This window comes from Paenibacillus sp. EB106-06-01-XG199 (assembly GCF_058791575.1).
The window spans coordinates 151-52,509 of record NZ_JBYTDQ010000020.1 but is presented as its reverse complement, the minus strand read 5'-3'; the positions used below and the strand labels follow the sequence as shown (position 1 = coordinate 52,509).

49 protein-coding genes are annotated in these 52,359 nt (G+C 44.2%); 44 read left to right on the top strand and 5 right to left on the bottom strand.

Annotated features, from left to right (window positions below; all coding sequences use genetic code 11):
• From AC3WT9_RS33590 to AC3WT9_RS33400, 39 genes are all read left to right on the top strand, one after another.
• Positions 1-1,401, top strand: a 1,401-nt coding sequence (locus AC3WT9_RS33590) for an RHS repeat domain-containing protein (protein WP_492408865.1), incomplete at its 5' end; no start/stop codon positions are given.
• A gap of 42 nt (positions 1,402-1,443) precedes the next feature.
• Positions 1,444-1,800 (top strand): hypothetical protein, encoded by a 357-nt coding sequence (locus tag AC3WT9_RS33585; RefSeq protein ID WP_492408863.1) that lies wholly within the window; start codon positions 1,444-1,446, stop codon positions 1,798-1,800.
• 165 nt (positions 1,801-1,965) lie between these two features.
• Positions 1,966-3,045 (top strand): hypothetical protein, encoded by a 1,080-nt coding sequence (locus AC3WT9_RS33580; protein WP_492408861.1) that lies wholly within the window; start codon positions 1,966-1,968, stop codon positions 3,043-3,045.
• A 269-nt stretch (positions 3,046-3,314) separates the two neighbouring features.
• On the top strand, positions 3,315-8,804 hold the full coding sequence (locus AC3WT9_RS33575) for an RHS repeat domain-containing protein (RefSeq protein WP_341377962.1): 5,490 nt from the start codon (positions 3,315-3,317) through the stop codon (positions 8,802-8,804).
• A 12-nt stretch (positions 8,805-8,816) separates the two neighbouring features.
• Positions 8,817-9,332: a DUF2247 family protein gene (locus tag AC3WT9_RS33570; protein WP_341377963.1), complete on the top strand. Its 516-nt coding sequence runs from the start codon at positions 8,817-8,819 to the stop codon at positions 9,330-9,332.
• Between the two features lie 474 nt (positions 9,333-9,806).
• Positions 9,807-10,790 (top strand): hypothetical protein, encoded by a 984-nt coding sequence (locus tag AC3WT9_RS33565; RefSeq protein ID WP_341377964.1) that lies wholly within the window; start codon positions 9,807-9,809, stop codon positions 10,788-10,790.
• Between the two features lie 70 nt (positions 10,791-10,860).
• The gene (locus tag AC3WT9_RS33560) at positions 10,861-11,598 is read left to right on the top strand and encodes a metal-dependent hydrolase (RefSeq protein WP_341377966.1); all 738 of its coding nucleotides are present in this window, start codon (positions 10,861-10,863) and stop codon (positions 11,596-11,598) included.
• A 5-nt stretch (positions 11,599-11,603) separates the two neighbouring features.
• On the top strand, positions 11,604-12,035 hold the full coding sequence (locus AC3WT9_RS33555) for a hypothetical protein (protein WP_341377967.1): 432 nt from the start codon (positions 11,604-11,606) through the stop codon (positions 12,033-12,035).
• The gene (locus AC3WT9_RS33550) at positions 12,035-12,367 is read left to right on the top strand and encodes a hypothetical protein (RefSeq protein WP_492408857.1); all 333 of its coding nucleotides are present in this window, start codon (positions 12,035-12,037) and stop codon (positions 12,365-12,367) included. The genes AC3WT9_RS33555 and AC3WT9_RS33550 overlap by 1 nt, the downstream gene beginning before the upstream one ends.
• A complete protein-coding gene (locus AC3WT9_RS33545; RefSeq protein WP_341377969.1) occupies positions 12,364-14,796 on the top strand; it encodes a hypothetical protein in 2,433 nt (810 codons plus the stop codon). Before AC3WT9_RS33550 ends, AC3WT9_RS33545 begins: the two co-directional genes overlap by 4 nt.
• The gene (locus AC3WT9_RS33540) at positions 14,789-16,861 is read left to right on the top strand and encodes a hypothetical protein (protein ID WP_341377970.1); all 2,073 of its coding nucleotides are present in this window, start codon (positions 14,789-14,791) and stop codon (positions 16,859-16,861) included. Before AC3WT9_RS33545 ends, AC3WT9_RS33540 begins: the two co-directional genes overlap by 8 nt.
• Entirely contained in the window at positions 16,827-18,680 is a 1,854-nt protein-coding gene (locus AC3WT9_RS33535; protein ID WP_341377971.1) for a TraG/VirB4 family ATPase, read from the top strand. The genes AC3WT9_RS33540 and AC3WT9_RS33535 overlap by 35 nt, the downstream gene beginning before the upstream one ends.
• Before the next feature lie 11 nt (positions 18,681-18,691).
• A complete protein-coding gene (locus AC3WT9_RS33530) occupies positions 18,692-19,798 on the top strand; it encodes a M23 family metallopeptidase (RefSeq protein ID WP_341377972.1) in 1,107 nt (368 codons plus the stop codon).
• Positions 19,799-20,059 carry a hypothetical protein gene (locus tag AC3WT9_RS33525; protein WP_341377973.1) on the top strand — a complete coding sequence of 87 codons (261 nt, stop codon included), beginning with the start codon at positions 19,799-19,801 and terminating at the stop codon, positions 20,057-20,059.
• Positions 20,056-22,203 (top strand): FtsK/SpoIIIE domain-containing protein, encoded by a 2,148-nt coding sequence (locus tag AC3WT9_RS33520; protein ID WP_492408853.1) that lies wholly within the window; start codon positions 20,056-20,058, stop codon positions 22,201-22,203. Before AC3WT9_RS33525 ends, AC3WT9_RS33520 begins: the two co-directional genes overlap by 4 nt.
• A 112-nt stretch (positions 22,204-22,315) precedes the next feature.
• Complete coding sequence (locus AC3WT9_RS33515) at positions 22,316-23,344, top strand: DUF4062 domain-containing protein (RefSeq protein ID WP_341377975.1); 1,029 nt, start codon at positions 22,316-22,318, stop codon at positions 23,342-23,344.
• A 284-nt stretch (positions 23,345-23,628) separates the two neighbouring features.
• Positions 23,629-23,793, top strand: a complete 165-nt coding sequence (locus tag AC3WT9_RS33510) for a hypothetical protein (RefSeq protein WP_341377976.1) — start codon at positions 23,629-23,631, stop codon at positions 23,791-23,793.
• 65 nt (positions 23,794-23,858) lie between these two features.
• Entirely contained in the window at positions 23,859-24,341 is a 483-nt protein-coding gene (locus AC3WT9_RS33505; protein ID WP_341377977.1) for a MerR family transcriptional regulator, read from the top strand.
• A complete protein-coding gene (locus tag AC3WT9_RS33500; RefSeq protein ID WP_341377978.1) occupies positions 24,338-24,595 on the top strand; it encodes a hypothetical protein in 258 nt (85 codons plus the stop codon). Before AC3WT9_RS33505 ends, AC3WT9_RS33500 begins: the two co-directional genes overlap by 4 nt.
• A gap of 22 nt (positions 24,596-24,617) precedes the next feature.
• Positions 24,618-26,693, top strand: a complete 2,076-nt coding sequence (locus AC3WT9_RS33495) for a TadA family conjugal transfer-associated ATPase (RefSeq protein WP_341377979.1) — start codon at positions 24,618-24,620, stop codon at positions 26,691-26,693.
• Positions 26,690-27,565: a type II secretion system F family protein gene (locus tag AC3WT9_RS33490; protein WP_341377980.1), complete on the top strand. Its 876-nt coding sequence runs from the start codon at positions 26,690-26,692 to the stop codon at positions 27,563-27,565. The genes AC3WT9_RS33495 and AC3WT9_RS33490 overlap by 4 nt, the downstream gene beginning before the upstream one ends.
• A gap of 34 nt (positions 27,566-27,599) precedes the next feature.
• Positions 27,600-28,478, top strand: a complete 879-nt coding sequence (locus AC3WT9_RS33485) for a hypothetical protein (protein ID WP_492408849.1) — start codon at positions 27,600-27,602, stop codon at positions 28,476-28,478.
• A gap of 37 nt (positions 28,479-28,515) precedes the next feature.
• Positions 28,516-28,755 carry a hypothetical protein gene (locus AC3WT9_RS33480; protein WP_341377982.1) on the top strand — a complete coding sequence of 80 codons (240 nt, stop codon included), beginning with the start codon at positions 28,516-28,518 and terminating at the stop codon, positions 28,753-28,755.
• 8 nt (positions 28,756-28,763) lie between these two features.
• Positions 28,764-29,189 carry a DUF4320 family protein gene (locus AC3WT9_RS33475; protein WP_492408847.1) on the top strand — a complete coding sequence of 142 codons (426 nt, stop codon included), beginning with the start codon at positions 28,764-28,766 and terminating at the stop codon, positions 29,187-29,189.
• Between the two features lie 3 nt (positions 29,190-29,192).
• Positions 29,193-29,612 (top strand): hypothetical protein, encoded by a 420-nt coding sequence (locus AC3WT9_RS33470; RefSeq protein WP_341377984.1) that lies wholly within the window; start codon positions 29,193-29,195, stop codon positions 29,610-29,612.
• A gap of 20 nt (positions 29,613-29,632) precedes the next feature.
• Positions 29,633-30,316 (top strand): Flp pilus assembly protein CpaB, encoded by a 684-nt coding sequence (gene cpaB, locus AC3WT9_RS33465; protein WP_341377985.1) that lies wholly within the window; start codon positions 29,633-29,635, stop codon positions 30,314-30,316.
• A 12-nt stretch (positions 30,317-30,328) separates the two neighbouring features.
• A complete protein-coding gene (locus AC3WT9_RS33460; protein WP_341377986.1) occupies positions 30,329-30,961 on the top strand; it encodes a hypothetical protein in 633 nt (210 codons plus the stop codon).
• A 21-nt stretch (positions 30,962-30,982) separates the two neighbouring features.
• On the top strand, positions 30,983-32,098 hold the full coding sequence (locus AC3WT9_RS33455; protein ID WP_341377987.1) for a WxL protein peptidoglycan domain-containing protein: 1,116 nt from the start codon (positions 30,983-30,985) through the stop codon (positions 32,096-32,098).
• 131 nt (positions 32,099-32,229) lie between these two features.
• Complete coding sequence (locus tag AC3WT9_RS33450; RefSeq protein ID WP_341377988.1) at positions 32,230-32,817, top strand: hypothetical protein; 588 nt, start codon at positions 32,230-32,232, stop codon at positions 32,815-32,817.
• 12 nt (positions 32,818-32,829) lie between these two features.
• A complete protein-coding gene (locus AC3WT9_RS33445) occupies positions 32,830-35,739 on the top strand; it encodes a hypothetical protein (protein WP_341377989.1) in 2,910 nt (969 codons plus the stop codon).
• 80 nt (positions 35,740-35,819) lie between these two features.
• Positions 35,820-36,008 (top strand): hypothetical protein, encoded by a 189-nt coding sequence (locus AC3WT9_RS33440; RefSeq protein ID WP_341377991.1) that lies wholly within the window; start codon positions 35,820-35,822, stop codon positions 36,006-36,008.
• A gap of 250 nt (positions 36,009-36,258) precedes the next feature.
• Complete coding sequence (locus AC3WT9_RS33435; RefSeq protein WP_341377992.1) at positions 36,259-36,417, top strand: hypothetical protein; 159 nt, start codon at positions 36,259-36,261, stop codon at positions 36,415-36,417.
• 29 nt (positions 36,418-36,446) lie between these two features.
• Positions 36,447-36,761, top strand: a complete 315-nt coding sequence (locus AC3WT9_RS33430) for a type II toxin-antitoxin system PemK/MazF family toxin (protein WP_341377993.1) — start codon at positions 36,447-36,449, stop codon at positions 36,759-36,761.
• A gap of 159 nt (positions 36,762-36,920) precedes the next feature.
• The gene (locus AC3WT9_RS33425) at positions 36,921-37,295 is read left to right on the top strand and encodes a ribbon-helix-helix protein, CopG family (RefSeq protein ID WP_341377994.1); all 375 of its coding nucleotides are present in this window, start codon (positions 36,921-36,923) and stop codon (positions 37,293-37,295) included.
• Complete coding sequence (locus AC3WT9_RS33420) at positions 37,279-38,175, top strand: copper amine oxidase N-terminal domain-containing protein (RefSeq protein ID WP_341377995.1); 897 nt, start codon at positions 37,279-37,281, stop codon at positions 38,173-38,175. Before AC3WT9_RS33425 ends, AC3WT9_RS33420 begins: the two co-directional genes overlap by 17 nt.
• An 84-nt stretch (positions 38,176-38,259) precedes the next feature.
• Positions 38,260-40,650: a CARDB domain-containing protein gene (locus AC3WT9_RS33415; protein WP_341377997.1), complete on the top strand. Its 2,391-nt coding sequence runs from the start codon at positions 38,260-38,262 to the stop codon at positions 40,648-40,650.
• A gap of 162 nt (positions 40,651-40,812) precedes the next feature.
• Positions 40,813-41,226 (top strand): prepilin peptidase, encoded by a 414-nt coding sequence (locus AC3WT9_RS33410; protein ID WP_341377998.1) that lies wholly within the window; start codon positions 40,813-40,815, stop codon positions 41,224-41,226.
• Positions 41,227-41,443: 217 nt separating this feature from the next.
• Positions 41,444-41,662: a hypothetical protein gene (locus tag AC3WT9_RS33405; RefSeq protein WP_341377999.1), complete on the top strand. Its 219-nt coding sequence runs from the start codon at positions 41,444-41,446 to the stop codon at positions 41,660-41,662.
• Between the two features lie 226 nt (positions 41,663-41,888).
• Positions 41,889-42,467, top strand: a complete 579-nt coding sequence (locus AC3WT9_RS33400; protein WP_341378000.1) for a sce7726 family protein — start codon at positions 41,889-41,891, stop codon at positions 42,465-42,467.
• On the opposite strand, the gene AC3WT9_RS33395 is transcribed toward AC3WT9_RS33400, so the two are convergent.
• On the bottom strand, positions 42,436-43,515 hold the full coding sequence (locus AC3WT9_RS33395) for a beta family protein (protein WP_341378001.1): 1,080 nt from the start codon (positions 43,513-43,515) through the stop codon (positions 42,436-42,438). The genes AC3WT9_RS33400 and AC3WT9_RS33395 overlap by 32 nt on opposite strands.
• Before the next feature lie 219 nt (positions 43,516-43,734).
• Between AC3WT9_RS33395 and AC3WT9_RS33390 the strand changes: the two genes are divergently transcribed.
• The gene (locus AC3WT9_RS33390) at positions 43,735-44,427 is read left to right on the top strand and encodes a hypothetical protein (RefSeq protein ID WP_492408840.1); all 693 of its coding nucleotides are present in this window, start codon (positions 43,735-43,737) and stop codon (positions 44,425-44,427) included.
• Positions 44,428-44,606: 179 nt separating this feature from the next.
• Complete coding sequence (locus AC3WT9_RS33385) at positions 44,607-45,440, top strand: hypothetical protein (RefSeq protein WP_341378003.1); 834 nt, start codon at positions 44,607-44,609, stop codon at positions 45,438-45,440.
• Between the two features lie 175 nt (positions 45,441-45,615).
• On the opposite strand, the gene AC3WT9_RS33380 is transcribed toward AC3WT9_RS33385, so the two are convergent.
• On the bottom strand, positions 45,616-46,386 hold the full coding sequence (locus AC3WT9_RS33380; RefSeq protein WP_341378004.1) for a hypothetical protein: 771 nt from the start codon (positions 46,384-46,386) through the stop codon (positions 45,616-45,618).
• Between the two features lie 692 nt (positions 46,387-47,078).
• Here AC3WT9_RS33380 and AC3WT9_RS33375 point away from each other — a divergent pair.
• From AC3WT9_RS33375 to AC3WT9_RS33365, 3 genes are all read left to right on the top strand, one after another.
• Positions 47,079-47,981 carry a hypothetical protein gene (locus AC3WT9_RS33375; protein ID WP_341378005.1) on the top strand — a complete coding sequence of 301 codons (903 nt, stop codon included), beginning with the start codon at positions 47,079-47,081 and terminating at the stop codon, positions 47,979-47,981.
• A gap of 166 nt (positions 47,982-48,147) precedes the next feature.
• Entirely contained in the window at positions 48,148-48,684 is a 537-nt protein-coding gene (locus AC3WT9_RS33370; protein WP_341378006.1) for a hypothetical protein, read from the top strand.
• Positions 48,685-49,036: 352 nt separating this feature from the next.
• Positions 49,037-49,918 (top strand): RES family NAD+ phosphorylase, encoded by an 882-nt coding sequence (locus tag AC3WT9_RS33365; RefSeq protein ID WP_341378008.1) that lies wholly within the window; start codon positions 49,037-49,039, stop codon positions 49,916-49,918.
• A gap of 142 nt (positions 49,919-50,060) precedes the next feature.
• Here AC3WT9_RS33365 and AC3WT9_RS33360 read toward each other — a convergent pair whose 3' ends face one another.
• The 3 genes from AC3WT9_RS33360 to AC3WT9_RS33350 form a co-directional block, all read right to left on the bottom strand.
• The gene (locus AC3WT9_RS33360; RefSeq protein ID WP_341378010.1) at positions 50,061-51,614 is read right to left on the bottom strand and encodes a S8 family peptidase; all 1,554 of its coding nucleotides are present in this window, start codon (positions 51,612-51,614) and stop codon (positions 50,061-50,063) included.
• Positions 51,615-51,627: 13 nt separating this feature from the next.
• A complete protein-coding gene (locus AC3WT9_RS33355; protein ID WP_341378011.1) occupies positions 51,628-51,882 on the bottom strand; it encodes a hypothetical protein in 255 nt (84 codons plus the stop codon).
• Positions 51,883-51,958: 76 nt separating this feature from the next.
• A partial coding sequence (locus AC3WT9_RS33350; protein ID WP_492408836.1) for a hypothetical protein occupies positions 51,959-52,359 on the bottom strand: 401 nt, incomplete at its 5' end.

Genomic DNA, 52,359 nt, shown 5'->3' with positions numbered 1-52,359 from the left:
CAGACTAATTTCCTTGCCGGATCCGGTGTTATTACGAGTGACCCAGCAAAAATAGTTAACGGTCAATATTCAGCTTATCTCTCTTCATTAAACACAGAGGATTGGAAAGCATTTTCCTATACGGATACGAACAAAGTGAAGTTTGAAAAAAATACGACCTACAAAGTTACATTTTCCTATAAAACTATCGATATGGTGCCAACCGGAAGTGATCGCCGTTTTTATTTTTTAGCCAGAAGTACAGATGATACAGATGACAAAGGCTGGACGGCCTGGAGCGACGCAAGTGGGAATAAGGGGAGAAAGTCGATAACATTCACAACGGGAAACAAAGAGAATTACTATTTGATCTGGGGAATATTTAAAGGCGGCGCCCTGTCCATTGACGATATAGAAATCACAAAAGTAAATGAATCCTTTGAGAGTGGTTCGTTTACCAATACTAATTTCAATGCTGGCTCTGGGGTCATTACTAATGAATCGTCCAAAGTGGTTACTGGACAATATTCAGCTTACCTTAAATCACTGGCGACCGAACCAACAAAGGAATTTGTAAATACAGATCTTAATAAGTATAAATTCGAACCCAATACGACTTATTCAGTAACTTTCTCCTATAAATCAGCTGATATGGATTCTTCAAACGCCAACCGGTATTTCTATTTCCTGGCCCGGAGTTCGGACAAGCTAGAAGAGAAAGGAATGACTACTTGGCTGAACCCTAGTGGCAGTAAGGGCAGCAAAACCGTTACGTTCACGACAGGGAGCAAGGATAATTACTATCTGGTTTGGGGCATCCGTCAAGGTGGCGCTCTTTCGCTGGATGATATAGAAATCTCGAAAGTAAGTGAATCCTTTGAGGGGGGCTCATATAGCGGGACTGGCTTTTCACCCGTATCCGGAATGATTACTAATGAATCCTCAAAAACCGTCAGTGGTTCATATTCTGCCTATCTAAGCTCCACAGCTTCCCAGCAGTGGGCGAATTTCGCAAGTACAGATTTGGATCAAGTGAAGTTTCAGAGCAATACGACATATTCAGTGACCTTTTCTTACAAATCTATTGATATGGAATCAACCAATGCTAACCGCTATTTTTACTTCTCAGCACGCGGTCTAGATGATATTGAAACCAAAGGCTGGACTACATGGAATAGTGCCTCGGGAACAAAAGGAGTAGAAACGGTCACCTTTACTACCGGAAATCAAGAAAACTACTATTTGTTCTGGGGAATTTATGGTGGAGGCGCTCTCTCCATTGATGACATTATTATTAAGCAAGCGACAACTTATCTATACGATGATAATGGAAGGCTGGTGCAGATCAAACAACCCAACAATAAGATTACTTACTATACCTATGACTCGAATGGCAATCTGAAGGGGACTCGAACGGAATAGTGCTACTATGCGCTGAAAGTAATTTGCGAAAGAGGAATGCTAATGAAGAAACGGTCAGCTGTATGGATATTTGGCGTCATAATTTTACTATTATCAGCTTTCTTTTTAGAACCTCCCTTTGTTTTCGGAAACTCGGGCAATAATCAAAATTATACGTATGATTCCGCAGGAAGACTAAACTACATAGATTCAAGAAGCGGAAGAGTTAGCTATCAATATGATTTGCAGGGGAACTTGACTTCAAAAGTTAATGAAGTAAATCTCGTCGGAATGTACACCGGCACAAGTTCAATATTTTCCGCCACTTCCCAGTACAGCAGCACGCAAGGACAAGGGAACTGGTATTACCAGGAATGGGATGGGACGAAATATACAGATCTGAAATATAAGAATAATTAATGGGAGGGATTAACCCCCTATACGATTATTTTGAATGATTTTCAACATCCGGATCAGACGGATTCAGTTAGAAAGTGGGTTGCACCTAAGTCAGGGATGATACAAATTTCGGGAATTGTAGCAAAGAGTAATACAACAAGCGGGGACGGGGTCGTTGCTAAGGTATTGAAAAATGATATACAGCTATGGTCAAAAACAGTTGCCTATAATGATTCAACCGGTTACGAAGTGGGTCTGACCGTGGGGGTGAGCAAAGGCGATGCGATCTATTTCGTAGTAAATAAAAATGCTGAAGCTTCTTATGATGGTACCACGTGGAAACCGGTAATAGCATACATGGAGGCCAGCTCCGCTCAGGACCAGTATAGCAATACGCAGGGGCAAGGGAATTGGTATTACCAGGAATGGGACGGGACGAAATACACAGATCTGAAATATAAGAATAATCAGTGGGAGGGACTTACCCCCTATACGATTATTTTGAATGATTTTCAACATCCGGATCAGACGGATTCGGTAAGGAAGTGGATTGCACCCAAATCAGGGATGATTCGAATTTCAGGAAATGTAGCGAAAAGTAGTACAGGCGGAGGGGACGGAATCGTTGCCAAGGTATTGAAGAATAAGATGCAGCTTTGGTCAAAGACAATTGCCTATAATGACGCAGTTGGTTATGAAGTGGGGCTGACCGTGGGGGTGAGTAAAGGCGATGCGATCTATTTTGTAGTTAGTAAAAATGCTGAAGCCTCCTATGATGGTACGTCGTGGAAACCGGTAATAGCATACATGGAGGCGAGCTCCGCTCAGGATCAGTACAGCAGTACTCAGGGGCAAGGGAATTGGTATTATCAGGAATGGGACGGGACGAAATACACAGATCTGAAATATAAGAATAATCAATGGGAGGGATTAACCCCTTATACGATTATTTTGAATGATTTTCAACATCCGGATCAGACGGATTCAGTTAGAAAGTGGGTTGCACCCAAGTCCGGTACGATCCGAATCTCAGGAAATGTAGCGAAAAGTAGTACAGGCGGAGGGGACGGGATCGTTGCTAAGGTTTTGAAGAATAACAAAACATTGTGGTCAAAGACAGTTGCCTATAATGACGCAGTCGGTTACGAAGTGGGTCTCACAGTGGCGGTGAGCAAAGGCGATGCGATCTATTTTGTAGTTAATAAAAATGCCGAAGCCGCCTATGACGGAACAATCTGGAGACCGGTAATAGCTTATGTGAATTGAATTAGGGGGTGGACCGCTCTTGCACTAGATTCGTGCTTTGCTGTACATGACTTTAAAAAATGAATGATAGATAGTTAAACAAAATGGATAATTGCTAAATTGTTCTCGTAGTATGCCTCCATTGGATGCTGGTTCACACCGTATCAAACGACTGATGTCAATTCGAAATTTGTATGTTTTATCCAAAAACGCGTTTAATGTTGAACTAGCTGCCACCTGTTAGAGCATGTGTAAGCTATATATTTCATTTTAATTTGGGAGAGATAGATATGAGTCGTAATTCTTTGTTCAAGAAAGTTTCGCTTTTTCTACTGATTTTTATTTTAATCTTTGATAGTTTGGCCGGTGTTTCTAATGCTGCTGGCGTAAGCAGTCAACAAAATACCATTATTAATAATGTGGAAACTCCTCGAAATATGGAAATCCAGGGTGGAGGACTCCTTAGTCCTTCTCCATCACCATCACCAACCTCTCATACGGATAGTGAAGTACCACCTGAATTCACACCCACACCCACATTGGCACCGACACCCACCTCCAAAATCTCGGCGCTCCCCCTAATCGCAGAGGGGAATGAAATTGCTGAGTCCAAGTCGAGTGTGGAAACCTTGGAGAATCAACCTGCTGAGGGTTATGATGTAATGTCTGAGCCAGATGTGAAGACCCTTTTTCAGAAATATTCAACGCTTTACAATGACAAACAGGTGAACTTGGACCTGGAACAGATTCGACAATTATTTGCCTTAGGTGCTTCTATCTCCGATGTCTATGCCATTGCCTTGCTGCATGACATGTATAATGAAGATTCGCCCACACTATGGGAACTGAAGCAAAAATCCAAGGATAGCTGGCTAGAGATAGAGGATAAACTCAGATTGGAAAACTCACAGTCTGCACCGGCCAAGGTAACTGATGGAGTGTACAAGGATGAAGAACGAACATCTTTACTATTGATACCTAGAGTCACAGATGTGGTCTATGAGGAACGTCCGCTGGTGTCATCGGATCAGCCCAAGGTTAAGTACAGTGCATTGGTTTCGCTCAGCGGCACAATAGACGACGCGATGAGCGAGTTGGGGTTGAAGGATAAATATCAGACATTTAATCAGCAATTTTCTGACCAACAAAATACTACAGAGAGCATCGATCCGATAACCGGAATGCTTACCTGGAGGAGCAACCAGATCAGTCTGCCGGGAAGAGATGGCTTGGATCTAAATCTCGGCGTGACCTATCAATCCAACGGAGCGAGTCAATTTTATCCTGCGACCATGTATGATCCTAGCGAAGGAAGAAGCATTAACACCGGGGCATGGGACGATGATCAACGTTATAACTATTTGGGCCTTGGATGGACATTTAATATACCTTCCTTAAAAGGAGATTATTATAATGACGGAAAAGGCGGTCAATATGAGTCCAAATTTATAAAACCGACAGATGGATCGGATGCATACTATACACTTAAGGATTACCCCACGGGTGATGTAAGAATTACCCACGGTAGTTCAGGTACTACCTTGGTGTTTCCAGATAAATCGAGAGAGTATTTTAGTTCAGATATGATGATTCAAACGGACCGGTTTGGTAATACAATAACTTATTACTATAATTCCTACGGAAATGTGAATAGAATCGAGGATACATTAGGAAGAGTAATTAGTTTTGAATACAAGGCATATGGGTCCGGAACTCCATCTAATGAACCCAATGTAAGAGTAAGGGTTCTCGAAAACGGCGTACCGGTAAAAGAAATTAAATATTTCCAACAATCCATAGGTTTTAATAATGCTACGGGTCTTATCCGGATTGAAGCCACCAATGATGAGAAAATACAATTTGAGTATGCCGAAAACAAAAATGAATATGATTTCTTTGGTAATATATTGCCCAGTAACAGATCGAATGGTCACTATGAATACATGCTGAAACGGGTGCAGTACAATAATACGTCGCAAACGGTCTATGATTACGAATACGGCGTTCATAATTTATCTAAGTACGGAGTCATTAAAAAATCACGTGTTAGCGGCAGAAGCGATATCATTCTACGGAATTCCTTGCCTTCATATGTTATGAATCATAATGTCTTTACCTACAGCGGAGACTATAGTGCTTATGGGGTAACCAATGACCCCGAAAACCTGCCTGCAGGGTATCATTTTTCTAGCACCGTGACTGCATTGGACAAAAATAATGCACCACTACAGAAGACAATCACTTTATTTAATCATCTGAAGCAAAATGAATCAGTAGAGAGCAAGATCATAAGCGGAAGCCAGGCTGGACAAAGAATACTTACCCTGTACTCCAATTTTTTGACCGACTACAAGTATAAGCCGACCTTAATTGAACAGCGGGAATATGAAGGTGATGCAGATACGAACCCTAATACCCTATATACAGATTTAACCTATGACTCTCTGGGATACGTACAGACAGAAACGTTACCTTTGTCAAATGAAAAGCGGAATAACGCTGCTCTTAAGCAGAAATATACCCTATCATATCAATATGACCCGAAATTTAAGCTGCTGTCTTCAAAGAGATGGTATCAAAATGAGACCGATGGGACCCCGGTAAGTGAAACAGTTGTTTACACATCAGATGGAAGAATAGAGAAAAGTACGAATGCAGCAGGAGAAGTTACCATTTATTCCTATCTAAAAGATAACAGTGCTTTCACAGTCACTGCCGAGAACTGGAAAGGTGGTCTGCGGGTTGCTAAGTCTGTGATTGTGTACGGGTCGGCGTATAACTTTGCCTATCCGACTGAAAAACAGCAGTGGTTCAACCTCGGACAGCCGAATCAGCAAATTGTTAAAACGCAAATGAGTTATGACAAAGGAAACGGGCTACTGATAAGTGAAATCAAAGGCAATCAGCAGAAAACCACCTATACTTACGATGAGCTTGGCAGGCTGTTAAAGATAACCAAACCCAATTTCACAAATTCAAATGGGGACAAGTATTCTGAAACAGAGGAATATAGGTACTCATATAATCAGATCTCTACGAATTTTGATTCAGTGAATGCCGGGACCTACAGTTTCGTTGTGGATACGGAACATACGTTGACACAGACATCTAATGGAAATACGGTCAAATCTCACGGCATTACATTTTACAATGGTCTCGGACAAACATTATTGGAAGAGCGCAAAGACCCCAATGCAGGAAAGTATACCCAAACACAGTATCATTACGACGAGTGGAATCGTCCAGTGTATATAATCGACCCAGCCAGAAATACAATGACCGTCAGTTACGATGCCTGGGGCAGGCAGAACCGAGCTACGAATGCAAATGGAGACCTCATCGTCAGCGACTATGCCCTGAAAGCACGCAGGAGCACAAGCTATTTGCAGGATAAGCTAACAGGCGAAAGGCTGAACTATGCAGAACAAAGCTTTGATGCCTGGGGAAACAAAATTTCAGCTTCCACCTATAAAGATTGGCCCGCAAATCAGCAAAGGATTACCGAAGCCTATCGATACGATATCGTAGGAAGGGTCACAGGCTACACCGATCCGAACAAGAACCTGAATGAGGATGGAGTTACGACCTCCTACACCTACGATGCCTTGGGCCGGTTAATTGCCGTGAAGGATGCCTTGAACCAAACCACAACCTATACGTATGACGGCAACGGGCAACTGTCCAAGGTGACGATACAAGCCAAAGGCGGTACGCCGCAAACCTTAAATACGAAAACTTATAATGAGTTGGGACTGGTTAGCGTGAAGCAGGATGGAGCTTCGCAAATGGAAAGCTCCACCTACAACAACCTAGGCCAATTGGAAACAAAAAGAGACCGCAATGGCAGCACATTCGGGTATGTGTATGACGAAAGAGGCCAACTGAAAAAGAGCACCATCCGCGGGATCCTTAACAATGTAGCACAAACGCAGGAAACGAATGTGATTTTCGGTGACGGTTCCCCTGAGAAGCAGACGATCCAGACGCGCACGAACAATGCAGTCACCGCGACTCAAACGCAAACCCTGGATAGTCTTGGACAAATGCGAACTGCGTATTCGGTTTCGGGAAACCACTCCACGATGATCGGGAATCAGGTCGACGTGATAGGCCGGTTTACGCAGATCAATGACACCTACATGGGCTTTTATACCAATTATCAATATTACCAGCAAAGACTGAATAAAGTGCAGACCAATGGAAGCTCTACCCTTAGCAGCGATCCGTCCGTAAACGCGCAGTATAGCTACTATGCGAATGATTTGGTCGACAGCATTGTGTATCCAACACTGAGCGATGGAACTAAAATCGTCACGAAATATACGTATAATAAAGCGCTGGGCTGGATGGAGACTTTGAAAAATACGAAGGGCAGTTCTGTTCTTTCTGGCTACAGCTACAGCTACGACAATAATGGAAACCGAATCACAGTAAGGGAGTCTCGTAAAGACGGAGCGGCGCAAACGACCAGCTATGGTTACGACCCGCTGAATCGCTTGGTGTCCATTACCCGCCAGGATGGAAGCAGGATTGCATATACGTACGATGTGCGAGGAAATCGGCAGACCGTATCCGATACCGGTAATGGCAGTCCTGATACCACTGATACGAGTTATACGTATGATTTGCAGAATACCTTAACGGGAGTGACCAAGGGAGGTAAAGCGACAAGCTTCCAGTACTATGCCGATGGCATGCGCTACCTAAAGACCAATGGCAATACACAGACCCAGGTGAACTATAATTTCCAGGGTCAAGTCATTTCGGAAGAGAAGATCGTCAGCGGTGTCTTTGTGGAACAAGCGAACTTTGTGCGTGGCGACCGGGTATTGGTGAAGAAGGATAAGAAGGCATCGAAGGATTATTATTACCTGTATAATGGTCATGGTGACGTGGTACAGATTGTCAATACAAGCGGAGAGGTCGTCAACAACTACACCTATGATGAGTGGGGAAATATTACCAGTCAAGTGGAAGGTACCTCTAACTCTTTCAAGTACACCGGAGAAGTTTATGATGCAGAAACCGGCCTTTACTATCTGCGTGCACGGTATTATGATCCGAGTATTGGACGTTTTTTAAATGAGGATACGGTTGAGGGGCAGATTGATAACCCGTTGAGTATGAATTTGTATACGTATGTGGAGAATAATCCGTTAACACGTATTGACCCTACAGGGCATTATACCGAGAGTCAAGTAGATTTAATGCTTACAACTGCCCGTATTGCTGGGAGCGGATCACAACTTTATTGGGACATTAGAAAAGATCTTGGTGACCACAAACCAATGATATTCTTAGGCAATAAGCAAAGAGAGAAATGGTTAAATCTCTTTAATATAGCTACATCTTTTGAAAGTAGCGATGCACAGGCTTCATGGGCAAAGAGTCAATTAATGAAAGAATATGGCGAAGAACAATCAATAAACGATGCAGTTGTCGGTGCAATTTTAGGCATGACTGGAGGAGGTGGGAAACCCTTAAGTCCTCTCGTGGCAGCAGAAAGAATAGTTAAAGCGGAACGTGTGGGTACTGCGTTGGCTAAATCAGATGTAGGTCATCGATCCGCTAGTTTTTTAACTGAAAAGATATTAGCAATGGGCAAAACTTTCATAGTTAAAGGTAACGATGGAGTCGAACGGACGTTACTTCAAGTTAAGGGAGAATTGAATGGGAGTTCAGGTATATATGAATATATAATAAATCTAGAAGGAAAGGTTACACATCAAAGATTTATTGTTAAAGGTAAGATTACTGGATATCCAAATCAAAAACCATGAAAGGTGATACTAGTGAATACTTTAAATCTCCTGATTCCATACAATTATATTGTGAATCTGATTAATCTGACGTGGAGTGATCTATTCTTTGCCATTAAACATGGTTATTTGAACCCTGAGGCAGCAACTGAACATGCAATGTATGTGATTAGCGAGGAGGAATTTCCATCACAAGACGTCATCGACCTAGCTTGGTTAAAAAAAGGGGAAGACGTTCATCCATATCTTGATAAGTTGTTAGCTCCAATGTCTATGGAAGAATATAGTATTGCCCAAGAAAAAATTTTATATGTAGTATTGAAGTGGGTTTTTGAAAACAAGGAGCACTATGCAGATCCTTTTGAAGTGGTTGAAACTATTTATGCAGATTTTGATTATCCAGAGGAGATTTCTCAGTTTGTACGGTATATGCCCTCAAATCAGCCTCTACTTGATTTGGTAGACTTCAATAAAGAAAGATTATACAAGAATTGGAGTGATTATTTGGAGAAACAAAAAAAGAAGTATTCTGTGTCGGATGAAAGGTAACACAAAAATTAATTTGATAAATGGAGACGATAAGGTAGGGAATTCTTCTAAAATCGCTAATTAGAATTTTTTTGCAGATTCGACGTCCATCAGGAACTTTTCCGATTACAATTCATTTATTGCTTATTATGGAGTAGCATTGCACGTTTGCTTGCTGCACAGGAACTGCAACCGCATAAAGTTCGGAACTACTTAGAACGTCGTGATGCCAAACGAGCGGATGTCCTGTGTGTTTTATCTACACTGTATTAATAATTGGAAATAAGAGAAACACCTAACAAAACAAACTAAATTCAGAAGAGCTGCATTTGCGCAGCTCTTTTGTTGTTCAAGAGGCATTCCAGGATTGAGTCGTGTGCTTAATAGAGGGTTTGAAGAAATACATACTTTTTTAGCACGTTCTTCGAACGTTTTACGTGCCTAAAGAGTGTAGGATTATATTGTAAGAAAATTAAATAGGGAGGTAGGGCATCATTGCATATTGTACTTTTAGGTATCAAACCTGAACTTAGTGATCCGCGTTTCAGATTTCATGAGTGCGGAACGTGCGAGGAAGCACAAGAAGTATCATCCATTATTAAGCCCAAAATAATCCTGGTGGTTGAAGACTTGGCCCAGGAATTCCTACCGTTCGCCCTGAGTTTAGCAGTGAAGATGGTGGTGATTAGTGAGGCTTATCCGTTGTCACTGACAGCGGTACGGAGCTGGACTGCACTCGGAGCTGCCGATGTATGGGCAAACCGGGAATGGCCAGCGCGGCTTCGGAATTCCTTGGATGAACAGAAGATTAGCGCTGCCGGGACGACGAGTCACGAACATCACGAAAGGAATAGAGCTGGGGAACGAACGGTGATTGCGGTAGGAAGTGTCTTTGAAGGCGCTGGAAGTACCCACACCGCCTTGCTCATTGCGGAGTACCTGGCACGGGTTGCCAAAACGAAAGTGGCCGTGTGGGAAGGTGGAAGCCATCCTTGCTTTTCTTTTTTGGAATATATCAGGCAAGGAGAATTTTCGAGTAGCCCCCGTTATGAAGTCAACTCGTTGTCCCTGTTCAAGGGAGAGTTATCGGAGCATTGGGTACACTCACTGATGAATGAATATCGGTTTACGGTTCTGGATTTAGGGAGTTTGCACACCAGCTCACAAGCGGAGTTATTCGTACAGTCCCGGTTGCCGGTGCTTGTCGGCTCAGGCAGTGAGTGGCGGACGAAGGAACTGATCTCCTTTTGCCGGGAGCATCAGCGCGTACCTCAAGATTACTGGAGGATTGCTCTGCCACTGGCGAGTGAAGAGAATCAGGAAATCATAGCCGGATGCTTAAGCGGCAGACCAGTCTTTGCCATTCCGTATCACCCAGACCCGTTCAAATCAGACCCAAACACGGATGAATTACTGGAAGGATTACTCTCTCCGATCCTGGATAAGCCTAAGAAGAGAGGACTCGCCCGTTTCTTCTGAGTAACAAATCATGAGGAAGGCCGCACTGCTTCAGCCCTGAAGCGGTTATTTGTCGTTTCGGAAGGAGGTGATGAAAAAAATGAATAAAAAGGGACATGTAGCTGTAGCTGTGCTAACCGGATCGGCTCTCGCTGCACACCTCACCGAGCTGATGGTCACGCCAGTCTTACTCTTAGTAGTCGCTGCAGGTGTGGCGGGTTTGCTGCCCGATTTAGACCACAAAACCAGTACAGTTAGCAATACCATGCAGTTTTCAGCCAAAACCAGAAAGAAGCTGCGGTGGGCATCAGGAATGGCGGTAGGAGTTGGCGCTATTCTATTCTATTTACAACAGGGTTTTCCACTATTGTGGATCGGTACGGGCTTATGCCTTGCTGTGGCAGCTAGACTTCGGACATTGATTCTTAGTGGAGCTGGACTGCTGATGGTTGGAGCGTATCTACATTATCACGAACACTGGCTATTGCTGTTGACGGGGCTGGCGTTATTGATCATGCCCTTTGTGAAGCACCGGGGACTGATTCACAGTCCAGAATTCGCCGTTTTGCTTAGCGCAGGGGTGATTACTTTTACCGAATCACAGTCGCCGCAGGTGTACGCGATGGGGCTGGGTGTTTTAGCCGGTTGGTGGTCACATCTACTTGCTGATTCGGTGACAGCAGAAGGAATTCACTCTGCACTGCTACCGAGGCTGAAAGTTGCGCTAAATGTCATTCGTAACGGCGGTGCCACTGAGCGCTGGGTGGCCAGGATCTGCTGGGCTGCGAGTGTGGTGCTGTGGATCAATCTATTTCATGTGAAGGGATGAATGTAATGAAAAAAACAATAACTGTTTTGATGATGTTCTTTAGTGTGTTTCTTTTGCCCATCATGGCCTACGCCGATGATAATAATCCAATTACGAAGATCAAGGAGAAAATGAAGTTTAACTGGAAGGTGCTAGACGGACTGGACTTTGTGTTTACGCCTATTGGGTTGTTCATCTCTTTAATCACCATTGCAACACTGATTTTTGTGGTGGTCCGAGTCATTATCAAGCTGGTCAAGATCAGTACCGGTAAAGGGACCATCAAAGATAAGTGGTTTTGGATTGAGGCCGGTCTGATTGTATTTATTGTATTCCTCTTCATCAGCGGCGCATTCTTTAGCTTTTTGGAAAACATTTATAACTGGACCTCCACGCAGGATCTCGGGGGGAAGACTACGTTCATCCAGTCCATGGATCATAACCACAAGTTGTCATAATGGCCCGGCTGATGACTGACAACGATTATATCTCGAAAATGAAAAAAATGTATAAAGTAGATCCGGATGTGGTGGACGGTATGAACTGGTTCTTGGTCTTGGCCGGAGCTGCAGGGACGATACTTTGTGTTCTCGCTCTCTCCTATTGGCTGATCCGTTTCTTTGGCTTTCTGTTGTCCGCAAGCCGGGGCGCTAAAAGTATAAAAGATACTCGCTTTTGGCGGAACATGGGTGTGGCGCTCTTGATCATAATTTTGATTATGACCGGATCGGTTTTCACCTTGCTTTCACAGTTTTATGATTACATGGCCTTATGGGGGTGGGGAAGTTGAGAAGGCGTACTTATATGCTGGTCGTCATACTCTTTATGTTTGTGGGGTTGAGTGTCAGTGTGCCAGATACAAAGGTTCAGGCTGCATCCAGTCAGGTCGCCGCCTCATCTGGAGGTAGTATGGTGACACTGGCTTCTGCAGGTCCTACACCTACAGCCTCCCCGCCGGTGGAGCGGGAGACAAGCTGGTATATTCCCGATTGGGTAGATGACATGATTCATAAAGTCGATGATATGATCCAATCGTTTAAGGACCTCATGTCCGGCAAGCTGATCAAAGATGCGATTGAAGGTTTAGTTGTGTTGTTGGTGGACGAGCTCATGTCACCACTCTATGATGCCTTTGCCAAGAGCTATTTGTTTACTCCGCAGATTGCCGAAATCGATCTGGTGCAGTCGGGCTGGTCCATCTTTATGATTGTCGGCCTTGTGTCACTTTTTGTCGGGATTTCATGGTTGGCGTTCAAAATTATTCGAGGCAAAAAAGACCTGGGCAGTTTGCTCAAGGTCTTTCTTCTTTGCTTTGTCGCTACCTACCTTTCGCTCACGGTCCTGAATATCGCCAATGTGGGGATTAACTGGATGGCCAGCAAGATGTTCGAAGGCATAATCGGCACGAGTGGCATCACGTATGAGGGTTTGGATGGCCAACAAATTCTAAAAGCAATGATTGTCGGTGCAGATGGGATTACAGAGGCCTCTTATGCAGCGCAGACACTGGGAGAACTGACGGTGTCCACGAGTGGGGGTATTTTTAATCTGCTCGGTTATTTGATACTAGTAGTGCTGCCTTTGTATGTGGTAGCGGTGGTGAAAACGTTGGTTTTGATGTTTATGGCCATCCTGGTCAATCTCTGGATTACCCAGTCTGCCTACACAGGAAAGTTTGAGACAATGCTCGGGTTTGCCAATTTGTATGTGCGGACTTTAATCGTGGGCTTGATCTGCGGTCTGCATTGGGCCATTTTTGTGAAAATGCAAACGGATTATGGTGAGGGGACTGGATTTTGTGCGGCGATTGGCATACCTCCGATCATCTTCGCCATCCTCAGTGCTGTCGTTTTGATTGTGTTCTTCTTCTTTTTCTGGATCAAACCGCTAATGAGAGCGGCTCAAAATCCGATGACCCTGAATGGAGCTCATGTAGTGGAATCAATGGGGAAATGGGGAGAGAAGACCTCGACTACTTTGGATTCCATGGGCAAACGGATGGGTTCGGAAGGCGTGCAGAAGAAGGCGCTCAGCATGAAAGAGGCCAGTAAACGGATGCAGAGTGCGGCAGAACGCATGCGTACGCAGCGCAGTGTGGGCAAAGATAAACTGGCGTCCACACTTAGCGGGGGTCTGTCTGAATCGGTGCAAGGGATTGCCTATCAAGAGCCGGAGCATTGGCTTGAAGAGGGAGGGCAGGTCCATGTCGATGTGGACCATGAACTGGCCTTTGGGGAATCAGAAATTAAATCCTCCGCGCTGAACATTTCAACGGTCTTGGGAGAGGAAGGATTTCGAAGTGTTTCCCTCCTGCAGGCACCTGTTGCCCAGCGGAAAAAGCTGACCCAGAAGCTAAGTACGCTCAAGAAAGAATACAAAGAAGATGTTACATGGGACGAGAGTACCGGAGAGCTGATTCTGGCCGGAGAAACACTCGATATGCTGCCGCAGCTGGAGAAGGATGGTTTTGATGTATCAGCTGTACGTGAGGGCATGTACAAGGATGGGGCATTTGTGGATCTAAACCATGCGCCAAAGATTACACAGCTGAAAGATTCTGCCGAGGCCAAGCAAGCAGTGGAACAAATTAAAGAGGCTCTGCCGCTATATACGCGAGCGAACCTGCCTGAGGCACAAGCCTCTGCTGCGTACCATGCGCTAAAGGACCGTGCGGATGAATACCCATGGGTCAAAGATTTGCTGCTGGAGCAGGGAGCGCTGTGGCTACCGGATGAGGATTTAGAAGAAGCCACAGAAGTGCTGGAGGGGATGTTGGCCCAAACCACCCGGAAGATCCGGTATAACTTCCCGCGCTATTCTCAGTTTGCTGCCAACATGCTGGAGGAGTGGGAACGTTCCAGTACATCGGAAGCGCTGGCCAAAGTGTTGGAACTTGCTAACGATGAGTCTCATGTCTATGTCCCCGAGGAATATTTAAACGAATTCCAGAAGGCTTATGACACCTATCGGAAAGACCGCACACCATACTGGCGAGCCAAAGACGGCGCGGTCTATGTCATTAAGGATCGGGTACCGGTCAACTATGGACAGCCACCACTGCATGGACTCGATATGGGGAGTTTTGAAAGACTGCAAAAGGAAATGCTGCATCGACATGAGACGCAGCGAGACAAGCAAAGTCAGGCGACTAAAACAGTGGGGAAAGCTCAAGCGGCGAGCACACCAAAAGACAAAGGGCAGGTGAATGGAAATGGATAAGGAGAATCAGGACCGGGAAGATGAGCTCCTGCGGGCAAGCTTTATGGGCGATATCCGTGAGGATGTACAATTTTTGGGACTGTCCCTGGGAGATATCGGCTGGATTGTAGGGACGACACTCGTGATCGGGGGATTCCCCTTTCTGCTTCCGTTGCCAGTCGTGTTCAAGATGGCATGGATTGCGGCGATTTTTATGCTTAGCACCTTTGGGCATATGCTCAAGTGGCCCTATCGCATGAAGCGCTATATCCATGATCAACAACAAAAGAAAGACGGTACAGGGGAAGATATTGGATCTTTTCTGGGCGTGGAGGAAGATGGCTGGCTCTATCGCAGCGGGAAGACCTTACATGTCGTCTCCTCCTTAACGGCAGCTCCTTGGAGAACGGCTGTATTTGCGCAAAAACGATCACGAATTGGGGGATTTGAGCAATTTCTGCGTGCCATCGTGCAGGAAGGCTTTAGTGCCCAAATTTCAGCAGAACAAATTCCGGACGTGCGTCATGAACTCTGGAACGAGAAACGTAGTCGCCTTGCTGCAAGTGAAGGCATCCAGCAGATGAAGCTGAATCGGCTGGAGATGTGGGAACGGCTGGCCCAGAAGGGGGAGGCGCTGCGCAGTGAATATACGCTGACGCTCACGACATCCGAATCCAAAATCAATATCAGGGAACGGGAAGATGAACCTGAAAACCTGAATACGGAGGAGATGAAGCGTTTCCGATTACTATGCGAACTCCAGGAGAAAAAAGATCGTGTATTGAACACGCTCACGGCTCATGGAGGGCACACCACAGCGCTCTTATCCGGTTTTTCCCTACCGGAGATCCTGGGACGCTGGTGGGACCGAACATCGTGGGAGGCATGGAAAATGGCTGAAGGAACATGGGCGGAAGAACCCGAAGAGGTGACAGAGCCGGAAGAACAGAATGAGGAAGAAGAGGCTCAATCGATCTTTAGCCCCCTTCTTCTGAAAGTCATCCAAGAGGATGAATCAGGAGGGGATGAAGCAGAGAATACAGAAGACCTGGAGATCGAGGATGAGTCCATCGTGGGGCCATGGATCATTGAGGAAACCGCTGCGGATGCAGGGCGATTTAATAAGTTGAAGCTGAGCAAAGGGTTCATCGGAAATGGATGGCGTAGCTGTAAAAAAGTCATCCCCATTCTCCTAGCGAAGTGGAGGCAATATATCCGTCCTCGTTTTAGTTCGTGGGCGTTGAAATGCCGTTTGGGGTGGCAGAAGTTAAGAACCCGAAAAGATATAGTGCCAGAAGAGGTAGTGGAGCTTACGCATGAGAACAGAACTGGAGAAGATGGGCTGGAGTTTCCTCATCCTCCCGTTTCCATTGCAGAGTATCAGGAGCAGACACAGGTAAAGACAGGACAACAAAGCCCAAAGGGGTTAAAAGGGATCGTTCTTCTAACCTCGCCAGTACCTAGCGGCAAGTCTTTTCTGGCTGCGAATCTTGGGGTGGCTGCAAGTCTGTCTGGAACCACGGTGAGCATTATGGATATATCGCTGGACCAGGGGACGAAGACGGTGCTGAATCCATTGCAACATCCTTTGAAGCTAGAGAATTGGGACACATGGTCCGGTAAAGAAACGGACTGGCTGTTGTTTACACCATCGTGTTATCCATCTTTGCAGCAGGTGGAGCAGTTGCTTCAGCGCCGATCAAAAGAAGATGGACTGGTCATTGCCGAGATCCCGTGGAACTACCCCGAACGGGAGGCGCTCATGCAGCGACATCGTTCCATTGCCGTCATGGACTGTGATTATCATCATTGGCTCCGGTTTACGGACACTGCCCCCCGCTGGGAAGGAGAGTTCTGGCTTAATCAGAGTACCCCAGAGATGACTTCCAGAATGGCTGCACTGCTGAGGGAGCAATATAAACAGTCCTTCGCAGCGGTCTACCCCTATTTTGCTGCGGCAGGGTATTGCTTGTTCCAAGGAAGACCTCTGGCTCTTGATCCGCTGCTGCGTACACCGCTGATTGCCCAGTTGCATGGAGAGGAGGATGCCGATGAGCCTGTTAAAGCATACGAATCGGTTAGTTAAGCGGTGGGTGAAACATCCACGGCATGTCGTAGTCAATACGCTGGATGGTAAAGACGGAAAAACAGGTCATTTTGTCCGGGTGCTTATGGTGCAAGAGTACCCACCGGAGATTATTGCCGGGTATCTGGATCAATTGGATGGGGTCGTTACTCATGCTGGAGCCACCTTGCGCAAGACGATCCGTTATGCGCAAAGCGACATCAAGTTTAACACCCGCATGAAGTATAAACTAAACCGGCTAACGGCGAGCATCAATGATCAGAGCGAAACCGACCCGGCCCGTAATGCAGAGATTGCAGCGAAGGAAACCATTCTCGCCTTAAGAGACTCGACGCTGTCAAATGACCATAAGCTGGTGGAGGTTCAAACCTTCCTGACACTATCTGCGCCCAAACTGCATCAAATTGAAGCGGCTGAGGCGGGATTGAAGCTTTGGTTTGATAACATGTCCGGGAAGTTAAATGAATTGAAGCGCGAGCAACGAGAAGCGATGCGGCAAACCGCACCTGCCTCTGATCCTTACGTGAATCATAGTGAGTTCTTTAACAAAACGCATTATGGGCGTGTCACGACAGATTCTGTAGCAGCACGCACATACCCGATGACCCGAGGCTCGTTTTCAGATGCTGAAGGACTTTATTTTGGTCGCCGGACCGAGGACGGCGGCTTTTGTTTTGTCAATCTTTGTGATCCGGATGATCCCCGGGCACAAAATGTCACGGTATTCGGCAAGACCGGGGAAGGGAAAAGTTACTTTCTCAAGGCGCTGGTGATGTCTCTGTTGGAAGAAGGCGTGCATGTCTTTGTGTTTGACCTGGACGGCGAGTGGCGTGATCTTTGTGAGTATGTGGGGGGCGTATACATTGATCACACCACAGAAGAGGGACGCTATTTTGAACCGCTGACCATCATGCCTGCGATTCCCGAGATCGATGCGGACTGTGTGCAGTATAATCGCTCCCGGTACAAGATGGCCGAAAAAAGTGGTGTGCGAACCTTCTCCTTACTTGGCGAGAACTTAACCCGCACGGAAATTTTTGAAGTAGGGGAAGCCATCCGTAGAGTGTACCGAGCTGCAGGAATTGATAAGAAAAAGCCGGAAACCTGGAATTCTCCTACCGGCCCCAAGCCGACGATCCACGCCGTGTTCGCGGAAATTGAGGCGGCATCTCGCAGTAATGCAGATGCCAAAAGTTTGTATGACAAGATCAAAATCTATTTTATTGGCATTTACGATGATATTTTTCAAATTGAAGAGGCTTCTAGCTTTGATGAAAAAGCTCCCCTTGTGGTGTACCGGGTAGGGGCCGGCGAGGAAGACGAGTCCAAAAAGGATGAATCGGCCAAACAAGCGCAGATCAAGATGTCGATGGCTTTTGAACAGGTCAATGCCAACATCCATCTACTTAAAATTGCGGGTGCTCACTTTTCTGCTGTACTGGTGGACGAAGGTCAGCGGCAATTGCAGAACCCGGAACTGCGCAGTTATGTATTTGGCTGGTACACGGCCATTCGGAAGCAGAATGGCATGATGATTCTTGCAGGCAATTCCCCGGCGATTATGCTGGACACCGCAAAAGGTGTGGGGATGTGGGAAAACACGAGTGTACGTGTGTATTTTTACATGGAACAATCAGCGGTACGTTTACTCTCCTCTCACGCGGATCTTCCAAGCGAGATTCAGGAACTGATTACGCAAAATGAAGGCACCCAGCGTTACATTTTGGAGAACCACAAAAGGTACGATGAACTGATCATGCATGTCCCTCCTGAAGAACATGTTCTGTATAAAACGCGGGGACTGAAAACCGCAGGATAGGGGGGATTCTGGTGGAAGTCGTCAAAAAGGCCAAGGATCTCAAGAAAATGTTTGCACTGATTTCTGCACTAAGCTCCCCGGGAATCGGGTTGGTGTTGATCCTTTTTGGAATCGTGGCACTCATTGTTTTGTTTGTGTTTTTGCCGTTCATGATTTTTACGGATGCCGATAGCTATAAGCCACAAGCAGCAGGAGAGTATGCATGGATGGCTCCTGCACAACTGGATGTGGATGGCACGGCATATGTGTGGCCAGTGCCTACGATTAGCCGAGTATCCTCCCCTTTTGCCTTGCGGGATTTGTTTGGAACGACTCGAATGCACAAGGGCATTGATATTGCGAATGGAGCTGCCAACACAGAGCTGCAGCCCGTTTATGCAATGGCTGAAGGCACGGTGACTTTGGCGGGAGCAGCCAGTGGTTATGGTCAAGCGATTATAATAAATCACGGGAACGGACTGGTGACTACCTACGGACATCTATCTGCTCAGATGCATGTCTCTGTGGGTGACAGGGTGAGCAAAGGACAGTTGATTGGACAAATTGGACAAGGAATTGTTGGGCGATCTACCGGTTCACATCTACATTTTCAGGTAGAGCTGAACGGCGCAGCCGTTGATCCACTCAATTATGTTTTCGCTCCAGGCTCAGAACTGCCCAGTTTGCCAAGTGAGCTAGGGTATCAGCCCTTAAATATAGATTACGTCTTGCAGTTTTTAAATAAACGAAAATCTGCGCTGGCTGATCGCAGCCTGCTGCAGATGATCGACGACGCGGGACGGACTAAAAATGTATCCCCCTATCTCCTGATTGCCATTACTGGTCAAGAACAATCTTTCGTGCCGAGAAACAATAACCATGCTTCGGAAATCATTCGAAATCCGTGGAACGTATTTGGATGCTGGTGCAAGGGGAAAGGAGCGCGACTAACGACCGGAGAATCGGCCCAGATTGCGGCTAATACCATTATCAAGTTATCGCAGGATCTTCCTGCCGGTCGAGATCCGATTCAGTGGCTGTCGGCCAAAGATAACCCTCGTGGTTACTATGCAGAGCATAACGGATGGTGGATTGGCGTATCCAAATACTTCAAATTGTTATTAAGAGGGGGCGGTTAAGTGAATTTAACGGTTGTCATTATTGCGATCATCCTGTGGATCTTTTACAAGAAAGGCAGCAATGGTTTACCGAGCTGGCTGGTCAAAGCTTTGGGTGTATTTTTGGTAATTATGCTACTGCGCAATTTAAATGAGGTCTATCATTTCATATTTGATGAATCGGATGCTTGGTGGCCACTGGTGAAAGAAAATGCGGCACGTTTTAATCAACAGTTGCGAGATTTAATCCAGACCATGATGAAGGGAAGGGAAGGAACGTGAGCACTCCGGAACATTCACCGAAAGAGTCGTTTCCGCAATTCGCGAACCGCATAACGCTGATCAGCGCAGCGGGGAGTGCAACTGTACGCTTTCTTAACCTGTTCCCGGAACTGAATGATTTGGCAGGGACCGTACTGAAATATTCGCTGATACTTTGGTTTGCATTAGTTGCTCTGCCAACGGCCCCGCAGATGATATGGAAGCATAAACTGAAGATTTTAGCGGGGCTAGTCATTGTGAAGCAAATTCTGCGGAAAGAAGAGTGGAGAAAGAATGTAGTAACCACGAAGGGTCCTGAGGCGATACTGGCAGCAGGCGGTACGATTGGATCAATACCGGATGTTTCGGAGGGGATCAAACCTGAGGACCTTAATCTCACGAAGCCGACATTTACTTTACCGGCAGAAGGTGGACCTTATGCTCTTTTTCCAAGTAATCCACGGCCATATTCATCGTCCATTATGTCTGCGGAGCAGGCTTCTGAGCTCATCTTCAATACCGTACAGCTGGCAGGGCTGAAAATGGATGAACCCCCTGAAATTTTGTCCATCGATGCGGGGCCGACGCTACAAACCATTTCATTTCGACTACCGGCCCGGCTGCAGCTTAGTGACCTCGTAAAGAAGAGGGATGATCTAGCTAACCATATCGGGCATAACCGGAGTTTCGCGGTGACATCTTCCCCTTTTTCAAGTGCAGCAGCCTTTATACTGCCCCATGCAGAACGAGCATTTGTGTATATGAGAGACATGGCACAGGAATTGCGGGAGTTTGCTCTAAAAGCTCAATTGCCCATGGTGTTCGGAAAGGATATGGAGGGCAAACCGATTCTGGTGGACTTGGCCAAATTACCGCATTTGCTCGTAGCAGGGGCAACCGGCTCAGGAAAGTCTGTTTTTATCAATGGTCTGCTGACCTCATTAGCTTCTACACGGTCACCAGAACAAGTTCAGTTTCTACTCATTGATCCCAAGATGGTCGAGTTTACGATGTATACGGGTTTGCCGCATTTAATCTCCCCGCCGGTCACTGATCCGAAGCGAGCGGCACTGACGCTCAAAAAGCTTGTGGTGGAGATGGAAAAGCGATATATGATTTTTGCTGAAGCGGGTGTACGCAACTTACTGCAGTATAACCGGAATTACCCGCAGGATCTGATGCCTTATATTGTCGCGGTTATTGATGAATATGCCGACCTGATGGTTATTGCTCGGGATGATGTGGAGGATACGGTGCAACGATTGACGCAAATGGGACGAGCCGCTGGAATCCATTTGATTTTTGGTACTCAGCGGCCTAGCGTGGATGTTGTAACCGGCGTTATTAAATCGAATCTTCCGTCCCGGGTGGCTTTCCATTTACTCAGTATCTATGATTTTAAAACAGTCATGGATACAGGTGGTCCGCATTTGCTCGGTGGTGGAGATGGGGTCTGCATGCTGAACGGTGGAGGACAGAAGAGATTTCAGTCTGCTGCAATCAGTGCGGACGACGATGAAACTACTCGTTATATTGAGGAACTGAAACGTTATTGGAGGAATGAAGAGAGCCTGCGGAAAGAGGATAAGAAGACAAACGAGGATCTTTCTTCGCTCAGTGAATTACCCGGTGAGGAAGAGAATGAGCCTATGGAAGTGGAATCTGATTTAGCCGGGCAGACATCAATCAGTGTGTTCCACTCGCAGGAGTGGATGGATCTGGAGGAAGAAGGAGATCCGGCTATTATCGAAAGCATGTATGACCAGGTGATTCGCCTGGCGCGCGAGCATAACGGTGTATCCGGCAGGCTGCTTCAGCATGCGCTTAACATTGATTATGTAACAGCGGCAACCTATGTAGAACAACTGAGTAGAGAAGGGAAAGTCGCACCTGATTATGATCCGAAAACAGGACTTAAGCCTTGGCTTGCAGATGTACGGGAGAGTGATGAAGTTCTACTGCTGCGAATGCAACGGATTATTTGCGAGACAGGCTCAGCTAGATCTGCTGAGCTTCAGCAAGAACTTGGTATACGTAAGGAGAAGGTTCTGCAGTTGATGAGCCAACTCGTGGAATTAGAATTTTTGTCCCCTCCCCTAAGTCCTAAAGCGGGATACACTCTAGCTTGGACTGAAGAACAAATTGAGCGTTTTATGAAAGGATAAGTGTTAAACAGTAACTAAGTGTCGGGGTAGAAATCATAGTAATAAACATGTGGAAATTAACAACCTAATATATGGTATGATAATGGAATCATATGGCATGGAGGAGACTTCATTGAATAAGAGATATCAGGTTTTTGTAAGCTCAACTTATCAAGATCTACAAGATGAAAGAAAGGAAATAATGCAAGCACTTTTAGAATTAGACTGCATCCCGTCTGGAATGGAACTATTCCCAGCAACTAATGACGATCAGTGGTCTCTTATAAAAAGTGTCATTGATGATAGCGACTATTATATAGTAGTCATTGGTGGGAGGTATGGATCAATTGGACCGAAAGATATAAGTTATACTGAGATGGAGTACAGATATGCACTAGAAACAGGAAAGCCAATTATTGCTTTTCTCCATAAAAACCCACTAGAATTACCTGTGAACAAAACCGAAAGAGAAAAGGATAGTCAAGAGAAACTTGAATCATTTAAAACGTTAGCTAAAGAGAAGTTGGTGAGATACTGGACATCCCCTTCAGATTTAGGTTCTGTTGTTTCAAGAAGTTTAACAAAGCTCATTAAATCTAACCCTGCAATTGGATGGATTAGAGCAGATACAGTATCCGATGGCGGTGCAGCAAAAGAGATTTTAAAGTTGAAAGAAACTATTGATAAACTAAAGGAAGAACTAGAACAAACTAAATTAAATCCACCTTTAGGTATAGAGAAATTTTCAAGAGATGAAGATGAAGTTGATCTTGAATTTACTTTTAGAGCAAGAAACGGCAGTAGCACAGCCTTTAAACAATATCGACGCACAACTAAGGCTACATGGAACGAAATTTTCTATCATGTTGGTCCTACTTTAATGGTTGAGGCAAATGAAGAAGATATGATATCCTCAATAAACAGACTCATCGTTACAAAAGTCCGAGGTACATTTTCGAATGAAGGTTTAAAAGGGATTACGAATATAAGCGTTGATCCAAGTGTGTTTCAAACAATAAAAATTCAATTTAGAGTCCTGGGGTTAATATCAAAAAACGTAAAACAGAGAAGTGTGAAAGATACAGCATCATATTGGACTCTTACCCCCTACGGAGATGATTATTTAATGACCTTAAGAGCAGTGAAAAGAGAAAATTCGTAAACATGAGCGAGTACAGAAGGTGGGAAATTATCTCGCCTTCTTTTTTATGTCTTGTACTACGGATTTTCATTCACCAGATGACTGGAGTTAATAAATTTCGTTATTATATTATTCGATTTAAGTTTACAGTTCCCAGTTACGGTTCCCGTTTATATTTCCCAAGCTTAAAAGCCGAAAGCCCTTGTGGTTAAGGGCTTTTTTTGTTTTCTAACCCCCTTTATTTCCGGAAACCAAAGGCGGGAACTTTAATGGGAACCATAAATGATGGGGGAGGAGAAATAGGAATGGACTACTCTGCTGAAGATCATTACCGAGCCATCCAGAATACCAAAGAAGCAATTAAGCGTGCGGAAGCTTCCGGGAACAGCCATGAAGCGGATTTTCTGACTCGCAAAACCTTGCCGAGGCTTGAGAAACGGCTGGCCGAGGCTCGCATGCAGCAAAACTGAAAACCCATACTTTTTCCGTACTTTTTGAGTACGTTTGAGTAGATAAATTCAGGTAATCTTAGATTATGAAAGAACTCAAAAGAGACCGTTTCCGTGTCCATGCCGGAGCGGTCTTTGTATTTCAAGGAGGGAGTGTTGTGCAAGAAGTTGGGTTTAAAGAAGCAGGGGAATTGTTAGATACTCCGGTCAGTACGTTAAGGCGCTGGGTCGTCTTGCTTGAAGAACAAGGTTACCCCATTAACCGGGAAGGAAAGCGGAGGCAGCTGGATTGGCGAGATGTGGGGATGTTGCGGGAAGTGAAATTCGGCCTGCAGCAATGCTCACTGGAAGAAGCTGTCCGCAAAGCGGTGCAAGAAGTTGTGGATGAAGGTACAGCTCCCTCTGTGACTGATCAAATAGCTTTTGACTCAGCACCTATCGAAGCGTTGGATCAGGAGATTAAGGCATTCCTGCCAAACCTGTTTTGGCATGGACCAGATCAAGCTGTGAGCACATTGGTTGCGGCATGGGAAAATCTAAAATGTACATTAGGAGGGAATAAGGTTTGAAGACCTATGAAAACTGGAAAGGGGATCTAAAAGATTACCTTCAACCCGGGGATGTAGTAGATGAGGAAATATCGGAGCACTTCTTGAATGTCATGCCTCCGGCATTTTGGAGAGCGAATCTCATCCAAATGGGTGAATCACCTGTTGATTATGTAGATGGCAAAGGAACCTATCATACCTTAGAAAAAACACTGGAGGGTTGGGTGTACCGTGGAACCTGTCACAAAGGAGAAACCAGGCACCGTAGCAACTAAGAAAGGAGCGAACCACTTGAATATGAAAACCAAAGCTCAGGTTATTGCCTTTGCTAACATCGGCGGTGGGGACGCAATTCAGGGTGTGTTGAAGTTGATCCGCACTTATCCAAAGGAACAGCGGATTGTCGTAGCCGAATTGCCTTGTGTCGGTTTACCACGCATGGCCTATACATTTGATCAACAAATTGCGGATCTTAGCAAAGAACGTACCGTCGATCAGTTTCTACTGGATCTGGATCGCAAGGCGCTAAAACCGATGCAATCCTACATGGTGCAGCGTAGTGGGATAGATTATCTGCTCGTGAATCCACGCTCTCAGCCGGAGGCACCGGTTATTCGTAAACTCTCGTCCAACCAGACGCTTATTTCAGCACCTAGTGTGCTGCGGCAACAGTTGGAAGGCTCGTATGATGTGATCATTCTAGTGCTGCAAGGTTCGCTCATTCAACCCACCACACACTTTGCACTCCGGACTTCCGATGCTGTGGTGCTGTATAGTGCCGATGCGATTGATTTTATCGGTAACTATACCCATTATCGTCGATTGATCGAAGTGTTTGGTGTGGAGCAGGAACGTCTATTTCTATTTACAGCTGATTCCAACGTCAAAATTGAGGAAGCGCCTGTTTACTCCAAATTCGGCGATTTGCTCAAGCGCTGGAAGGAGCTTGCGCCGAATGCGTTCCCTTTACGTGAGGGAAGTGAATCTGTCCGGGAGGGGGAGACGGTGGGCATCATTGAACCCCTCGAATACCTGGATGTCCACGTATCCGTACATCCCGTGGGCACCGAATTCTCGGAAGGGGATTTCAAGAAGCTTGAATCCCTGAAGAACTATGTACGCTTTCGTCTGCAAGAGGATCACCTGGACGAATATGTACAGTCTCTAACCCATGAACCATCCCGGCAAAAGATACGTTATTACATTTCTGATTTGGTGCGCGAACAGACCGAATATGCCCTGTCTATACCGGTGAATGAAGCGGTGGAATGGGTACAGAAGGAAATTACGGAGCTGGGCGTTCTACAGGGGATTTTGGATGATCCGAGTATCAGTTCAATCGAAATCAATGGACTGGATCAAGTGATCGTTGAGCAAGTGGGGCAGGACAAGCATTTGCCGGAGATCCGGTTTCAAAGCATCACCCATCTCTATGAAGTGATCAACAAGATGCTCATGCCCATTGGGAAACCCATTTCCAGTACCGATCCGATTGTGGATGCGAACTACCGTGGATTCCGTATTTGCGTGGTAGCGGATACGAAAGAATTTCAAGGTGTAAGTGCGAATGCCCCCTTAATCAGTATTCGGAAGTTCCCACCTGATGTGTTCACGGATGAGCAGTGTATTCAGTACGGAAACATCTCAGCCGAAATTTCCGACTTCCTGAAATTTATTGTACCCAAAGGAGCCAACATTGTAATTGGTGGCGGGACGAACAGCGGAAAGACCACGCAACTGATCCGTCTACCCATGTATATGGAGCCGATTACCCGGATCATTTCTATTGAGGATTCCGAGGAAATGTTACTGGCCAGCAAGACGCAGTATCAGCATTATCCGAACTTGCCATCCCTGCTCGTTAAAGAGCTGGAGGACGAGAAGAAAAGCTTTGGCATCGCCAAGTTGATCAAAGCCTGCCTGCGGCTGCGACCTACTGTCATGGGCATCGGAGAGATCCGGGATGAACCGGCAGCGCAGCAAAGTCTGATCGGGATGAATACAGGACACACCGTCTGGACGACGATCCATGCGAATAGTGCCCGGGAGGCAGCCACGCGGTTTTTACAGCTGAATGGAAATACAGCGGCAGCGGCCAGTCAGATTTCGGGATCGATTGACCTGATACTCTTCCAGAAGAAACTGCGCAGTGGGGTGCGGGTCGTGACAGAAATCTGTGAGCTCATTGGGTATAGAGGCACAGAGGAGCCAATCCTGAATCCGATCTTCAAATATGACCATCACTTGAAAAAGCAAGTCAAGGTGGGCCGGATCAAGTCTGAAGCGTTGTTGGAGAAGATTTACCTGCAGGAGCCGGGGCCGGAAGAATTGCGGCGTTGGTGTGAGGTGAAGGAGTTGAAAGCTGCTTTATGATGCTGGGTTATTGGATCGTGGCAGGGCTGTTGATATCCTTCGGGATTTTTTCGCTGGCACCGATACCTGTCAGCCGTTCGAAACGGATGCGCATAGCCTTCGGGTTTGAACAGACGGAGGCGCAGGCGAAGGCGGCAGGAATTCGGCTGAATGGCAAGCGGTTGATTCAGGTGTTGTTGGTGGCCGTCCTGATCGGTGTGGCGATTGCGTACTTCACACGAAATATCTGGTTTGTCGGAGTCGGCGGGGCTATGGGGGTTATAGTGCCTAAAATGATCATTTCAGCAGTCACGTTCAAACGCCGCATGGAGATATTAATGAACTTGCCGGGTAATTTGCGGCTGCTGTCCTCCAAGTTTCGGGACTGTAAATCACTCCAGAAATCGCTAGAAATGTCGCTATCCATGATGAGCGGTGTGACTGTCCCATTATTTGAGCAATTATATTCTTCGCTGCGAATTGGTCTGGATGTGCCAACAGCACTAGAGAACATGAAGCGGGAGATTCGTTTCAAGAAATTTGATGATTTCTGTGAAAAGGTGATCGCCGGAAACAAGGATGGCTTTCATCTGCGGTCTGTGGAAGGGATTCGGGAAAGCATTGCCGATTTGTCATCCGATATGAATTTGCTGCAGGAGATTGATCTGGAAAATGAAAAGAAACGGATCGAGCCTTTTGTGGTGTTCGGATTCAGTTTGGTGTTTCCGTTCCTCTTTGGATACTTGGAGAGTCAATTGGTCCAGGAGTTCAAGTTGGCGACGACGCTACAGACTGGCCTTGGCAAGCTGCTGCTCGCGAGTATGATCGTTTCCATACTGAGCGGGCTATGGAAGAAGGATAAACTGCTGCGGCTTAATCTGGATGATCTATGAACACAGACGTTAGCAAAAAGGGAGGTGGTGAAATATGCTTACGTCCATTTTATTTTTCCTGGCGGCGGGTTGCATCACTGTTCCCATCCTTAGGTTAGTTCTCCCAGGATTCCAGAGGCAGAAGCAATTGGTACGTTTGGCTGCGCTGGTCAATCAGACCGAAGCGCAGCGCGTACGAAACGGGCAAAATGCCATTGTGCGATCCTTTGCGGACCGGATGGGTAGAGGAAACGGGGAGCGGCCCCTGAGTAAGCGGCGACAGATGTATCAGGTGCTGGCTTATGCTGAAAGTTATGAAATGTATATGGCCAAAGTGGTCGTACAGTCGCTAATGCCCGGCCTGTTCGCACTGGCGCTGGCCGGGATGGTTCAGCATTTCTTTTTTCTGCTCGTGGCTCCCGTTCTTTCCGGACTATTCTTCTGGATGTCCTTACGGCGGATTCCCCAGGCTTACCAAAAACGGCAAGATCGGCTGATCGCGGACTTGCCGTTTTTAATTAGCAAAATGATTACGGCACTTGAAGTGGGCAAACCCCTGAACGTGATCTTTCAAGAGGTCAGCGCCCGGTGCGGTCCTACTCTTTCCGCACTACTCAAGCGTCTGGTCGCTAACATGGGGACGATGTCGCAAAAGGATGCCCTGCAATTGTTTGCTCAAGAAGTGAATGTCTCGGTAGTATTTGACTTTATCTCTGTCGTCAACATCGTTGCAGAGAAGGGTTTCCATGAGGCAGAAGATGACCTCAATCATATCAAAAATGATCTGCGCAGTCTAAGTAAGTTGGCCCTGAAAGAGCGCACCCGAGGCAATCCGGCAAAAATGAACCTGTATTACGGCATCGTTATTGCCCATGTAGCCGTGTTCTTTTTTTTAATGCTTATCAAGATGTTTGCTGCTTTTAATGCCTTGTAGTACCCAAATCATTTAATTTGAGAGGATGAATTTATTAATGAAAAAGCTGCTGAATAAAGTGAAACGTGAAAGTCAACAAACGATGCTTCTTGCCACCTCTGCCTTTTATACCCGGTTGGATCGATTTCGAAAAGAAGAACGTGGGGATGCGATGCAGTGGGTCATTGGTATCCTGATTACATTGCTGCTGTTTATTGCGGTGTACATTCTGTTCAAGGCTCAAATCGACGTCTTTGTCAAAGATAAAATCTTCGGCAAAATGAACTCCTTGACTTAAGGCTTGTTATGAAGCGCAGGCTGAACACCTTTAGGAAATCGGAAAAAGGGGACGCTCTCATTGGCGTCTTCTTTTTTCTGATGATTACACTGATCGTTGCACTACTCGCTGTAACCATTGTGCAGTATGTCATGATTCGCTCTAACCTTCGCACCGCCTCGAATGAAGTACTGCAGGTGATGAAAGTAGAGAATGGTGCAGATGCCATAACCCGGCAGCGTTTCGATGGCTTGCTTCGGAGCATGGAGATGGACCCGGGAAAAGTCAGTTTTACGGCCACGACCAAGCCGGTGCAGCGCGGAGATGTACTTGAAGTAACAGCGGTCAGGGAATATGAAGTTTTTGCGCTCAAGGCGGTTGGTGTGTACTACACGGTGCCGATCAAGGTGCATGTATCCGGCCTGGCACATAAGTTTTACCGAACGGGGGACTAGCCAATGTGGGTCAAGGTATGCGGGTCTATATTGTTTGGTCTAATCCTGATCGTACTGATCATGGATTTGCTGGTCATAGACAGTGTGTATGATTCTACCGGCCGGGCCATTGAGCACTCCATTGATGCAGGGATTGTGCGCTCAGGGATTGTGACGGATGCGCAGCAAGGCAAAGTACAACTCGAAGAAAACGCCTTGCGCTCAAGTACTCGTGAAGCCTTTCGAGTTGCGCTAAGCCTGAACAGTTCGCTTGAGAATCCAGTCATGAAGAATAGTCAATTTGAATTGCAACTGCGGTATGATGCCGATGAGGTGCCGTGGATTGATGTGGTGTTCCGTACTCATGTTTCTTTTGCTCTTCCGGGGGTACAATATCCGGTTACGATTCACCGTAATATACCGTATGAGAGTGTTTTTAAGTAAGCAGGGAGGGAAATCAATCATTGAAAAAGATTTGGAATAAATATACCCGTAGCGCACTCATCGTCCTCCTCGGACTGGTGATTGCGCTAGTTGCATTTAACCTGAATAAAAGTCAAATTGCTCGGCAGGTAAAGACCCAGAAAATCATCGTCGCCAAGACAGACATTGCACCTTACGCAGCCATCACCAAAGATATGCTCGAATATCGGGAGGTTGTACTTAGTGAGGTGCCGGAGGATGCCCTGGAGTCCCCGGAAGAACTTGATTTCAAGGATGCCTATGCTTCGAAGTACGGCTTCTTGGAACATGCACCTTTGCGTAAATCGTTGATTACGACAGCGGCGACTTCAGGGGTGGGCGCAGCAGTGTCGCTGAAGCCGGGGATGCGCCAAATCGGGGTAAAGACCGACTTGACGATGTCCGCAGGGGATGAAGTCAAGCCTGGTATTGTGATCGATGCCTATGCCTTTGTCACCGATACGGCTTCAGGGCAGTCCAAACGCATCGTTCTTCCGGAATTAGCTGGACTTAAGGTTGTGAAACGGCTGAATGCGGAAGGCAAGGTCCCCGATCCAGTGGACGGCGGGAGCTTAATTCCTGCAGTCGTTATCCTTGAGGTCACGCCAAAGCAGGCGGAACTTCTTATGGAGTATCAAGAATCCGGGAAGGTGTACCTGCTGCCTGCAGGAACGCTGAAGCCGTAAAGGAGGGGTACCATGAAGCGGTATTTCTTTCTGGCCGCGATGCTCATCCTTCTGGGAACCGTACGATCTCCGGTTACACATGCGGAGCTGGATGATTCTGAAGGAGATGCTTCGAAAACGGTAGTTTCAGCCACCTATGCGGTTTATTCTGCGCAACCACTTGGTGCGATGCGTATAGCTGGTGAGTCCACGCCGATAACACTGAATACTTCCGGAAACCTACAGTTCTCCAAGCATCTGAAGCTGGAGGTTGAACATGAAGGAGACATGGGATGGCAGTATGCCGTGCGATTGGATGAATTCACGGTCCGGCATACACTTGCGCAAGGCAATATTCGGGCGAAGATTCCTGCAGGATATGCTTCCTATCAAGTGTCGGGGATTACCTCGGAGAACGAGACAAATGGGATGATATCCGGTGCGGGGGTATTTGCCTCGGGAAGTTCTCAAGTGGTGCTAGAAGCTGCAGAAGGTTCCGGACGCGGTCGTTTCACTGCGGATCTGATCCTGCAGGTGGATATTCCCGATCTTCTGGAGGTGGCTGAAGTGAATGACACGGATCGGATTTCCCCTGGAGAAAGGGTGGGCCTACTGGCCGGAGAGTACCGCGCAAGCTTAACCTATACCCTGGTTACCGGGCTATAAGAATAGAATAGAGGTTATGTCATGGAGAGAAAAAAGGTTAGAAAGACCCTGATCCAGTTCAGTTTGTTGTTGCTTTGCTGTTTAGGGCTGTCTGGCGTGGCAAGTGCAGATAGTTCGTTTGTATTGTCTCCGGTCAAGGCGGTAGAAGAAGGCCGAGGGTATTATAAAGATCAGGTGAAGCCGGGTGATTCCAGAGAATATACCTTCTTTGTGCGGAACACGAAAAACGAATCTGTAGAGATTAAACTGTACCCAGCTGACGCACTCCCGGCTCAGAATGGAGGGCGAAGTTTCTCGGAGAAAGAACATAAGCTTTCTCATGTCGGGGCATGGCTGGACCCGCAAGGGGTCCAGCGCTTCACACTGAAGCCGAAGGAGGAGCGCAGTTTTAAGTACCAAGTCTCCGTTCCGGAAGAGATCACGCCTGGACAGTATGTAGGTGTGATTGCCGCTGAGGAACTGATCCAGGCAGAAAATAATGAATCGAATGTGCAAGGTCAGCAGGCTTCGGTGGCCATTGATGTGGTCAATCGTAGCGGTGTGCAGATGGTACTGGAATACAAGCCTGAACAGGCGGTGCATGCGATGAGCATCGACGACTTCCATCACGATTATATCAGCACCGGATATTCCAGACTGACCCTTAAATTAAGAGATCGTGGCACCATTTTAGAGAAACCCACTGGAAATATCACAGTAAAGGACAGCAAAGGCCAGGTCATGTATCAGCAGGCCTATCGTGCGGATTCCATTTATGCGGGTACAACCGCAGATATGGTCTATATCTTGGATAACAAGTTACTGCTGCCGGATACATACGAGGTCACTTATGATGCAACGTTCTCTGGGCAGACCATTACTCGAACCTTTTCGTTCTCAGTCACTCCTGAACAGTCCAGAGCTTCCCAGGCGTCATTGACAGAGGCCGGGAAGATTGAAGTGACTCAGACCTTCTGGGATTGGCTAGAGCTGCACGTATGGGTTGTGGTGATCGTGTTAGTAGTCATTATTTTCATTTTCGTCTTCTTGTTCTGGCTCCTGCTCCTGCTGTGGAAACGCAAAAAAGAAAAGGAAGAGCAGAAGACACCCTCTGTACCATCCAGCGCAGATCCGGGTGACAAAGAGGTCAACCTATAGAGAGCAAATTCCAATCCTGGAGTTTGCTTTTTTGGTTCTTATTTTCAGAACGTGCTTGAAGGGAGGTGGTTGTCCGGAGCCTGTTCACTTGGTTGATTGACTCAGAACAATAAATAAGGAGGAATAGCAACATGAAAAAATGGATAATGTCGATGCTGATGGCCATGCTCGTAACGCTCCCGTTCTCCTCTGCCTTTGCTGCAGATGAATCGGAGGTTGTGGTCACTGGTGCAGGTCTGCAAATGACGCAGACGAAGCCGATCTTTACCGATATCACACTGGACATAAAGCAAAACCAAACGTCAGCAGCGACCAGTAATTTGAACGTATTGGATGCGAGAGGGACTGCAGCGGGTTGGGGGATTGTGCTAAGGGCCACCGATTTTAAACTGACGAAGATGGTTAGTGGACAAGCTATTGACTTTGTCATTCCTGCATCTTCGGTATCCTTCTCTACCCAGTACAAGAATGCTGTTGTTGGAACACCTATTGATTTTAAGGCCGCAAAGGGAGAACTAGCAAGTCACCAGGTGCTCTCTTCGGAGGACAGCCGGATTGTAGGGGTGATCCCTTCGGAGGGGGCAGGAACGCATCAGTTCGGGGTGTCGTACGTGCTTAACGTACCCAAAATTATTGAGGGCAGTAATGGCCAGAACGTGGGTCTACTCCAGGGTACGTATACATCAACATTTACCTATACGGCAACGGTAGGATTATAAGGAGGCGAAAGCATGACTACGAGATCGACACAAGCGTCAACCAAAAAGCACAAACGATGGGGAGCGTTGGCTTTATCTTTGGTTCTGTTAGTTCCCGGATTATTCATCTCCGGCGAGACAACCAAAGTTGAAGGTGCTGCGTACAATGAAATTGTAAAGGTGGAAAACTTCTCAAGTAATAGTACTGCTTATGAGGCTGCATACAACACTAACATAACCGCATTTTACAATAAAGTAACTCTTAGCAACGGAAGTGTCTACTACCTCGACGGAGATTCCATCTTCGTGAAGTTCGAGCCTGGAGAAACTCCACTGTTTCCTACGTATGCGAGTAGAACAGAGATTAACTCTTATCCTTTTATAGGAGCGGATGGATACATCTACAGGAGCAAAGGATATCCAACAACTAAAATATTTGAAACTAAAGTTAAAAATGCAGTAATTGCAGCTAACCCTACCAATTATCAGTCAGGTACCAGTTATTTTGCAATTGGGGAAGATGGTATGACATGGGCTTGGGGAAAAGGGGCAGCAGGTCAACTGGGTAGTGGAGAAAAGTTGGACAGGGCTATTCCCATAGAAGTCGTTGACCCGGCTACAGGCGACCCTATTCTAGGCGTTAAGAAAATAATCCCAGCACCAGAACAGGGTGTTATATTACTTACCAACAGTAAAGCTTATCTTGTTGGTTCATCGTTTGGGTTATCCTCTTTGGCTTCGGCGAAGCCAGTAGCAATTGATAACTTTCCAGCATATAGCAACCCTATGAATGTTGATGTCTCTTACCTTGGTGACACCTCAGAGGCTGGCGCTAACTATGCAAAACAGTGGATAGCAAACTCGAACCCACCGGTTACTTATGCGTGGTACAAAGGTAATTTCAGACGTTATGTTTTGCAGGTGGAAGATAAGTCCTATACCTTTTCACCAATTGACACGGTAATTGACAATGATAAACAAATTACAGCATTGTCTGGATTAACCGCGCTCCCTCTAGACAAATCTAAAGCTAAATTTTATCCAAATAAGAATACAGAGCTGAACACTTACACAGGATTGTATTTGGATAATGGGGCATTGTCGACATGGGATACTCTAGGAACCAATATCCCAGTGTGGAATGCATCTGCTAATGCTAAAACATTTGCAACAAAGGTTGAAATAGCAACTGGTGTTACTAAAGCTATGTTTAGTAGCAAAGAGAACACATACTGGTTTATAAAAGATGATAAGTTGTACGCCGTTGGAGCGAATAACAAAGGAATATCTGGTACCGGCTCTGCAGTATTAACGACTCCATCCCGTATCCGTGGATCTTCCGACCAAGTTGCAGCAGTTAAGGATATTGCGATAGCTGACGGCGGTACTATTTCCAACCAGCCCTCAATCTTAGCAATAAATACGAATGGTCAGCTTTATAGTTGGACGAACGGTCCTTCCATGACAGAACAAAAAAGTTCCTTTGGCGACAAGTTCATAGGCTTTGTGGAAGTTCCTACAGTGGGTACTTTAGGTAGATACAGCACCTATGTAATCGATGACAAAGGTCGAATGTTTTGGATAAATCATCAACTAAGTGGCGTGATGTATCTCGTGCAGGTGGCAGGAATACCATCTGTTGCACCTACAGGCTATGTACCCCCAGTAGTTCTTGAAAAACCTACAAGTACCGTAACCACGAATAAATTAAACCAACAAGTAGTCACAGTTGACTTCGGAAGTGAACCAGCTATTACAACTCGGGAGTATTCATTGAACGGCGGTACGACTTGGTCTCCGTACACGACTCCTATAACATTGGAAACAGCAGGTACAATTTCGTTTAAGGCTCGTTCGGGCGCAAACGGTGGAGTACTCAGCCCTCTTCTAGAGATGGAAATTAAAAATGATCCAATCGTGATCACTCCAGGCTATCCCAAAATCATTGATCATGCAGATGGCACGTTCAGCGTCGAAAGTGGAACATCACAATCCAGTGTGAAAACCGAAGTGAGGATTGATGATGGTGCATGGTCTACCTATACTGGACCTGTCACGTTAATTACGGGTAGCCATAACATTGATGTCAGAGTGGTCAATGCAAGTGGTGAAGAGTTGGCAAATGCAAATGCAACAGTAAATGGTCCAACACCGCTACCAACGGTAGAGCCAACACCGCTACCAACGGTAGCACCAACACCGCTACCAACGGTAGCACCAACACCGCTACCAACGGTAGCACCGACACCAACACCTACGGTAGCACCGACACCAACACCTACGGTAGCACCGACACCGGTACCAACGGTAGAGCCAACACCTACACCTACGGTGACACCAACGCCGTCAGCGACTCCACAACCTACGTTGGACCCGAGCTGGGGAAGTCCAATAGGTTCAGAAGATGTCACGTTTACTGTATTGTCCGGGGGCTTCTCCTCGCACTTTAGTGGATTATTGCTGGACACGGTAACCATCAGTACGACAAATCAATATCAAGTTATTAATTCGGTGACGAATTCTGTGATTGAAGACAGTCGGGGAACCGGCGCGGGGTGGAACTACAGTCTGAAGATCACCGATTTTGTGAGTGATCCTGTAGTAGACAACAGTAAGGGCACGAGTGACTTGGTTGTAAAAATGCCAGCTAGTTCACTCAGTGTAGATATTACCGATTCAAAGACACTGGCCGGGCAGGAGGTAAGTCTTAGTCAAAACGGGAAATATGTCTTCAATGCCGAGCCGGTGGTGATCGCCAAGGCCGGAGAGTTTGAGGGCATGGGACAATACCAGATTCCAATGAGTTATATGCTTCGCGTGCCGGATAAGGTAGAGGTGGTTTCAGCGGGGGCGGACAGTTCCTATCAAGCTGGGGCAAAGACAGGGCTTCGTGTAGGGACGTACCGTTCGCAGTTTACCTTTACGCTGGCATCGGGGATTTAATGAGAGTACAATGAATTTCAGCCGCCTGGTGTAATAACCGGACGGCTTTTTTTATTATCTTTGTATGAGGAGGAATGGATATGCAGAAAGCAGCATTTGCTTATGGTCGATTCACTCATAGCGACCTGCAAACGTTAACGAAATTTTGCCAGAGGGTAGCTGGAAATATAATTGGAAAGGAAGTACATGTGGTGTATTACTCACGCGATTCAGAAGAAATGGTACTTAGAGTTGCGAAAGAGCTTGGAGTTGAACAAATCAAAACATAATATTTAGACGACTTAGATTATCCATCTATGTATGATGTCTAAAATCCATACTTTTTTAATACGTTTGGATTGAAAAATTGGGATATGCTTGTCTTGTGAGAAATGAATACGAAGGAGAGTGAGATCATGCCAGACATGTGCTTCACACCTTAGACAATGTGTTATAATAGCTACACATGCAGACAATAAGGTATAAAATCTTGATCTAACAGCATACTCATAATCTCTACAAAGATTGGAGGTATGTTGCATGAATGAGGAGGAGAACGATTTGATTATGAAAAGTCCTAACCCATTGAAAGAAGCGAATCGTAAAGTGGATAAAATGCGCCCGGAATTGTGGGCAGCTGCTGAAGCGAACCTTCAAAAGGCAGAAGCAGAATTTAAACGTGATAAAGGAGAGAAATAGGCTAATATACTGTATTAGTTTAGCTGCTGATGAATCATAACCGTGGAGACGTATATCTTGTTCTGTACCCTTTTGATGATGGAGAGATTGAGAAATTGAGGCCCGGCATTGTGCTGGATACCCGGGAGAATCAATCCATCGTCATTAAGGTGACCTCGCATGCTGAGCGGGCTGGTGATCCGAAGGATTTAGTACTTAAGTATTGGCAAAGGGCCGGGCTTAGTCAACCTTCCGTCGCACGCTGCTCGCAGTTTGTTCCTTTGCATCACGATAAAATCGGCAAATATCTGGGAACGCTGCACGATGAAGATTTATTAAATGTATTGAGTAAGTTTTACGAATAAGCAAGTTCACAAGCGCCGAGATGGGGCTTTTTATTTTGTCTTTTTTTCAGTAGGGGAGGGAGGTAAAGAGTGGGGGAGAGGGATTTGGAAAATATTTCTTTACTTTTGTTACACTTAATCATATTATAAAAGTATAACAAAATAATGGAGGCGATCTTTTTGCAATCATCTAATCCATCTACCCCCTCGGATATCAAACAGGCGGGTCGTCCTAAATCATATAATCCTAAAAGTAAGTCGATCCCTACACGGCTGGACAAGTCGACAGAAGAAATCCTTGAGCGATATTGCGAGAAGCACAAGACCAGCCGGTCTGAAGCGATTCGTGAGGCAATTCACCGGTTGGATCAGGACGAGCATGAGTATTTCTGGAGTCCGGAATGGCGGCAGCGGCTGTTAGACAATGAGCAAGGTCTCCGCAATGGTGAAGCAGAGATGCACCGGATCGTACAGGATTTATTGCAATTAATTCAAGGTATGTCCGCAAGAATGAATTCGAAAACGGGGAGTGATCAGAATGAAAAGGAGTCATAAAGTGTTAAGTAGTGTGCTCACAGCAGTGATCATGCTCGGCATGGTGGCCAGTGTAGGCAGTGCGGCTCAAGTGGCTGTATCGGTCCAGGTAAACGGTAAAACCGTTAAATTTCCGGATGCCCGGCCATATGATGAAGGCAACCGGGTAATGATCCCGATTCGCTTTGTGAGTGAGGCGCTGGGAGCTACTGTAGGGTACAGTAATCGGATCGTGACTATTAAGCAAGACAGCAAAAACATTGTAATGAAAGTGAACAGTGATACTGTGACCGTGGATACGGTCATTCATAAGCTGGATGTACCAGCAAGAGCACAGCAGAATCGTACCTATGTTCCGTTGCGGTTTGTCTCTGAGGCTCTGGGGGCGGCAGTGGACTGGAACCAGCAGACGAAGCTTGTGACCATTACGACAACAAGCGGCGGCACGGTCTCTCCTTCGCCTAGTCCATCACCAACTCCGGGAACGGCAAACGGGAATAACATGTACAGTACTGATTTTGCCTGGAAGCCGGGTTATACCAAGCTGGCTAAGACCTTGTTTGTGAACAATATGAAGGTAGAGAACGGGAAACTATCCTTTACCCTGCCGAAGGAAGCCTATGGTCAGTATTATGAGGCTGATGGTTCTTCCGTAGATCTTGTGCCTGGCAAGAGCTACACTTATGCGATTGGCAAGGGTAGCGGTTTTCTCTCCCTCGCGCAAGTCTATCCTGGCCATGATGAGCAGGAAGGGTACGTGATTGAAATGGATAGCAACGGCACTACTGATCTAGGGAAGATCTATGGTAATGTGAGCAATGATGTTATCGTTGTTATTGCTGCAAACAATTCAACAGCAACATTGTCTAAGACCCAAACATTAGCACGGGGATTGAACTGAGCGGAATAATTTTAGTTTGGCGAAAAGGAGAGTCTGCATGCGCAGGCTCTTTTTGCTGTCCGTAATCTGAAAGGAGAACTGTAAATGAAGAAAAAGACATGGTCTGTCGTGCTTTGCATTGCTTTTTCACTGATGCTGACAACCTCAGTAATGGCTGACTCTAGCCAGCCATTACTGAGTAAGTACGTAAATTGGAATTATGGAAAGGAAGGTGTTCATTTTAAGGGCTATATACCGGCTTTGGAAAAAAGCGTATCGGGAAATCCCTGGAAACTTCACCAATGGGCCGGGATGTATACCTTCTCAAACGGCCAGACCCGGATAGTCCCTAATTATGATGCATTCAGCGTCAAGCAAACGCCTGCTGACGAGGATTTCAACAAGGAGAATGGGTTCGGTCTAGTCTATAAAAGCAAAGCCTCACTGGCAAGCTTGTTCGATGCTGTATGGGGAGGTCAATCCCTCACGGCTGAACAGCGAGTTTTTTTTAAAGATCGATTCAGCGAGAACGCCAATGATCCTCTGTTCCAAGAGGGACATGAATTTTATTATATGCTTGAGACGAGGTATCCCTTCCTGCGGACTTCGGGGATTGTTCCGCGTATGGGTATCAAGTTTGACAAGACCCAGAAGATGAATGAGGGTGTGAACCGGGCGATGTATGTAGTCAGCGCCTGGCCGGAACTTAAAGTCATGAATGGACAGAACCTCACGATTTCATATGCGGGGTATGGATACACGGACAGGGACATCCGCCTGATCGCTGCACCCAAAGGCGCTTTTCCCGATCTGAGCCGTGTTGTCAGTCTGACCGATGGGAAATATATCCGAGCAAACGCGTCTCAGGAGAAGGAATCGGGATCGATCTCTGTTAGCGCCAAGGAAGTTGCCGATGTGCTTGGGGAAAACGTGGACATTATCATGGACGATGGCTATGGACGGACAGCGATCCAATCCATTAAGCTTACCGTGGATGAGCCTATGGACTATGTGCCTATGAAGCTGACGCTGACCGAGGCCGGGCAGTTGTGGATGAGGTTCCGCTATGACGGTGCAGACGGATTTACATCGGATTACACAAACAACCGGGGTATGCCAATGACGGCGAAAGTGCAGATCGGCGGACCCCTAACAGCTGAGTTTGCATTGCCCTCTATGTTCACGAACTTACCAGCAAATCTTAAGAATGGCCAAGAATATAATTACATGCTGGGCAAAATTGATATTGGACAAGCTCCGGGCAAGTACTATATCAAAGTGGACGGTATCGTCAACAATCCGAATCATCCGGACCGCGCACTTGAATCGCCGTCTGCAGCGTACCAGAATAATACTATTCAGGGTTATTGGACCGTTGAACGCAAAGCTCCAGAAGCGGATTTGATCGCGGTATCGATCACGGCTTCCCCTTCGGCGATTCAGAAGGGTGGACAGAGCAGTATTACAGCTGCAGTGAAGAATAATAGTGCGGATGGTCAGAGCAATGTGCTCATTCGCTTTTTCGATAATGCGACCAAAATCTATGAAACAAGAAAATCCTTTGCCGCTGGCCAGAGCTTGACCGTTGGACCTTTTCAGTGGACAGGCCATTCAACAGGAGCACATAATCTTACCGTTTCTGTAGATCCAGAAAAGGAGAAGGTTGATCAGGACCGGAGTAATAATGTGGCGACTACCGGCTGCACCGTGACCTCCAGTGCATCCGGAAACGGCAGCGAATGCAACCAGCCCGAAGCAGCAGCTGATTGGAACGTAACTTATCCGGTCATTACAGGCTATCCCACTAAATCGTACACTGCAAGCTACACCAGAGCAGATGGACTCACTCAGTTCTATACAGAGTATTACACTGATTACAACGATCCCATCTGGAGCAATACCTCCGTATCGTACAACGAGAAGTTGACGATGACTGCTGAAGTGAACACCAAGCAAGGGATAGCTACAGATTTAAATCATCCCAAACTATCTGACAGAGAGAGCCGGGGGTCGTGGGAGATCATTCCCTATGCGAACAGGAAAGGGAAGGATGCCAATGAAATTACTCGGGCCGGTTACGGGATCGAGCTAAAAGTGAAGACCGTGTATAACACGAATTGGGAAACCAAAGTCCCAGCCGGTCTGGAAGGGACGGCCTATCCGATTGTAGGACAGTATTACGGCCCAGCAGAAGTCTATGCCACATTCTACGACTCGAACTGGAAGATGGAACGCAAAATCAAACTGGAGAAAACCAGCGGGAATCGTAACACAGCTACCTGGGAGTTGCCCCTGCAGACGATCACATCCGATTCTGGAAAGACTTATCATGGCCGAAAGTATATGACCTCGGTCAATGCTACCGATGGATTCTATCGGATCAAGATCTCCACCGATCCGTCCGGTATGAATAACCTGGTCACTTGCATCACCAAGCAAGTAGAAATTTTCGGCAGTATGTATGATGATGTGCAGAATTTGAGACGGACGGATTAAAATAAAGTAGCTAGCCCCATCGTTCGCGGTGGGGTTTTGCTTATGAGCACCGTGAGGGCTCTGATAAAGGAGGAAATCATGATATCTAACTTATTCACGCTATTGGAAGCGATAATTCTCTGTGGCTTGCAATTAATGTTTCCTGAGCTAGGGGTATAAAGGATGGCCATAGTAAATATGCTACTGACAACAAGTCTACTCATCCTTTGTTGCTGGTTCAGTTACACCGATATAACGGAGCGGCGGATTTCTAATAAACTAACTTATCCTGCTATTTTATTTTTGTTTGTATTCAGGACTCTGTGTAGTCCAGAATATTTATGGGGGTTAATCCCAGGCATTGTATTATTCCTGATCTTTATGATCAGCCCCTCATCTCTGGGAGCCGGTGATGTGAAACTGGTGACGTTGATTGGATTGGGTATCGGGGTGGAACGAGCGGTAGTAGTAGTATTTTTGATGTGCATTTTTGTGTTTCTATACCTGGGGGGAAGAAGGTTACTGTCTTTAGCAGTTCAGCGTTCCGTGCCATTGGCACCGTTTCTCAGCCTGGGGTTAATTATTGTTATCCTGTGACCTACTCAAAAACTAATCGAAAAGCCCGTCAACCTAGCTTCTAATGGGCTTTTTTTCTATGCTGGCTGATGCTATATGGACGCTAACTCAGGGGAGAAATGATTGATTTCAGTAACTCTAAAGTATCGAATCTTGAGGATTTTTGTGAAATATTATATATAGCAAAACCTGACGCACTATGACACAAGAGAGAAAATGCTGAAAGGGGCTATCTGCTATGGAACAAACAAACAATACTCTGGTTCTCGATCTATGGGATGTTCATAACATCCGAGTAAATGTTGAAGATAACAGGATGTCATTTGTTGAGGCAGTAGAAACAGAGGCACGTACTCAGGGCGTTCAAGTGTTAGATGTTAAGGATGTAGTTTTACCTGTGAAACACTTGTATTTAAAAGAAAACATCTTAGAAGCATTAGTCAAAATGAAGCATTAGTGACGGTCGCTCAACGGAGTGGCTTTTTTTATGCATAGATTTCATTAAAAGTTCATGCCCACTAGCTTCGGCTGGTGGGTAGTTTGTATTTACAAATTGTCCCAAAACAAATAAGATAATTTTATCTTCTCAATTCTTATTTCGAACAATTAATAATGACAAATAAATTTCATTATGCTACAATACCGACCGATGCTTTTTCAATTTTAACGAAAGGAATGACGGCATGAAAACGAGAGATATTGACATTCGAGCCTCTTTACATCGAAGTTTACAGGCGGAACATGCCGATGAAATTGAAAATACATTAATTTTAAACGAACTTTCACTTTGTCAGGGAGATGCGAGGATTGATGTGGCTGTTGTAAACGGTGCTATAAGTGGATACGAGATCAAAAGTGAGAGTGACACATTGGAGAGGCTTCCTAAACAATGTGAAACTTATAATAAAGTTTTTGATACTATCACAATTCTAACTGCTTCAAAATACATAGATGGAATAATCGATATTGTTCCAAGTTGGTGGGGAATTACAAGAGCTGAAATGGATGAAGATGGAGTTGTTTATTTATTCCCAGTTCGTACGCCTTTAGAAAATCCAGATATCGACTCAATTTCTGTTGCACAACTGCTGTGGAGAGAAGAGGCTATTTCTATTTTAAAACAAAGAGGCTTGCAAAAAGGACTTTTAAGCAAGCCAAGAAAAGTTTTATGGGAAGCACTTGCGATGTCTCTTTCTTTAGATGATTTAAAATATGAAGTCAGAAAACATCTTAAGGCAAGAGAAGGTTGGAGAGTTCAGTAGCCACTTGAACAATATGGTGATTGGTTCCTGCTCTCCTCCAAGTAGTTGGGCTCCCTGGTTTATCTGATTTACTTGCAACAACGTAAGCATACTGATCTCCGGCTGAAAATGTTGGTCCTTTGTATTCTTCATGGTCTACTAATTGAGCAGCTAAATCATAATATTGTTCGTATCCAAATTTCCGTAAATTCTTTCCTTTGAAGACTACAAATTGATCGTCTCCCGTGTAACGAATACTAGCTGGAATCTTTATAACTCTGGGATCCGCCTCAAAAGGTGAAGGATTGGCAATAGTATAGTCACCAAAAACTGGTTTTCTTATAATGTTCTCAGTTTTTATTAGATCCTTCCAAATGATCCATTCGGAGCGAGGTATCACTTCAATGGAGTCTCTTTGAACTTCCGATAGATCTTTTGGAAAAGAGGTGGCACAAAAAATAATATTTCTCCAATCATTCAAATAAGGGATATTATTTAAAAATTCTTTTAAGAATAAGGTTGTTCTTATATTGGTATTAGGATCAATATATTCAAAATCTACAATTAAATCAATGCTGCACTTGGCGATGTTAAGTATGGCAAGTAAATGATCAATTTTCGTTTTAAGATCACCGAAATCTTCCTCCCTCACTCTAATCCCCACGCCTAGATTATCGATTCGATTGGCTTCGATAATTTCAGTTTGAAATGCGACATCTCTTTCCACGCTTGTAATTGGTATTCCAACAACCTTTTTTTGACGAAGATCACCTAGTACAAATTGAAGAGGGTGTTCTCCATTTTGTAACCGATCATTCTCTTTAATGTATAACAGGTCAATAAAAAAAGCTTGCTGCTTCCCCCAGTGTTTATCAATTGAATCTCCTATACCGTTTAAATGCTTATCAATTGTTTTTTTTGGTTGCTCTTTCTCATAATTCCACTCAATTGGTGGCAACTCGATAAGCGGGGTAATAGATTCTTTTATAAACTTTGGCAAGAGGTTGAGTGCAGTTTGTTCTCCCTGTTTCCACTTTAAAATCGGTACATAATGTCTTTTATCGAGCACTTTTTCTCACATCCGCAAGTTTCTCCGTAGGCTGGAGTATTGGCTATAGGTCTTCCAGATGAGGCTATTTTACTATAAAAGTATTATTTTGGCGATATGTGGGATTACATAATTAAAAAAACTGGAAAATTCTCCTTACCGAAGATACAAAATTCATATACATAATGTTCCAAATCGATTATATTGAAATTACAAAAAGATACTGGGGCGAGTTGGAATATGAGAATAGAACTGAATGCGATTAGTACTCAAGCAGTGAATGAAATTAAAGAATTAGCAATATTTGCGGAAGCATCTAAATACATTTATCAACATTTCACCTCAACTGCTGAGGATATTCGCGATGTTGAGATTAAACCTAACGTAAATTATGGAGTAAGCGTAGAAGAGTTAATTGAACAAATTTCTAATGGGACAATCACAAATAAGTTATATGAGAATGTTATTGTAAGAGCTTATGGAACGTTAGAGGTATACATTCAAAAGGTTGTTTCATTGATAATCAATGAGAATACTTCAATTTTTCTAAAAGGAATTTCAATTCCTTTAACCACCTTGATCGATGGGGACATAGATAAGTTGATACAAGGCTATATTAACAGAAGCATCTTTGAAAAAATGTCTAATAAAAATATGTATGATGCTATTAGCAGTGTTTTAAAAACGCTAAATGTAGATTTGGGATTAATTTCAGTACATGAATCTGATGTTAGAGATATTTATGCTTTAAGAAATCTGATCGCCCACAAAAACTGTGAGATAGATTCGAAATTTTTGGAGATATATAGTCACAATTCGAGCCTCGTAGTTGGGGAGAAATTAAAAATCGAATATGAAAATATGACTAGTGTTGTAAATAGGATAAACAAATTTATGTCAGCTGTACATAAAACGGTTGCGAGAATAAATTAAAATAGCTGTAAATACTTAATTTACTGGAAACTTTTTTTTGCATTGCTCAATCCTCTGCTATTTTTAGTAGGGGATTTCATTGTATGGAGGATAGTTTTTCTTATCGTCACATACATAATGTTCCAGATGGATTATAATTACTCCAATTTATAAGATTCGATGATTGGAGAGATGTTACGTTGTTGGATCAGATTGTAAAAGTCATAAATAGTAAAATAATTGGATTGGGTGGTATAGTTGCCATATTAGGAACAATTATTTTACCTTTGCTAAAGGCGCAGCCGATTACAGCGCTGACCTCCACCAAATTAGAAAAAGTATTGTTCACTAAAGAAAGGAGAGCTTCCGTAAAATTAGCATATTTCTTTTTGCAATGGATCATTAGTTCTACTTTCGCAATCTTGTTCGCCTTTTTTCTGTATACACTCGATATTTCTTTTATTGTTGTAACATGTATTACTATCGTAGCTTCTTTTACATATATGACACTTCAATACATAATTAGCACGGAGAAATCCCTGCTTGATAAACATCTTCCTAATGGTCTAAACATTATCATATCTATAATATTTTTATTAGTACATACATCATCAATATTTACAGCGTTACCAAGCTTCTTTGCTGCTGTAGTGAGTTCCAGCAATTTTAGTGAGGATGAAAAAATTTCTGCAGGGTTCTGGACCATGATGGCTATTTTCTTCGCAATTAATTGTGGTGTTAATTTGTTCTTATTATCAAGTGCTCGTAATACATTTAAAGAATTTATTCGGAAATTTAACAAGTATTTAAGTGAAGGGTTTTATATTGTTGAGGCGAACAGCGACAAGAAATGGTATATTTATCACCCCACGGACAAAGACAATGTATTATTAGGCAATAAGGAGTCGGCTGAAGAGGCAACTGAATTTAGAATAATAGAAAGAAAAAAAGTACTTGAGCATACAATCAATTATTTAAGAGTACCTAAAGTAAGTGAAGAGTCAATGGAAGATGGCGAGGATTACGTTATATAAGCACTACATAAAAAGTCCTGGAGAGCGATACAGACTTCCTGGCTGAGTGTCGAATGAAGAGATCCGGGCGGCTATTGAAGCTGCTTATCTTAAGTTCAAGGCAACGTCCTCACAAAGCAATAAAAAATATCCCACCAACTTCGGCTGGCGGGATATTTTCGTTTAAAGAATTTTCTTATTCAGTATTTCCCCATCGTAAGAAAGATGTATTTTGTAACTCTTCATAATATGAGCGTAACTCGTTGAACTGTTTTATAAATTCAGAATTTACGTCGTGATGATGATGATTAATATAAGAGCCCAAAGCAAGTGAAGCGAAAGAAATCCCGTTAACAAGCGAAAAACATGTAAGTCTTATGGAGTGTTCGCTGGTTTCTGGTCCTGGTTCAGCAATGACCACATTGCTTTCATATTTATAAACGTGAAGCATTTGGTTTAATGGGTTGCTATGTTTGGCCATGCAAAGTTGAGTGTATTTATGGTATTCACCTTTGAACAAACTATCATAATCTTCTGGAAACAGTTGAGAAATTACTTCTTCTGTTATTTTTTTTATTGATGCAAATGGAGTATGTCTCTCATCAGTGTGTGATATCCACTCGTCTGCTAAACTATCGTTTCCACCAATGTAAGTAAGTGTATAGGCAGTCTCGTATAGGGATGATGCAATGGTTGCGGTCTGTACGGAATATCCTCTTGGCGCAAGTATAATCATCGTTCTCAAATCATTTATCATTTTCATTAATAGTGAAATGGTTACTTTTAAGGAACTTCTAACATCTAAAAGTTTTTTTTTAGGCGCTAAATCAATGGCGAATGAGATTAAGTTAAGTGATTCATTAATGCCCTTTATATAAATCTCTAAGTCTGAAGATAGTGCCTCTGCGGCAAGCTTTTCCCCTTCATCTATTGTCGGTTTAATTTCTTCACCAGAAGTATCATTCAAAAAAATCCCCTCATTTCGTTGTATTGTTTTTCTCTAAAATATATAATTCGATATAAATCATCCTAATCCTTTCATTGCTAGATGTCCCTATCATGGTTATAGAGAGAACAAATGTTCTTGTTTTTTTGGAGGCGCCGATGATGCTTGATGATACACTGCGCAAACTGTTATTGATCAAGTTCAGCCGTACATAACGGCAATCGTCCTGATTATTACCGGAGTATTGTCTACTGTGATATTGCGAGCCGTGGCATTGCTGCAGCAAAGGAAGACTCCTGTTTGATGCGCGTTTGTCGGCGACACAGCGGGAACTGCTGCATAAGATTGCCACTGAGGGATTTGCTTATGCCCAGACCGAATTCTAAGATCAGGGAGGCGAAGACAAGTTACAGCAGGCATTGGCGTACGTTTCTAACTAGTAAACAAGGAGATCTTAGCTGCTCCTGAAGATCCAGGCAGCGGTCGAGGAGGCATATCTCAAGTACAAAGCGGGGCTGTATTGACCAAAGAATAGAGTATTGCCCACCGGCTGCGGCTGGTGGGTATTTTGTCGTTTACAGAATGTCCCAGACATGATATTCTTTCGTTGCACAAATCGGAAGCACCGAAGAGTGTAGTCGGAAAGTAATGGCAAATAGCCCTGATAGCCTTGGCTGATAGAGCTGTTTTTATTTTGTAGGAGGCGATTATGCGTGTCTAATAAAAATGAAACTAAAAAGATCTCTGATGAAAATGCAGGAATCGAACCGCTTAAAACTTGTTTTGTAATTATGCCTATTGCAGATACTCCCGGCTATGATTCCGGGCATTTTGACAGAGTATACCAACATATTATTAAACCAGCATGTGAAAAAGCTGGTTTTGAACCAAAGAGAGCAGACGATTCAATTCAAACAAATACAATAATATTAGATATTTTAAAGCAAATTGTGAATGCAGATATGGCTATTTGTGATTTGAGTTCTCGTAATCCGAATGTTATGTATGAGCTCGGGATAAGACAGGCGTTTAATTTACCAGTGGTTCTCTTAAAAGATGAACTGACAAACAGGGTTTTTGATACTTCACATCTAAGAGACATTCCGTACGACCATTCACTGCGGATTGATACTGTCTCAATTGCTATTTCAAAACTGTCGGCTACTCTCATTGAAACAGAAAAACACAAAGATAATGACACACATTCTCTTATTTCTCTCTTAGGAATTGAGGCGGCAAAAATACCAGAAAAGCGAGAGGTAAGTATAGAAACATCAATAATTCTTGACGAGATAAAGAATTTGAAATTGCAATTAAACAACCCTCCCTTTTCGAAAACGAAGCCCAAAGGGATTATCTTTACAGAAAAACAATACCTTGAAGAATTGAGACCAGATATTTATTATCCAGTCTATAATGAATTTGATGCTAAACTGATGGAAGCTATGAGATCAGGAGAGAGGTTAGCAGGAATAAGAATAAATCATAAAAGATTAGGGGATGGAATTGTACATCAATACGATGGTGAAAAAATGCTAGTTAAATTAGATAATAATAAAAACATTGAAATTGGTCCTGAATCCCTTCATTTAATTAGATTAATCGAGGATAAATAAAGTTCTTGAATACTAAATCCTCTGTGTTTAAGATTATACCCACTGGCTCTGGCTGGTGGTTTTTTTAGTTTACAGATCACGCCAGCATTAAGTAAAATAAAGGGAATATCAGCTTCTTAACACGCCGATACGGGCGAGGGAGAGTTGGCTAGGGAAGAGGTGAACAGTGAACATATCCGAAACTGTGTTTGCGGAATATTTTCGTGCATTGAATTATGAACCTTACAGGTATACTAAACAGGAAATGAGATTAAGTAAAACCCCCGATTTAAAAATATTTATAGAAGGTATCCTTTCAATGTATTGTGAAGTTAAAGAAATAAATGAGGATGAAAGACAGGACGACATACAGCATGATAATACATACAACATTGTTTCAGATTGTATCTATGGGTCATCAAAACAGTTTTTAGCTGTAAATCCAGCTCATAATCAGCCCAATATTCTGGCCATTTATAGTAGACGAACGGGGACAGATATTCAAGACTTTAAGATCACGTACGAAGGTGTATTGGAAACAGAGAAGGGGGAGCGCTGGCCTTTTCTAAAAAACGTATCGGAGGGCAGGATCAAGAAAATGAAAACAGAAATTGATCTTTGTATTTGGTATGACGAGTTTGAAGAAACTTTTAAAAAGTGTTTCTGTAGCGACTCTCCTCATTACAATAGATTAAAACTTTTCTTCCCAGATAAGAATATTTAGGAGTGAATGAGCTGAGCACCACATATAAAGTTCTGGAAAGTGATACTGATTTTCTAACAGCCGCGTTGTCACAATCAAAGGTGTTCGTCTTGTACCGAGAAGGTCCGGATCCAATTGGTCACTTGATGGATTATGGCGGCATAGTTGAGGGATACGCTCCAGACTCTATTAAGATAGCCGGTGAATACTTTGTCCGGGAACGATTTGAATTTAGAGCATATATAAAATAAACCCCTGCTCATTCCCCGTCGGGTATTTTGATTACCGGAAAAAATTACTTACCAGTAATATATAGCTTATTTGTAAAGTTTTAGATAGTGTAGCATCTTTTTTATACTAGGGAGGAGATGTTTTGGAATTTGGTAAATGGACTATAAAGGATAATGATGATGAAAACGTAGATGCTTCTGAGCTTGCATCCACCATTACTGTTTCAACTGATGATTTTGCCCAGTATCATTGGAGGAAATTTGAGAGCGTGATTAAAGACGTTTTAAGTACTTTTATTTCACATTTACCATCAATTACAATTAGCGTTAATCAAGATTTTTTTAGAGGTCGCAAATGGGAAGAGGGGCGAACATTTAAGAATGTAAGAGAAATAAAGGCTCCGCCTGCCTATTTAGCAGGAGCAGGAAGGATTAATCCAGTAGGCTTGCCATTTTTATATGTAGCTGATTCCATTGGTACAGCATTAAGAGAAGTTCATCAAAAAGCAGGGACGCCAACAACTATTGCTAAATGTTCTCCTAATAGAGAACTAAGAATAATAGATCTCACTCATGGAATCGAAGAGGAAGATAAAGTGCATAGTTTTCGTAGGATTATAAATAACAACTTTTCTAAACCAGTGGAATTAAATAAAACCATTGTAGAATATCTTCCTACGCAAGTAATTGCTCTTTATATTAAGGATCAATTGAAATTAGATGGTGTGAAATATAAAAGTTCAGTTAATGCAGGAGGATATAATATTGTTTTATTCGATGAGAGCAATATGAATTTTTGGCAAAAGATCCTATTTATGAATAAATATGAACCGTATAAATCTTTATTTACACGTTCTTTCAGTGACGATAAAATATTAAGCAACGGAAGCACCGCACCCTGCCTTCACTGGCGGGGTATTTCTTTGCGTTCAGGAAAACATCCTTATCCCTTTACCAATGATACAGAATTCATATCCTTGAATAAAAACCACATAATCCCTCAACAACCCTTAAGTGTATTGTGAATTTATGTCGATAAACAGGCTGTACGGAAAGTTAGAAAGACTGAGTACAATGATAGTAATCGAAGGGAGATAGAAAAACCAGACTATACGTTTGTAGTCTGGTGATGGCGTACGATTTTTAAATCGAGAGAGTGAATAACAGTCAAGTGTTCTTAAAAACTGGTATACCAGCTCCAGTTCGAGTTGCATCGAAGGGTGAAGGTACACAAAGTGAGCGTATTAATTCAAACAATGCAGTAACTCGTTGAATGTTACGCTCTTGAAACTGCATCTTAAATAGAGGGTGGTGTGCAAGTAATAATGTAGCAATCCCAGTAATATGAGGAGCCGCCATAGAAGTACCAGATTCGGCTTTATACCCTCCTCCCGGTACTGTGGAAATGATCGCCACTCCGGGTGCGCATACTGAAATTTCAGGGCCATAACAAGAAAACTTAGGCCAAAACATTCCAGTAGAGGTTTGTAGGTTAACATCTCCTATAGTGGAGTCCCAAGTGTTTTTTTGTATGTTTGCGATATTTCCAATAGCTGCTACTGCGAAAGCATATGGGGAACTTGCGGGATATCTTACTGAATTCCCGGAATTGCCTGCTGCTACTATGCAGGCTATCCCATTTTGTGCAGCAATATTTAATGCCTCTTCTACAGTTGCGTTTACTGTATCAGCTCCTAAACTCATATTGACTACATCGATTTTATGTTCGACGCAGTAATCTAAAGCCTCAATTAAGCTACTGTAGCTACCTCCAGGAAAAATTTTTAGAATATGAACTTCTGCTTCGGGAGCAAAACCATTTGAACCTTCTACATTACGAGCAGCAATTACCCCAGCACAATGTGTACCATGACCAATTTCATCTTGATTCCATTTAGAAGCATCGTCACTTGTAAAATCCATCCCTAAATTAATATGTTTTAGGAGTTTATGTTGATTATCGCACCCACTATCTATTATTGCGACTTTAATTCCCGCACCAGTCATGTCTTTGGGAATATTACTTAGACCAATCAACTGTTGTCCCCAACCCACCTTAAAATCTTCGTTCTTTTCAAAAAGTGGTTTTAACTTGATGGTATTAATTGAAGAAAAAGATATTTCAGGATTTTTATTATATATATCCCAATAATCATTAGTAGGAGTAACCACTAATAATCTTGCCGATGGGTTTTTCTCCAGACTCACAAATTCGAGCGAAACCATTCCGTTCTCATCTGTAATATTTTGTGATGGATATGCATCGCCCACTAATTGTACCATTACCTTTGATATAGGTTGATCGTCAATACCAATAATTTTAAATTGTACAGTAGTAGTAATTATTTTTGAGGAAGCTGTAAAAGACAGTCCCTTAAAGCCATGTTCTACTGCAACACTTCCGTAAGTTAAAACTTCATCTTTAGTGATCGATAAATTTTGAGGCAAAGTCTCTTTTAAGAGCTCTGCGCGTTCAGGGTCTATTTTAGCTACCACTATGTCAGTTGCGACTTCAGTATTGACTCCAAGCGTCTTTAATGAACCTTGTTTTCTCTTTACGCTTTTTACTATGTCCAATCCCATGTCAGAAAGCATTCGATTCATTGTTGATGCACTCATTGGCGTGTAGAATTGAGCTGTGTTTGAAGAGTTTGGTGCTATCATATAGTTTTCTTTTGAGTTGAGAGTAACTTCAAATGTTTTTGATTCAGAATCTGGCATATTAATTATCCTTTCATAAATGAAATTGATCTAGTGACTCGTCTAACGAAATATCCACTTGGTTACCAAAAACCTTTTTTAAGTTATCAACAGTAACTTGGTCGGTTTTAATAACAGCAAAACAAAGGATTTTTTTACTGATAACTTTAATTAGTTGAACAGACGGATCCTCTTCCAGTTTATTAATTACTTGCGAAAATAAAATTTGCATATCATTGTTTTTACTGATAGGTGCAACTAACCATTTCTTATTGTTTGAATTTTCCACAGACATCTTCCTTCTAGAGATATGTTTCGGGCATTGCTGCTAAAGCATTAGCAATGCCCGAATTAATAAGAAATACTTAATGAACCATCATAGAAGAGTTATTTAAAGTTTCAGAAATATTTACTGGTGAGAATGCTTGAAAAGGAATCAAGTTCTCACCAATGGTTCTGCCAATCATGCCACCCAAAGCCCCTTGTGGAGCAAACAAAGGAACTGCTTGGAAGGGAATCAAGTTCTCACCAATGGTTCTGCCAATCATGCCACCCAAAGCCCCTTGTGGAGCAAACGAAGGAACTGCTTGGAAGGGAATCAAGTTCTTACCAATGGTTTGGCCAATCATGCCACCCAAACCCCCTTGTGGAGCAAACGAAGGAACTGCTTGGAAGGGAATCAAGTTCTCACCAATGGTTTGGCCAATCATGCCACCCAAACCCCCTTGTGGAGCAAACGAAGGAACTGCTTGGAAGGGAATCAAGT

Coding starts and splice junctions, on each gene's coding strand:
- AC3WT9_RS33585 (WP_492408863.1), top strand. CDS start 1,444: ATGAAGAAACGGTCAGCTGTATGGATATTTGGCGTCATAATTTTACTA.
- AC3WT9_RS33575 (WP_341377962.1), top strand. CDS start 3,315: ATGAGTCGTAATTCTTTGTTCAAGAAAGTTTCGCTTTTTCTACTGATT.
- AC3WT9_RS33560 (WP_341377966.1), top strand. CDS start 10,861: ATGAAAAAAATGAATAAAAAGGGACATGTAGCTGTAGCTGTGCTAACC.
- AC3WT9_RS33555 (WP_341377967.1), top strand. CDS start 11,604: ATGAAAAAAACAATAACTGTTTTGATGATGTTCTTTAGTGTGTTTCTT.
- AC3WT9_RS33550 (WP_492408857.1), top strand. CDS start 12,035: ATGGCCCGGCTGATGACTGACAACGATTATATCTCGAAAATGAAAAAA.
- AC3WT9_RS33540 (WP_341377970.1), top strand. CDS start 14,789: ATGGATAAGGAGAATCAGGACCGGGAAGATGAGCTCCTGCGGGCAAGC.
- AC3WT9_RS33535 (WP_341377971.1), top strand. CDS start 16,827: ATGAGCCTGTTAAAGCATACGAATCGGTTAGTTAAGCGGTGGGTGAAA.
- AC3WT9_RS33510 (WP_341377976.1), top strand. CDS start 23,629: ATGGACTACTCTGCTGAAGATCATTACCGAGCCATCCAGAATACCAAA.
- AC3WT9_RS33505 (WP_341377977.1), top strand. CDS start 23,859: ATGAAAGAACTCAAAAGAGACCGTTTCCGTGTCCATGCCGGAGCGGTC.
- AC3WT9_RS33495 (WP_341377979.1), top strand. CDS start 24,618: ATGAAAACCAAAGCTCAGGTTATTGCCTTTGCTAACATCGGCGGTGGG.
- AC3WT9_RS33490 (WP_341377980.1), top strand. CDS start 26,690: ATGATGCTGGGTTATTGGATCGTGGCAGGGCTGTTGATATCCTTCGGG.
- AC3WT9_RS33485 (WP_492408849.1), top strand. CDS start 27,600: ATGCTTACGTCCATTTTATTTTTCCTGGCGGCGGGTTGCATCACTGTT.
- AC3WT9_RS33480 (WP_341377982.1), top strand. CDS start 28,516: ATGAAAAAGCTGCTGAATAAAGTGAAACGTGAAAGTCAACAAACGATG.
- AC3WT9_RS33475 (WP_492408847.1), top strand. CDS start 28,764: ATGAAGCGCAGGCTGAACACCTTTAGGAAATCGGAAAAAGGGGACGCT.
- AC3WT9_RS33470 (WP_341377984.1), top strand. CDS start 29,193: ATGTGGGTCAAGGTATGCGGGTCTATATTGTTTGGTCTAATCCTGATC.
- AC3WT9_RS33460 (WP_341377986.1), top strand. CDS start 30,329: ATGAAGCGGTATTTCTTTCTGGCCGCGATGCTCATCCTTCTGGGAACC.
- AC3WT9_RS33455 (WP_341377987.1), top strand. CDS start 30,983: ATGGAGAGAAAAAAGGTTAGAAAGACCCTGATCCAGTTCAGTTTGTTG.
- AC3WT9_RS33450 (WP_341377988.1), top strand. CDS start 32,230: ATGAAAAAATGGATAATGTCGATGCTGATGGCCATGCTCGTAACGCTC.
- AC3WT9_RS33445 (WP_341377989.1), top strand. CDS start 32,830: ATGACTACGAGATCGACACAAGCGTCAACCAAAAAGCACAAACGATGG.
- AC3WT9_RS33440 (WP_341377991.1), top strand. CDS start 35,820: ATGCAGAAAGCAGCATTTGCTTATGGTCGATTCACTCATAGCGACCTG.
- AC3WT9_RS33435 (WP_341377992.1), top strand. CDS start 36,259: ATGAATGAGGAGGAGAACGATTTGATTATGAAAAGTCCTAACCCATTG.
- AC3WT9_RS33430 (WP_341377993.1), top strand. CDS start 36,447: ATGAATCATAACCGTGGAGACGTATATCTTGTTCTGTACCCTTTTGAT.
- AC3WT9_RS33420 (WP_341377995.1), top strand. CDS start 37,279: ATGAAAAGGAGTCATAAAGTGTTAAGTAGTGTGCTCACAGCAGTGATC.
- AC3WT9_RS33415 (WP_341377997.1), top strand. CDS start 38,260: ATGAAGAAAAAGACATGGTCTGTCGTGCTTTGCATTGCTTTTTCACTG.
- AC3WT9_RS33410 (WP_341377998.1), top strand. CDS start 40,813: ATGGCCATAGTAAATATGCTACTGACAACAAGTCTACTCATCCTTTGT.
- AC3WT9_RS33405 (WP_341377999.1), top strand. CDS start 41,444: ATGGAACAAACAAACAATACTCTGGTTCTCGATCTATGGGATGTTCAT.
- AC3WT9_RS33400 (WP_341378000.1), top strand. CDS start 41,889: ATGAAAACGAGAGATATTGACATTCGAGCCTCTTTACATCGAAGTTTA.
- AC3WT9_RS33390 (WP_492408840.1), top strand. CDS start 43,735: ATGAGAATAGAACTGAATGCGATTAGTACTCAAGCAGTGAATGAAATT.
- AC3WT9_RS33360 (WP_341378010.1), bottom strand. CDS start 51,614: ATGCCAGATTCTGAATCAAAAACATTTGAAGTTACTCTCAACTCAAAA.